The organism is Novipirellula rosea, from assembly GCF_039541335.1.
Lineage (GTDB): Bacteria > Planctomycetota > Planctomycetia > Pirellulales > Pirellulaceae > Novipirellula > Novipirellula rosea.
Genome location: NZ_BAABGA010000029.1, coordinates 230,687 through 288,357, shown reverse-complemented (window position 1 = coordinate 288,357; position 57,671 = coordinate 230,687). Strand labels below are relative to the sequence as shown.

Annotated in this window: 40 protein-coding genes (2 of these 40 running past the window's edge); 25 read left to right on the top strand and 15 right to left on the bottom strand. The window is 55.1% G+C overall.

The window, feature by feature from the left end; all coding sequences use genetic code 11:
- Nucleotides 1-828, top strand: the 3' portion of a protein-coding gene (locus tag ABD971_RS11030; RefSeq protein ID WP_345321973.1) for a hypothetical protein. The gene continues 441 nt to the left of window position 1, outside the view; only the last 828 of its 1,269 coding nucleotides appear in the window; its start codon lies beyond the left edge, outside the window; the stop codon is at nucleotides 826-828.
- 85 nt (nucleotides 829-913) lie between these two features.
- Here the strand turns inward: ABD971_RS11030 and ABD971_RS11025 are convergent, their stop codons facing one another.
- Nucleotides 914-1,480 (bottom strand): hypothetical protein, encoded by a 567-nt coding sequence (locus ABD971_RS11025; RefSeq protein WP_345321971.1) that lies wholly within the window; start codon nucleotides 1,478-1,480, stop codon nucleotides 914-916.
- A 598-nt stretch (nucleotides 1,481-2,078) separates the two neighbouring features.
- Here ABD971_RS11025 and ABD971_RS11020 point away from each other — a divergent pair.
- From ABD971_RS11020 to ABD971_RS10960, 13 genes are all read left to right on the top strand, one after another.
- A complete protein-coding gene (locus ABD971_RS11020; protein ID WP_339940056.1) occupies nucleotides 2,079-2,423 on the top strand; it encodes an ArsR/SmtB family transcription factor in 345 nt (114 codons plus the stop codon).
- A gap of 105 nt (nucleotides 2,424-2,528) precedes the next feature.
- On the top strand, nucleotides 2,529-3,596 hold the full coding sequence (folK, locus tag ABD971_RS11015) for a 2-amino-4-hydroxy-6-hydroxymethyldihydropteridine diphosphokinase (protein WP_345321969.1): 1,068 nt from the start codon (nucleotides 2,529-2,531) through the stop codon (nucleotides 3,594-3,596).
- A 358-nt stretch (nucleotides 3,597-3,954) separates the two neighbouring features.
- A complete protein-coding gene (locus ABD971_RS11010) occupies nucleotides 3,955-4,650 on the top strand; it encodes a cytochrome c3 family protein (RefSeq protein WP_339940052.1) in 696 nt (231 codons plus the stop codon).
- A 121-nt stretch (nucleotides 4,651-4,771) separates the two neighbouring features.
- Complete coding sequence (locus ABD971_RS11005) at nucleotides 4,772-8,227, top strand: TAT-variant-translocated molybdopterin oxidoreductase (RefSeq protein ID WP_345321966.1); 3,456 nt, start codon at nucleotides 4,772-4,774, stop codon at nucleotides 8,225-8,227.
- Nucleotides 8,228-8,336: 109 nt separating this feature from the next.
- Nucleotides 8,337-9,758, top strand: coding sequence for an NrfD/PsrC family molybdoenzyme membrane anchor subunit (gene nrfD, locus ABD971_RS11000; protein WP_008704917.1), 1,422 nt, complete (start codon nucleotides 8,337-8,339; stop codon nucleotides 9,756-9,758).
- 87 nt (nucleotides 9,759-9,845) lie between these two features.
- On the top strand, nucleotides 9,846-11,288 hold the full coding sequence (locus ABD971_RS10995; protein ID WP_339940046.1) for a quinol:electron acceptor oxidoreductase subunit ActD: 1,443 nt from the start codon (nucleotides 9,846-9,848) through the stop codon (nucleotides 11,286-11,288).
- 89 nt (nucleotides 11,289-11,377) lie between these two features.
- Nucleotides 11,378-12,649: a hypothetical protein gene (locus ABD971_RS10990; RefSeq protein ID WP_339940044.1), complete on the top strand. Its 1,272-nt coding sequence runs from the start codon at nucleotides 11,378-11,380 to the stop codon at nucleotides 12,647-12,649.
- Nucleotides 12,650-12,730: 81 nt separating this feature from the next.
- Entirely contained in the window at nucleotides 12,731-13,078 is a 348-nt protein-coding gene (locus tag ABD971_RS10985; RefSeq protein WP_339940042.1) for a hypothetical protein, read from the top strand.
- Nucleotides 13,050-14,054: an SCO family protein gene (locus ABD971_RS10980; RefSeq protein WP_345321962.1), complete on the top strand. Its 1,005-nt coding sequence runs from the start codon at nucleotides 13,050-13,052 to the stop codon at nucleotides 14,052-14,054. Before ABD971_RS10985 ends, ABD971_RS10980 begins: the two co-directional genes overlap by 29 nt.
- Before the next feature lie 93 nt (nucleotides 14,055-14,147).
- Nucleotides 14,148-15,287 (top strand): cytochrome c oxidase subunit II, encoded by a 1,140-nt coding sequence (locus ABD971_RS10975; protein WP_345321960.1) that lies wholly within the window; start codon nucleotides 14,148-14,150, stop codon nucleotides 15,285-15,287.
- A 187-nt stretch (nucleotides 15,288-15,474) separates the two neighbouring features.
- The gene (locus ABD971_RS10970) at nucleotides 15,475-17,205 is read left to right on the top strand and encodes a cytochrome c oxidase subunit I (RefSeq protein ID WP_339940037.1); all 1,731 of its coding nucleotides are present in this window, start codon (nucleotides 15,475-15,477) and stop codon (nucleotides 17,203-17,205) included.
- A 93-nt stretch (nucleotides 17,206-17,298) separates the two neighbouring features.
- Nucleotides 17,299-18,513 (top strand): cytochrome c oxidase subunit 3, encoded by a 1,215-nt coding sequence (locus tag ABD971_RS10965; protein WP_339940035.1) that lies wholly within the window; start codon nucleotides 17,299-17,301, stop codon nucleotides 18,511-18,513.
- 100 nt (nucleotides 18,514-18,613) lie between these two features.
- On the top strand, nucleotides 18,614-19,006 hold the full coding sequence (locus ABD971_RS10960; protein ID WP_339940032.1) for a cytochrome C oxidase subunit IV family protein: 393 nt from the start codon (nucleotides 18,614-18,616) through the stop codon (nucleotides 19,004-19,006).
- A gap of 143 nt (nucleotides 19,007-19,149) precedes the next feature.
- Here the strand turns inward: ABD971_RS10960 and ABD971_RS10955 are convergent, their stop codons facing one another.
- Together ABD971_RS10955 and ABD971_RS10950 are read right to left on the bottom strand one after the other, a co-directional pair.
- Nucleotides 19,150-20,172, bottom strand: a complete 1,023-nt coding sequence (locus ABD971_RS10955) for a type II secretion system F family protein (protein WP_425571290.1) — start codon at nucleotides 20,170-20,172, stop codon at nucleotides 19,150-19,152.
- 168 nt (nucleotides 20,173-20,340) lie between these two features.
- The gene (locus ABD971_RS10950; protein WP_339940030.1) at nucleotides 20,341-20,616 is read right to left on the bottom strand and encodes a hypothetical protein; all 276 of its coding nucleotides are present in this window, start codon (nucleotides 20,614-20,616) and stop codon (nucleotides 20,341-20,343) included.
- 292 nt (nucleotides 20,617-20,908) lie between these two features.
- Between ABD971_RS10950 and ABD971_RS10945 the strand changes: the two genes are divergently transcribed.
- Both ABD971_RS10945 and ABD971_RS10940 read left to right on the top strand, forming a co-directional pair.
- On the top strand, nucleotides 20,909-21,688 hold the full coding sequence (locus ABD971_RS10945; RefSeq protein ID WP_339940028.1) for a sensor histidine kinase: 780 nt from the start codon (nucleotides 20,909-20,911) through the stop codon (nucleotides 21,686-21,688).
- 154 nt (nucleotides 21,689-21,842) lie between these two features.
- Nucleotides 21,843-22,328 (top strand): hypothetical protein, encoded by a 486-nt coding sequence (locus tag ABD971_RS10940; protein ID WP_339940026.1) that lies wholly within the window; start codon nucleotides 21,843-21,845, stop codon nucleotides 22,326-22,328.
- A gap of 87 nt (nucleotides 22,329-22,415) precedes the next feature.
- Here ABD971_RS10940 and acs read toward each other — a convergent pair whose 3' ends face one another.
- From acs to ABD971_RS10920, 4 genes are all read right to left on the bottom strand, one after another.
- On the bottom strand, nucleotides 22,416-24,374 hold the full coding sequence (gene acs / locus ABD971_RS10935) for an acetate--CoA ligase (RefSeq protein ID WP_345321954.1): 1,959 nt from the start codon (nucleotides 24,372-24,374) through the stop codon (nucleotides 22,416-22,418).
- A gap of 272 nt (nucleotides 24,375-24,646) precedes the next feature.
- Entirely contained in the window at nucleotides 24,647-26,860 is a 2,214-nt protein-coding gene (locus ABD971_RS10930; RefSeq protein WP_345321952.1) for an APC family permease, read from the bottom strand.
- Between the two features lie 304 nt (nucleotides 26,861-27,164).
- Nucleotides 27,165-27,983: a TatD family hydrolase gene (locus tag ABD971_RS10925; RefSeq protein WP_339940020.1), complete on the bottom strand. Its 819-nt coding sequence runs from the start codon at nucleotides 27,981-27,983 to the stop codon at nucleotides 27,165-27,167.
- A 99-nt stretch (nucleotides 27,984-28,082) separates the two neighbouring features.
- A complete protein-coding gene (locus ABD971_RS10920; RefSeq protein WP_339940018.1) occupies nucleotides 28,083-28,352 on the bottom strand; it encodes a hypothetical protein in 270 nt (89 codons plus the stop codon).
- Nucleotides 28,353-28,727: 375 nt separating this feature from the next.
- On the opposite strand from ABD971_RS10920, the gene ABD971_RS10915 reads away from it, so the two are divergent.
- Both ABD971_RS10915 and ABD971_RS10910 read left to right on the top strand, forming a co-directional pair.
- Nucleotides 28,728-30,269 carry a hypothetical protein gene (locus ABD971_RS10915; protein WP_345321949.1) on the top strand — a complete coding sequence of 514 codons (1,542 nt, stop codon included), beginning with the start codon at nucleotides 28,728-28,730 and terminating at the stop codon, nucleotides 30,267-30,269.
- Nucleotides 30,270-30,348: 79 nt separating this feature from the next.
- Entirely contained in the window at nucleotides 30,349-30,762 is a 414-nt protein-coding gene (locus ABD971_RS10910) for a hypothetical protein (RefSeq protein WP_345321947.1), read from the top strand.
- A gap of 17 nt (nucleotides 30,763-30,779) precedes the next feature.
- Here the strand turns inward: ABD971_RS10910 and ABD971_RS10905 are convergent, their stop codons facing one another.
- The 7 genes from ABD971_RS10905 to ABD971_RS10875 all read right to left on the bottom strand — a co-directional run bounded on the left by ABD971_RS10905 (nucleotide 30,780) and on the right by ABD971_RS10875 (nucleotide 42,975).
- Nucleotides 30,780-32,465 (bottom strand): cation:proton antiporter domain-containing protein, encoded by a 1,686-nt coding sequence (locus ABD971_RS10905; protein ID WP_345321945.1) that lies wholly within the window; start codon nucleotides 32,463-32,465, stop codon nucleotides 30,780-30,782.
- A 201-nt stretch (nucleotides 32,466-32,666) separates the two neighbouring features.
- Complete coding sequence (locus ABD971_RS10900) at nucleotides 32,667-33,836, bottom strand: TlpA family protein disulfide reductase (RefSeq protein WP_339940010.1); 1,170 nt, start codon at nucleotides 33,834-33,836, stop codon at nucleotides 32,667-32,669.
- Nucleotides 33,837-34,130: 294 nt separating this feature from the next.
- The gene (locus tag ABD971_RS10895) at nucleotides 34,131-35,630 is read right to left on the bottom strand and encodes an MlaD family protein (RefSeq protein ID WP_345321943.1); all 1,500 of its coding nucleotides are present in this window, start codon (nucleotides 35,628-35,630) and stop codon (nucleotides 34,131-34,133) included.
- On the bottom strand, nucleotides 35,627-36,217 hold the full coding sequence (locus tag ABD971_RS10890) for a paraquat-inducible protein A (protein ID WP_345321941.1): 591 nt from the start codon (nucleotides 36,215-36,217) through the stop codon (nucleotides 35,627-35,629). The genes ABD971_RS10895 and ABD971_RS10890 overlap by 4 nt, the downstream gene beginning before the upstream one ends.
- Nucleotides 36,218-36,409: 192 nt before the next feature.
- Nucleotides 36,410-38,749, bottom strand: a complete 2,340-nt coding sequence (locus tag ABD971_RS10885; protein ID WP_345321939.1) for a redoxin domain-containing protein — start codon at nucleotides 38,747-38,749, stop codon at nucleotides 36,410-36,412.
- A gap of 154 nt (nucleotides 38,750-38,903) precedes the next feature.
- Nucleotides 38,904-39,812 carry an alkaline phosphatase family protein gene (locus ABD971_RS10880; protein WP_345321937.1) on the bottom strand — a complete coding sequence of 303 codons (909 nt, stop codon included), beginning with the start codon at nucleotides 39,810-39,812 and terminating at the stop codon, nucleotides 38,904-38,906.
- The gene (locus tag ABD971_RS10875; protein ID WP_345321935.1) at nucleotides 39,802-42,975 is read right to left on the bottom strand and encodes a DUF6797 domain-containing protein; all 3,174 of its coding nucleotides are present in this window, start codon (nucleotides 42,973-42,975) and stop codon (nucleotides 39,802-39,804) included. The genes ABD971_RS10880 and ABD971_RS10875 overlap by 11 nt, the downstream gene beginning before the upstream one ends.
- A 412-nt stretch (nucleotides 42,976-43,387) precedes the next feature.
- Between ABD971_RS10875 and ABD971_RS10870 the strand changes: the two genes are divergently transcribed.
- From ABD971_RS10870 to ABD971_RS10840, 7 genes are all read left to right on the top strand, one after another.
- Complete coding sequence (locus tag ABD971_RS10870) at nucleotides 43,388-44,077, top strand: DUF1449 domain-containing protein (protein ID WP_339939998.1); 690 nt, start codon at nucleotides 43,388-43,390, stop codon at nucleotides 44,075-44,077.
- A gap of 50 nt (nucleotides 44,078-44,127) precedes the next feature.
- Nucleotides 44,128-46,212 carry a flotillin family protein gene (locus tag ABD971_RS10865; protein WP_345322143.1) on the top strand — a complete coding sequence of 695 codons (2,085 nt, stop codon included), beginning with the start codon at nucleotides 44,128-44,130 and terminating at the stop codon, nucleotides 46,210-46,212.
- A 292-nt stretch (nucleotides 46,213-46,504) separates the two neighbouring features.
- Nucleotides 46,505-46,963 carry a transposase gene (locus ABD971_RS10860; RefSeq protein ID WP_339939996.1) on the top strand — a complete coding sequence of 153 codons (459 nt, stop codon included), beginning with the start codon at nucleotides 46,505-46,507 and terminating at the stop codon, nucleotides 46,961-46,963.
- A 194-nt stretch (nucleotides 46,964-47,157) separates the two neighbouring features.
- Complete coding sequence (locus ABD971_RS10855; RefSeq protein ID WP_345321931.1) at nucleotides 47,158-52,416, top strand: DNA repair ATPase; 5,259 nt, start codon at nucleotides 47,158-47,160, stop codon at nucleotides 52,414-52,416.
- A gap of 210 nt (nucleotides 52,417-52,626) precedes the next feature.
- Nucleotides 52,627-54,852 carry an arylsulfatase gene (locus ABD971_RS10850; RefSeq protein WP_345321929.1) on the top strand — a complete coding sequence of 742 codons (2,226 nt, stop codon included), beginning with the start codon at nucleotides 52,627-52,629 and terminating at the stop codon, nucleotides 54,850-54,852.
- 114 nt (nucleotides 54,853-54,966) lie between these two features.
- Complete coding sequence (locus tag ABD971_RS10845) at nucleotides 54,967-56,334, top strand: Gfo/Idh/MocA family protein (RefSeq protein WP_345321927.1); 1,368 nt, start codon at nucleotides 54,967-54,969, stop codon at nucleotides 56,332-56,334.
- 230 nt (nucleotides 56,335-56,564) lie between these two features.
- Entirely contained in the window at nucleotides 56,565-57,554 is a 990-nt protein-coding gene (locus ABD971_RS10840; RefSeq protein WP_345321925.1) for a hypothetical protein, read from the top strand.
- Between the two features lie 83 nt (nucleotides 57,555-57,637).
- On the opposite strand, the gene ABD971_RS10835 is transcribed toward ABD971_RS10840, so the two are convergent.
- A protein-coding gene (locus ABD971_RS10835; protein WP_345321923.1) for a hypothetical protein crosses the window boundary here: on the bottom strand, nucleotides 57,638-57,671 show its 3' portion. It continues 479 nt past the right edge of the window; 34 of the gene's 513 nt are visible here — the last part of the coding sequence; its start codon lies off the right edge, out of view — the gene reads right to left on this strand; the stop codon is at nucleotides 57,638-57,640.

The window sequence follows — 57,671 nt, the reverse complement described above, 5'->3', positions numbered from 1 at the left end:
ACCTCGGCTGCAAAAAAACCGCCGGAGCTGCCCCCTTCGACCACGGCCCCTTCGACCACGGCTTCTCCGATCCGCGTCAGTTGCCCGGTGTGCAAAGCGACGCTGCAGATCCCTGCCGACCAAATGGGAAAAACCGTTCGCTGTGCGTCGTGCAAAAAGCAGATTCGAGTGGTGGGTAAATCAAGCGATGCAAACACTCCGGCCCGTCCGGCACCGGCTGAACACACGGATCCGGCGAACGACGTCGTGACGCTAGGGGAAGACGATTTCGCGGCGTCGGCGTCGGTCGTATCGACGTCGGTATTTGCGCCACTGGACAACGTTGCACCGATCAGCCCCACGGCGATCCCGCGGCCGTACACCCGACCGCAACCTCAGCCAAGCCCCAACCCCTATGCATCGCCCGGGCCGCCGACGACACCCTACTACGCCGGAGCCCAGTATCGCGATACGCTTCCTCACCCAGCGCTGTATATCATTCCGGGCGTCTTGATCGCCACCTTCTCAATCGTGATGGTGGCACTCACGTGCTTTGGCGTCGCGGTAAACATCGCGTCAGTGATGCGATTAGACGCAAACAATCCAAGGTTCTTGATGACAGTCATCAACCTCGTGTTAGGACTAACATGGATAATTGCGTACGGAGCCACGCTGGCTGGCGCGATCCACATGATCCTCCGGCGCAACCTAACGCTAGCGAGAACCTCCGCCATCGTGGCATCGATTCCTTGCATCGGCTTCCCATTCGGTTGCTTGCTGTTTCCGGTGGGGATAATGAGCTGCGTCGTCTTATTTATGAATGACGCTAAACGGGTATTTCAAAAGTAGGACGGACCGAAGGACGCCGGATCATCTCGAAAGCGGCGACAACGGCAACCTTTTCGCATTGGAGTTGCCGCGTGCGAAGCCGCGTTTAGTTCAAGATCGATTTCACGTCAGCCATGATCGCGTCGATGTCGATCTTGTCCGCTGCATACGTTCGCGCCGAGACCACTTGGCTATCGCTGGCGACAACAATGGTAACCGGAGCATCGACCGACAATCGATAGTTCAGCGGCCCCGTTTCGGACTCTTTCGCCACCACAAACGGAATATGTTTGGCGGACGTTTTCTCAGCGAGCTCGGTCGCGGATGTTTTGAGCTTCCCAGCATCTTCGCCGAGCAAGGTAACGAAGCCGCTGAGGTGCGACGCTTCGTTTTGCGCCACAGCGGCATCAAGCTGCTTGACCAAATCGGACAACTTGCCATCGGTTTGACGCGCAAACACCATCACCATCGGCCGCGAACCATAGCGGCATCGGTAACAGATCTCTTGCCCGACATCGACGCCATCGTCCTCGGCGCCTGCAATTTTGGTGACGTAGAAAACGCCGATCGGATCCCCTTGCTTGAGCCCTCCATCGCGAGCGGCATCAGCAGCAAATGCGTTTGACAGCGAAGCCGCAAACAACAGAACCGAACAGATAAGCAAACGCGACATTGACGTTTCTCCGAGATAGAGAATTTGAATTTTAGATTTCAGATAGAAGAAGCAATCGAGATGAAAAGCAAATCGAAGCGGATGAGCCGCTTGCAAAAACAGCGATCACGCACCCAGCAGACACAAGACCTTGAGTTACAATTTGCGAGATACAATCAGCGGGCCGAGGGACGAACCCGAACCCGATATTCTAGCTTCCTGCTAGCGTGAATCCCGCCAGCACGATTCCACGTCGCAATGACATTCCATGTAGCAATGACCGGCCGAACAGGTCTCCCGCCATAGCGCGTCGACGTTCGACTGCCGCCCCCATTATTGCCACGTCCGATGCCAGGCACACCCCTAAGTGGTGCCGAATCTTGGTTTCTGTCCGCACTCGACTACCGGCCTCGAGAAACGGCCATTTGCTAGTTCGACGGCCCTATTTCTCTGTTTTTCCTGCATTTGCGAGCCGACGATGCATCCCGCTGGCCTAGATTTGCTAACGTTTTACCGACCATCGCCCCGACGCAAACGATTTCGGATCACGCAATCCCACGACCGAACTCGCAGGATTGCGCTCTAGTGAAACGGACAGGGGACTTATAAATTAGAAGCTATGGACCAAACTGTTACCCAATTGAGCGACGAGCAAGTTCATCGCATCTCCAAAGCGATCGCTGACCCGCAGCGGTTTGCGATTTTGACCTGCATTGCCAGCGAACTTGAAATCGCCTGCAAGTCGCTTGTGGACGAGTTTCCGATCACGCAAGCCACAATCTCGCACCACCTGAAAGAACTAGTCGCGGCAGAGTTAATCCATTCACGCCGTCAGGGGCAGTTGGCGATTCTGTCTTGTCGCCGAGACATCTGTGAAAGCTACACCCGGTATTTGGCCGAGCGATTAGTAAAACCGCACTTGGATTCGCTCGCCCCTGCAACCACCCCAACTCTTCCTAAATAGCCGACACACCGCTGGGCAATCCTCTTTGCTGAGGATGAAGCTCGTTGCTAAGCGTGAAGTCTCGCAAAAAGTCTCGCAAAATTCCCGAACGTAGAATTCGCCGCCATGAGCCCGAAGCCCCCGCGTGCCCAATGCCTGGTTAGCTTTGGCAGCAACCTTGGCGACCGCGACACGGTGATTGCCGAAGCCGCTCGCCGAGTGACTGCATCGCCGATGGTGGAAGATTTTGCCGCCAGCCGGCTGTTTGAAACGCCACCGATTGGCGGCCCATCGGGCCAGGAACCCTTTCTCAATGCGGTGGCTGCGTTTGAGACAACTCATTCGGCGCGGGACATCCTGGAACTGCTGCAAACAGTCGAAAACGATCTTGGACGCCAGCGGCGGCGGCGTTGGGACGCCCGTTCGATCGATTTGGACGTGGTGCTACATGGCAATCTGGTCGGGGGCAGTGCGGCACTGATCGTCCCTCATCCCCGCTACACCGCGCGGCAATTTGTGCTGCAACCAGCGTGTGATGTCGCAGCCCATTATCGCGACCCCCGCTTCGGATGGAGTCTTGGGGAATTAAGCGAGCATCTTTCGTCGGGCAACGCATCTCTGGCGTTAGTCGGCGGCGACGACTCGACCCGACAACAACTTTGCGACCGGCTGAGCGCCGAGCATGGGATTCGCACTTTTGCCGCCACCCAGCCAACTCAATCGGGCGTGGCACTGGACGAAGCGATGTCGGGACGTTGGGCAAAAAAACATCGAGCCTCGACGTCCCACGACGAGACATCCCATGACCAACCGCACCATGCGGCGCCGCCTAGGCAGCCGGACGGGGCAACGCCGACCGGCCAGCCATCATCCGCCGAACTTGGTGAACCGATTATCGTTCGATCCGACGAGCCGTGGGTTTCCGCCTACGTTCCCCCGCTGCCGCTCGGCCCCCACGTCGAAAAGACGAATCGTGACGCGAGCATCCCTCGGTTGGTCGCGCGGATGCAATGGGCGACGGCGGACACTCGCTGGCCTGCGCCGCATCAAATGTGGCCTTCCGGAGGCCGTTGGCCGGAATACCGACTAGAGGTCGACAATCTTGATTGGGCGGTGACTGAAATCGCTTCGGCCTTGGTTTCGATGCGGTGCCCGGTCCGCCCGGTGACTGAGAACCAAGCTTGGTGGCAATAAGTAAGCGTGGTGATCAAACCTCGAGCGCGCCCCCCCGTGGCGCCCAGAATCTGCCACAGCGGTGCCGATCTCTGGGCTTACTCGCCGCTGATGGGGCCATCATTCACCTTCGTCCTTTCGGCTCGCGCGTTAGTCGCGTAGGACTATCCGGCTCTGTTGGATGATGACGGCGGCTCGCCGCTCTTTTCGTGCGACACAATGTCGCTTTATTGATGGCTGGTATTGCCTTGGTGCATGTTCGCACACAATACTGTCTCGCTCTCGCTGTATGATTACGGCGATTCTCTGAACCACTCGGTGTCCATTTTCTCTATCCCTGCGAATCTGGTCGCGTTTTCACGCGCGGCGACCATCAATTATGCAACGGTTTCTCTTTCCACGCTGGGTCAATCGATTTCTTATGGTTCTGGCTGCTGCCATCGTTGGAGGCGGCATTTATGCCGGTGCCATGGGTGGGCTGGTCACGGACCCCAAGACGCTGAATATTGGCTACCAACCTGAACAACCGGTCCCTTTCAGCCACGCGATTCACGCGGGCCAGCTGAAGATGGATTGTCGCTATTGCCACAATACCGTCTTTGACTCGGCTCACGCCGCCGTGCCGCCGACGGCCACTTGTATCAATTGTCACAGTCCTGCGAATGACCAAGGCGTTACCGCGCTGGCCGCAGTGCGAACAGAAAGCGACAAGCTAAAGCCGATCCACAAGAGTTGGGAAACGGGCCGCAGTATGGCTTGGAAACGTATCCATAACTTGCCCGAGTTCGTCTACTTCAACCACGCAGCCCATGTCAATTCAGGCGTTAGCTGCAAGACTTGCCATGGCCGGATCGACCAGATGGACGTCGTGGCCCAACACGAAGAACTTTCGATGGCGTGGTGTATCACCTGTCACCGAAACCCTGATCCCCATTTGCGTCCCAAAGAATTCGTAACCAAGCTCGACTGGGAACCACCAGCGGATTGGGACCAAGAAGCGTTCGCCAAACATCAGCGTGATCCTGAAGGCGAGAACATCAACCCACAGGTCCATTGTGCGGTTTGTCACCGTTAGTTCGGCAACAACCGGGCGGAGGAGTGGCAGAGTCGATGGCTCTGCAGCGACGCCCCCCTGAGAACTGCTGAAACTCGTTTTTTACAGATAATTTCGTATCGCCTAATCGCAAATCTTTGCAATGACCTCCATCCACTCACCACGTAAATCCAACAACGGTTCGCGAATGATTGTTGACCTGCCCCAGGCCGGCGTCGCACACGAATCCAGCCAAGCTGCGGTTGGCTCTGCGGCACGCGATTCCGCCAACAGTGACTCCGCAAATCAGGATGGGTTTGGCGGATCCTCGGCGTCGCCACGCACACGCTACTGGCGAAGTCTTTCGGAGATGCAAGACAGCCAAGACTTCCAACAGTTCATCGATCGCGAATTCCCGATCGCAGCTTCGGAGTACCCCGAAGGCGTTTCACGACGTCGTTGGATGCAATTGATGGGTGCGTCCTTGGCGGTTGCCGGTGTCGGTGGATGCCGTTATTCCGAAGAGTCGATCGCTCCGTTTGTGATCCGCCCCGAAGGCCGATTGCCAGGCGAATCGTACAGCCGCGCGACCAACTTTGAACTTGCTGGCCGCGTCTACAACCTGCTGATCAGCTGCGTTGATGGTCGTCCGCTGAAGATCGAACCCAATACCGAGCATCCCTCGGGCACCGGAACCGACGTCTTCTCGCAGGCTTCGATCCTCGGTCTGTACGACCCCGATCGTGCTCGTGGCGATGAAAGTTTCCTGGTCCGCAAAGGTCCAAAGCGACGCGAGAATGCCACTTGGGAAGATTTCCAACCGTATGGCCAAGGTGTGATTCGTGCCGCCGCCGCCAACAACAAGGGCGCGGGCTTGGCTGTTTTGATGCCGCCCACCGCATCGCCATCGTTGGTCCGCATGTTGTCGGCACTGAAGAAGAAGTGCCCATCGGCCACGCTCGTTCGCTATGACGGTGTTCAAGGCACCGCGATGCGAGACGCAACGAAGACCGTCTTTGGCAAACCCGCCAAACAGGTCCTCGATCTGTCGGACGCCAAGGTCATCGTGACATTGCAAGCGGACATCCTCGGAAACGATCCGAGCATGATTTCCAACGCTCGCAGCTTTGCCAAAAACCGTGACCCAATCCAAGGCGAGATGAGCCGGTTGTATGTCGTCGAAGGCGGATACACATCCACCGGCGTGATGGCCGATTCGCGATTGGCATTGCGGCCTAGCCAAATGCCCGCGTTCTTGAGCGAACTGGGCCGCCGCGTCGAAAAATTGGCCGCCGGCGAGTCCCACCAACACGCTGAAGAAATCAAAGCCTACGACGAGTTGACTCACCCCGAGCGACTCGAGCGATTCCTCGATGTGCTTTCGCATGACATTGCCGAAGCGGGCGAAGATGCCGTCGTGGTGGTTGGCGATCATCTTGGTGCCGAAGCCGTCGCGGCCGGTATCGCACTGAACAAGAAGCTTGGCTCGCTTGGCAAGATTCAAAAGTTTACTCCCGAAGTCGACGGTGACCTTGCCGATTCGAACTCGCTGGGTGATTTGGTCCAGAAGATCAACGATGGCGGTGTCGAGTCGCTGCTGATCCTAGGCGGAAACCCTGTGGTCACCGCTCCGGGTGACGTGGACCTGCTGACGGCAATCGGTAAAGTCGAAAACAGCATCTATCTGGGTGAATACGACGACGAAACCGGCTTGGCGTGCACATGGTCGCTGCCGTTGGCTCACCCGCTCGAATCCTGGGGCGACGTGGTCAACCTCGAAGGTTTCTACGGCGTCTGCCAACCTCAGATTTTGCCGCTGCTCGGCGGTCGTGCTGCGATCGAAGTCCTTGCATCGATGTTGGGCGAAAAAGAGGTCGAAGGATCGGAAATCGTTCGCCGCACGGCAGACGGAATCTCTGGTTCGGCACTCAGCACTCGCCAATGGCGAGGACTACTGCATGACGGTTTCGCCAAAGAGCTGACCGTTAGCGAAGAGCTTTCCGCCAACGTTCAAGACAAACCTTTGACCGACGCGGCACCGGTAGCGATTTCGGTTGAGGAACTGGACCAAGACGACTTCGAAGTCCTGTTTGTTCCTGCAGATGGAATTTACGACGGCCGTTTCGCCAACAACGGTTGGCTACAAGAACTGCCTCAAGCCCTGACCAAATTGACCTGGGACAACGCCGCGTTAATCAGCCCGCTAACCGCCAAGAAACTTGGCGTTCATCACGGATTGATGATCGCACTGACCCAAGGGGACGCCACGATCGAAATGCCTGTCTACGAATTGCCAGGCTGTGCCCCCGGCGTCGTGACCGTGGCAATCGGTTACGGCCGCAAACGAGCGGGCATGGTTGGCGGATTCACCGAAGAGGATGTCGACGCCGTCGGAACCGATGTGTCGCCACTGCGAACGAGCGATCAAATGCTCGTTTCCTACCAAGTCAACGCTCGCCCTCGCTTTAGCGAATATGAATTGGCGACGACCCAGGATCACTGGGCCATCGACGAACGAGGCCGCGAGGAAACCGAGCGACGTAGTTTCTCGTTGATTCGCGAAGGCACCGTTCAACTGCTTGATAAAGTACCCGAGTTTGCCGAAGTGCGTGGTCCCCACGTGCCGAAGGTGGGCAAAGAAGGCAGCGGATCGATGTGGCAAGAACCGATCCAAAAGATCGAAATGGAAAAGCCATTCCTGCCTCAATGGGGCATGGCAATCGACTTGTCCAAGTGCACCGGCTGTAACGCGTGTGTGGTCGCATGTCAGAGCGAAAACAACGTGCCCATCGTCGGCAAAGAACAAGTCAGCAACAGTCGCGAAATGCACTGGTTGCGAGTGGACCGCTACTTCCAAGGCGACGAAGAGAACGCCGATGTGGTTCAGCAACCTGTCGCATGTATGCACTGTGAAACGGCTCCGTGTGAGCAAGTTTGCCCGGTGGCGGCGACCGTGCACACCGACGAAGGCCTGAACGCGATGGCATACAACCGCTGTATCGGTACACGTTACTGTGCGAACAACTGCCCATTCAAAGTACGTCGCTTCAACTACTTTAACTACAACCAAGAAGTCGGCGTGGGCTACGGCATCGATGCTTACCCGAGCTCGATCGAATCGGCCAGCCGTCAATTGCAAGCCTTGGTGCTTAATCCCGAAGTGACCGTTCGCGGTCGTGGGGTGATGGAAAAGTGCACCTACTGTGTCCAACGCATCGAAGGGGCCAAAATCGACGCCCGCAAAGATGGCGGTCGTCCGATTGCCGATGGCGAAATCGTCACCGCTTGCCAATCAGCCTGTCCAACGCGTGCGATCGAGTTTGGCAATGTTGCCGACCCGGATTCGAAGGTTTCCAAGAAACATGCCGACGTTCGCAGCTATGGCATGCTTGGTCAACTGAACATCAAACCACGTACCGAATACTTGGCACGCGTTCGCAACCCCCACGTTCGCTTGATGACCCGCAATCAATTGGTTGACCTGGCCGAAATGCAGGCGCCGCACCATGGCCACGGCGACCACGAAGGCCACGGCGAAGGTGACCACCATGATTCGGATCATGCGGCTGCTGCGAAGCACGATGACCATCACGGCAAAGCGAACGATCACGAAAAGTAAGACTTGGATTGGCTAGAATCCGTCGCGGGGTGAACCACCCGGTGTCACGGAGTCAGCCGAACCGCCTGTTATCACTCTCTAATCCCTAACTCGATACCCCTTTCAAACCATGTCCCTTGCCATCCCAAACGGATTGGACAATACCGTCGAACGACCTGGCGAGCGTGCTCCGCTCGTGCTCGGCGATACGACCTATCACGATATTACCGAAACGGTATGCCGAGTTGCTGAGACCAAGCCAAGCAAAGGCTGGGTGATCGGTTTCTTGATCGCATTCGCGCTGCTTCAGTGGCTCGGAATCTGTATCGCGTACCTCTTCTACACCGGTGTCGGTGTGTGGGGTAACCGGTCTCCGATTTTCTGGGGTTGGCCGATTGTCAACTTCGTTTTCTGGGTCGGTATTGGTCACGCGGGAACGCTGATTAGTGCGATTTTGTTCCTGTTCCGCCAAGAATGGCGTACCAGTATCAACCGTGCTGCCGAGGCGATGACGATTTTCGCGGTTGCCTGTGCAGGAACGTTCCCCGGGATTCACGTGGGACGTGCATGGTTGGCGTTCTGGTTGGCCCCATACCCGAGTTTGAATCTGTGGATGTGGCCTCAATTCCGCAGCCCGTTGTTGTGGGACGTTTTCGCGGTCAGCACGTACGGAACGGTCTCGCTGTTGTTCTGGTACATGGGGATGGTTCCCGACTTGGCGACGTTCCGCGATCGCTCGAAAAACAAATATCGCCGTATGGCTTACGGTATTCTGTCGCTGGGATGGACCGGTTCGTCGCGTCACTGGATGCGATACGAGAAGGCTTACGCACTGCTTGCCGCGTTCGCAGCACCGCTGGTTCTTTCGGTCCATACGATCGTTTCGTTTGACTTCGCGGTTTCGCAAGTTCCCGGTTGGCACACAACGATTTTCCCGCCGTACTTTGTGGCTGGAGCGATCTTTAGCGGTTTCGCGATGGTGTTGACGCTGATGGTGCCCGCCCGCAGCATGCTGGGGCTCGAGAAACTGATCACGATTCGCCACTTGGACAACATGTGCAAGATCATCTTGGCGACCGGTTCGATCGTGGGTCTCGCCTACGGCACTGAATTTTTCATCGCTTGGTATGGCCAAGTTCCGGACGAGCAGTATGCGTTTATCAACCGTGCCTTTGGGCCGTATTGGTGGGCGTACTGGACGATGGTGACGTGTAACGTGATCAGCCCCCAGTTGTTCTGGGTCAAAAAGTTCCGCACCACGCCGTGGATCATCGTTTTGATCACAATCTTTGTGAACATTGGAATGTGGTTCGAACGTTTTGTGATCGTCGTGACCAGTCTGTCGCGTGACTATCTGCCAAGTGCTTGGGCGTACTTCTCGCCAACCTGGGTCGACTGGTCGATGCTGATTGGTTCGTTCGGTTTGTTCTTCACGCTGTTCTTGCTGTTCTGCAAGTTGATGCCTGTGATCAACATGGCGGAAACCAAGTCGACGTTGGCGAAGCAGTACCACATGGCTCACAACGAGCCGACGACGCCGACCGAGCACTAGAAAACATTTCATCGCAGGCGATCACGCCTCGCGGATCCATCGAAACAGACTTCATTCATCATCGATAGCGAATGTCAGACGGTAAGTATGTCAGACGATAAAAACGAAAAGAAGATTCATGGGATTGTCGCCGAATTCACATCGGTCGATACGCTACTAGCCGCATGTCGGCGAGTACGTGATGCCGGCTACACCAAAACCGACGCTTACACCCCCTTTGCGGTTCACGGAATCGACAAGGCATTGGGAATCAAGCCGACCGTTTTGCCGTGGTTGGCACTGGCCGGTGGATTGACCGGGACCTGCACCGCATTGGCAATGCAGATCTGGATGAATGGGATTAACTATCCCTACATCATCTCGGGCAAACCGTACATATTGTCGTTGCCAGCGTTCATTCCGGTGGCGTTCGAGCTGACGATTCTGTTTGCATCGTTCTGTACGTTCTTCGGGATGTGGGCACTTAACGGGCTGCCTCGATTCAGCAATCCGATCTTCACCGATCCTCGTTTTGACCGCGTCACCGACGACCGTTTCTTCCTGTACATCGATTCCAAAGACAAGAGTTTTGACGCCAAGGGTGTCGAGAAACTGTTGGGCGAAACAGGTACCGAATACATCAATACCGTCGTCGATGACGATTCGCCGACCACGATTCCGAAATTCCTGATTGTCGGTTTGTGCGTGCTGATCGGATTGTCGATCATCCCAGCGTTGATCGTGGCCAAAATGCGAGTCACCACCAGCAGCGAGCCACGATTCCATATCTTCCCGGACATGGATTTTTCGCCCGCTCGTGATGCTCAACAAACCACAACGTTGTTTGCGGACAACCGCGCGATGCGACCCGACGTCCCCGGCACCGTTGCACGCGGTCAAATGGACGCCGACTTGAACTTCTTGACCGGCATCGACATGGACAAATTTGCCCAGGTCGACTCGGACCGTGCCGAGCACTTGGTGCGAACCTACTTGACGCCACTGGCGGCCGAAGGCGACGCCCCTGCTGCATCAGCCACACCGCCAGCTGAAAAAAGCGTGATGGAAACGACGCCGTGGCTCGAGCAGAACCCGGTCGAAATTTCCGATGCGGTCGTTCGTCAAGGACAAGAGCAATTCAACATCTACTGCTCGGTGTGCCATGGAATGGACGGACGCGGCAACGGTTTGGTGAATCAGCGAGCTCAAAAGATCATGGCTTCGACCTGGGTTCCCCCATCATCGCTGCACCAAGACGTGCTTTACGCCGACCAATATCCTGACGGCAAATTGTTCAACACGATTAGCAACGGCATCCGCAAGATGCCAGGTTACGCCGGACAGATCAAAGCCAAAGATCGCTGGGCCATCGTGACCTACGTTCGTGCTCTGCAGAAGAGCCAAAACGCTTCGATGGACCTGGTGCCCGCTAGCGAGAAGGCGAAAGTCGAAAAGCAAAAGAACAAAGTCGACAAGCAGCTCGCCGAAGCCGCTGAAGCGGAACGCAAAAAAGAAGAAGAGCGTGCCGCTAAGGCCGCCGCAAGCAAGTAGTTCGATCACCCAGGCGTTCGAACCCCGAAGTCCCCACGACTTCACATTCAACATTTTCACATCATTTCAATCCTACTGCTGAACTACAGATGTCCAAGCACGCACCGGCCATCAAACCGGCTGACGACCCAGCCTTCAAATTGCCAGCCTCCCTGTCGGCACTCAGCCTTCCGCTTTGTATTGGCGGTGTGTTGGTCCTGATCGTAGGCTGGTTGATTGCGACCTATGGCGTTGACCAACCCAAGTTCGGCATGTCGGCCTACCTTGCTGCGTTCATGTACTGCTTGACGCTCGTACTGGGGTCACTGTTTTTCGTGATGATCCAGCACTTGGTACGAGCCGGATGGAGCACCGTGGTTCGCCGGATCGCCGAATTGGTGATGGTCATGATCGTACCAATGGCGGTTTTGTTCCTGCCGATTCTGGTCACGCTGTGGACCAGTGACGCCGCACTCTACCGCTGGGATAGCCCGACGTTTGCTCAAGACAACCATCTTGACGAAGCGATGTGGGCCAACAAAACCATGTGGCTTTCACAGGACTGGTTCACCATCCGTGCCTGCATTTACTTTGCGATCTGGATCGGCTTGGCCGTTTATTACTTCCGCGGCAGCGTGGAACAGGACGAAACAGGCGAACGTGCTGCGACCGATCGCATGCAGTTTTGGAGCGGCCCCGCCGTCATGCTGTATTGCGGTAGCATGACCTTTGCGATGTTCGACTGGGTGATGAGCCTGGCGCCGATGTGGTTCTCGACAATGTTCGGCGTCTACCTGTTTGCCGGTGCGATCCTGTCGGCTCACTGTATCCTTGCCGTTGCCGCCTACTTGCTTCAACAAGCTGGCGCGATGCGAGACGAGGTGACGGTCGAGCACTACCATGACTTGGGCAAGCTGATCTTCGGCTTTATCACGTTCTGGACCTACATTTCATTCAGCCAGTATCTGTTGATCTGGTACGCGAACATCCCCGAAGAAACGGAGTGGCTGTACCACCGTCAATTGGGAACCTGGGGCACCTTGTCGCTAGTCTTGGTTTTTTTGCACTGGATGTTGCCATTTCTCGGTACGATGAGCATGTATGTTCGCCGTCGCCCGCGATGGATCTTCTTCTGGGCGTTTTACGTCCTGGTCATGCACTATATTGATATTTACTGGATGGTGATGCCCGAGGCGCATGCTGGCGTCCCTGGTGCTCACGGATCGGCCGGCGGAGCTCTCGGCGTGGTGGCGAGCGTATTGTGCGTCCTTGGAATGGTCGCGTTGATGGTTGGACTTGTCCTTCGCGTCGCCAGCCAGACCCGGATTGTTGCGGTCCGCGACCCCCGGCTGGCCGAATCGATTGCCTTCGAAAATATTTAGTCGACAGATCTCCCCCCTCAGCGATCCCGACTTCCCCTTACTTCACACGCATTAAACGCTTGAAACAGATTTAGAATAGTTATGGCCCAATACGATGACTTAAATGTGAGCCGCATTTTCACTGTCGGAGTGATCTCGGTGGTCGTTACTGCGGTTACCGCTTTGGCGGTCCAAGTGTTTTACTTTTCCATTTCGCAGTGGCACTTAGAAGCTAAGAGCGCGATGGGCAGCTATCAACGCCAAAACGAAGTCCTCAACCAACAAACAGAGCGGATTTCGGTTTACGGCGTCGACGAAGAAACAGGCAAAATCACCATCCCGATCGACAAGGCAATTGAGCTGGTCGTGGCGGAAAGCAAAGACGAAGAAAAGCAGAAAGACGCAGACAAAAAAGCATCGAATGACCAAGTTGATCCAAGCAAGGCGTAGGTTTGCCGGCAGCCAATCGGCCGTCAACAAACCGCAAACCCCCAACGTCATCGCCGCGATGATGCTGTTGTTGGTCGGTTTGTGCGCTACCGCTCCTGCGGCGATGGCCCAGGACGGTGGGGTGCGTGAAGGTGCCCCGGTCACAAACAATTTGCTGCCATTGGAAGCCCGCGGGATCACGGTCGAACAAAAACTGGGCGACCTTGTTCCGTTGGATCTACCTCTGCTCGATTCGCTTGGACGAAAAACGAAAACCGGATATTACATTGATAGCAAACGGCCGACGATCATCACGCTGAACTACAGCAACTGTCCCATGCTGTGCAACGTGCAACTGAATCGATTGGCCGATTCGCTCAACAAGCTTGAACTGAAAATTGGCGAAGACTTTCAGATTTTGACGGTCAGCATTGACCCCAAAGAATCAACCGAACGTGTTCGCGAGACAAAACAAAAGTACATCGATCAACTAACGAACCATCCCAAGGCTGCCGACGGCTGGGCGTTTTGCACGGCAAAACAACCTGTGATCACCAAATTGGCCGATGTGCTTGGGTTTCGTTACCGATACGACGCACGAAGCAAAGAATACAACCATCCCGCGATGCTCGCGTTCATCTCGCCTGAGGGTGTGATCTCGCGGTACTCGCTGGCAATCGACTTTCCCACCGACCAACTGAAACTCGCACTTGTCGAAGCGGGCGAAGGAACCGTGGGAACCCCGGTCGACCAATTTATCCAGTGGTGTTACAGCTACGATCCCGATTCCAATAGTTACACCTGGCACGCCTGGCGACTAATGCGACTCGGCGGAGCTGCGATGATCGGATTGATGCTTGCCTGCTTGGCGCCGTATTGGCTGGGCCGCAAAGGCGGAGTATCGGTCGTCCCCAGGGATGACACTGAAATGCTGAACGGCGGCGAAACGATGACCGATGCAGTCGACAACGACTTGAATGTAAAAAACGAAACGTAACCTCGATTGCCAACAATCGAGACTTGCTGGAGCGAATGCGAAGCATCCGGCTTGAACCCAAATTTTATTTTGCAACTGACTAACAGATAAACGATGGCTATGTTACCTGCCGCATTTTCCCTGCTGAGCGATTACACCGAAGACTACGCTTGGTTTCCGGATTCCGCGTCGACATTCGCTGCAGATTCGGATTGGCTTTATTATGCCATCACCGCCGTCTGCGTTTTCTTCTTTATCCCGATCTCGATTTGCTTGTTCTACTTTGCTGCAAAGTACCACAAGCCCAAGGGACAGAAGGCAGAGAGCCAAGTCTCGCACAACACCCCGATCGAATTGTTGTGGTCGATCGGCCCTTCGATCTTCATGGTCGGCATGTTTGTGATGGGCGCCCGTGCCTACCTCGACATGCGAACGATTCCTGAAGGTGCCAACGAAATCGGCGTGCAATCGTCCAAGTGGAGTTGGTCGATGGATTACGGCCGCGGCACCTACCATCCTGAATTGCACCTATTGGTCAACGAACCTGTCAAATTGACGATGCAGAGCAGTGACGTCATTCACAGCTTGTACATCCCCGCATTTCGCGCCAAGAAAGACGTGGTTCCCGGTCGTTACAACTACATGTGGTTCCACCCCACCAAGGTGACCGAGAAAGTCAGCGACGAAGAACTTGCCAAGGCGACTCAGTGGACCAAGGAAAGCGCCACCGCGTGGGATTACGACAAATGGCAATTCACCCCCGATGGCTATCGGTTCTATGACCTGTACTGTGCCGAGTACTGTGGGCAAGACCATTCGCAAATGCAAACTGTTGTCGTCGTTCACGAAACGCGTGAAGATCTCGACGCTTGGATCAAAAAATATAGCAGTCGTGGTACCGACACGCTGGAAGCTTACGGCGAGAAACTGTATGCCCGTCGCGGATGTGTCGGCTGTCACACAAACAATGGAACAAGCGGAACAGGTCCGACCTACAAAGACGCCTTTGGCACGACTCGCCAATTGGCCAATGGCGAGAAGGTGATGATGGACGAAAACTACGTCCGCGAATCGATCCTTGTGCCGAAAGCCAAGGTCGTCGCCGGTTTCCAACCTGTGATGCCTAGTTACAAGGGACAACTCAGCGACGACGATTTGGATTCGCTGGTCGCCTACATCAAGTCGCTTTCGGCCAACGCCGAACCGGCATCGGAAGCTGCGGCCGAGGAAAAAGCCGAAGAGAAAACAGAGTAAACCGGGTGCCGTGAACGATCGTTTTTCACTCGCGTCTGAGGCAGATCGAGAAAAAACGTCCTTGAGCCCCACCACCGCAGTCTTCAGAATGAAGCTGTGAACCGAAACCATTTGAAATAACGACCGACGTTTGTCGGCTCAACGATAGAAGACTGACGCATTTCCTGCGTTTGACGAGGTATTTGAGATGTCTGCTGGAACCATTCGCGACCCTGGGTTTCCCACCGAGCGAGAAAACTATCTGACGAATTCCAAGGGAATTCTGAGTTGGATGTTCACGCTGGACCACAAACGAATCGGCGTGATGTACCTGATCGGGGTCACGGTATCGTTCGCGTTGGGCGGTCTGCTCGCGCTGGCGATTCGTTTGCACTTGATGGATCCCGAAGGCTGGATGTTCCACGGTGCGAACGCCAACAACATTTACAACCAAGTGTTCACGCTGCACGGCGCGATCATGGTGTTCTTGTTCATCATCCCAAGTATCCCCGCGGCACTCGGAAACTTCTTAGTTCCGGTGATGCTGGGGGCAAAGGATGTGGCCTTTCCCAGGTTGAATCTGAGTAGTTTCTATCTGTGGGTTTTCGGGGCAATCTTCTTTGTCATGGCACTGTTTTCGAGTGGACTCGATACAGGTTGGACGTTCTACACGCCTTACAGCACAACGACCGACACGTCGGTCATCATGGCCACGATGGGGGCGTTCATTCTTGGGTTTAGCTCGATCTTTACCGGTTTGAACTTCATCGTCACGATCAACACAATGCGTCCGCCGGGGATGACATGGTTCCGCATGCCGTTGTTCTTGTGGGCAACCTACGCGACCAGCATCATCCAAGTTTTGGCGACGCCCGTACTTGGGATCACCCTGCTATTGCTGATCGCCGAGCGAACGATGCAGATCGGGATTTTCAATCCTGAATTCAACGGTGACCCGGTGACCTACCAGCACTTTTTCTGGTTCTACAGTCACCCTGCGGTTTACATCATGATTTTGCCTGCCTTCGGTATCATCAGCGAAATCATCAGCGTTCACAGCCACAAGCACATCTTTGGCTATCGCTTTATCGCCTACTCGTCCATCGCGATTGCATTGCTGGGATTCCTGGTTTGGGGACACCACATGTTCACCGCAGGAATGAGCTCGCTGACGACGATCGTATTCAGTGCGTTGACCTTTACGGTTTCGATTCCATCGGCGATCAAGGTATTTAACTGGTTGGCCACGATGTACAAAGGGTCGATCAGCTTGACCGCCCCCATGTGCTACGGCATCTCGTTCATCTTTTTGTTCACGATTGGTGGTTTGACCGGGTTGCACTTGGGAACCTTGGCGACGGACCAACACTTGCACGATACCTACTTCGTTGTCGCTCACTTTCACTATGTGATGGTGGGTGGGACGTTGGTTGCGTTCCTCGGCGGCGTGTTCCACTGGTGGCCGAAGTTGTTTGGCAAGATGTTCAACGAAACAGGTGGCCGGATTTCCGCACTGCTCGTGTTCCTCGGTTTCAACTTGACGTTCTTGCCACAGTTCGTGCTCGGTAGCCGTGGAATGCCACGACGTTACGCGACGTACGATCCCGAGTTTGCTTTCTTGCATCAAATGAGCACCTATGGTGCGTTGCTGCTGGGCTTTGGCATCTTGGTCGCGTTCATCACGCTGATGCATTCATTGTTCCGAGGCAAACGAGCTCCTGCGAATCCATGGGGCGGAGCGACTTTGGAATGGAACTGCACCAGCCCACCACCGTTCTACAACTTTGAACGTGCTCCGGTTGTGGGTGACCCCTACGACTTCCACGACATCGAATGGGAAGAATCGGACGAACGCTACGTGACGGTTCAACCTGAACGCAAATTGGCTCCGGAGTCGGATCCGGCGAAATCGCCAGCTCACGCAAGCCACAAGCACTAGTCGTTCATCATCAACGATTGATTTACCGCGGTATTCCCCTGTCGAGTGCCGCGGCTCCTGACACTTTCAACCTTTTTCCTGCTTCCAATCTTCATGTCCACTCTCGAAGCTGATTCCGCGACTGACGCTCACGGCGCTCATGATCATGACCACGATCACCCGTCGTATTTGGCGCATCATTTTGACACTCCTGAACAACAGTTCGACAGTGGCAAGCTTGGCATTTGGATCTTCCTTGTTACCGAAGTCCTGTTCTTCGGTGGCATGTTTTGCGCCTACGCGATCTTTCGCTCGTTGCGTCCGGAAGTCTTTGAAGGTTGCAGCCAGTTCCTCAATACTAAACTGGGCGCGATCAACACCGGCGTGCTGCTATTCAGTTCGCTGACGATGGCTTGGGCCGTTCGCTGTTCACAAACCGAGAACCACAAAGGCTTGACCGCACTGCTGGCAACCACGCTGTCATGTGCGATGGTCTTCTTGGGCGTCAAAGCGATCGAGTACTCGCACAAGTTCCACATGGGATTGTTGCCCGCGGGACTCTTTAGCTACGACCCCGCCCATCCGCATCACGAGGGTGGTCCCAACTACTTGTTGTGGATCTGTTTCCCCTTCATCATCGCCCTGATCGGTGTGGTGGTTTGGTACGCAATCGCGGTACTTCAAGGTAAAAAATTCCAAGCCGCCGTCGCACTGCCTTTGATCGTCGTTTGTGCAAGCTTCTTTGGCGGCGTCGGACTGGGTACGATTCTCGAAAGTGGCGATTCGACCGAAGCACACGCCTCCGAGTCGGGCGAGCACGCCGGAGAAGAGCATGCTGGCGAAGAGCATGCGGTTGTCGCGAGTCACGATCATGCCGAAAACGCAGATCACGCGAAACCAGAATCACTTGCAACGCTTGAAAACCAAGTTGCGGGTACCGAGTACGGCGTGCAAGAGCGATTGGCAACCGACGCGACCAACACCGGTGTTCAAAACGAATTGAGCGCGATGGAACGTCAATCGGCGATGGCCAGCGGATCGGCTATTGTGGGTCAATACGAAATTGATGCGACAATCGATTCGGTACCGAGTGAATTTTTGACACCGAGCCGAGCGGGCGTCTTCTTTAGCATCTACTACTGTATGACCGGAGTCCACGCGATCCACATCCTGGCGGGCATCGGAGTGTTGGTCTGGTTGTTGGTGCGATCAGTTCGCCAAGAATTCAATCACAACTACTTTGGCCCGGTCGACTACGTCGGTTTGTATTGGCACTTGGTCGACTTGATTTGGATCTACCTGTTCCCATTGTTGTATCTGATTCGCTAACGCATTCATTGGTTTTTGCGGCCCCACGTCATCGCATTGGCGAACGTATCGAACGGGGCCTCGGCTTGACGACACACACAACTCATTCGATTTACCGATTATGTCCGCTCACGATTCCGCTTCTTCTGACCATGCCGCTGGTGAACATCGCGAAGGCTATGACTTTGCTCACCCGTTGCCGTTGCCGATTTTGTTTGGCGTCTTCGCCGCGCTCGTTTTCTTGACGATCGTCACTGTTGCGCAAGCAAGTTTTAGCTTTTTCGGCGATTACGACGTGGTCGTGGTAATGGCAATCGCGACGGTCAAAGCGTCGCTTGTCGTCATGTTTTTCATGCACGTCTTGTACGACAAACCGTTTAACGCTGTCGTATTTGTCTCGTCCTTCGTGTTTCTGGGGATCTTTATCATCTTCACGCTCAGCGACAGCTTGCTGACGTCTCCCGACCAGATCCCTGTGGACGACGGCATCGTCATCACGACCACCGATTCCTAGGATCGGCCTTCGGTAACTCGCAGCGGAGCGAAGTTCCGGCATGGCGGCTCAGTGATGAGCTCGCCATCACTTACGAATCCTGCCGGATCTGCATCCCGGATCCGCATCGCTTGGGGCAAATTGATCCGGCCGGGCCCTCTCCCTTAGATTGGCTGCAACGCGTCGCTATAGGCGCCCCCGATGCTCAATGCGATCCGCAAGATCAAAAAGACCAGCACGCCCATGGTGCCGAGCCAGACGATGCCGGTCGCAAGTCCTGCCAGCGTACCGACCGCACGCTTCGCTTTCTCGTCATACTCTTGAGCGAGCATGTCGATCGATTCGGCGTCGGTTCCCGACAACTCAGATATCTCCACTCGAGTGATGAACTCATCGGGAAATAACCGCGTCGCCTTCAATGCCCCTGAGAGTGAATCGCCACCGAGGATCGCCTCTTCGGCATCCTTGCCGACACTTTTGTAGTAGTCGCTATCGGTGCTTTCGAGTGCCAAGTAGATCGAGCGAATCGGATCGAGTCCCGCATCCAGACTAAGCGACAAGGTCCAGCAAAATCGCGACAATGTGATTGTCTGCAAAGCTGGGCCTAGCACCGGAATCATGTAGAGCAGCGGAATCAGATTCTGGACCCCGCCGACATTTCGCATGAACGCCCAGATGGCCGCGCCGACGAACAGCGAAAAGACAAACAAGTAAGCCCAAAGTTTCAAAACGCCCTGGGTGCCGGTCAGCCCGAATCCGAGCATATCGGCCATATTAAATTGGCCCATCAACCAAATGAATAGCGACACCACCAACACGGCCAAAATCAATTGAATCGCAGGCCATGCGAGCGAACTGATAAATTTCTGACGCAGCGCCAATCGGTGTTTGTAATGCTCGGCCAGCGACAGCAGGGCACGCTCTAGTCGCCCGGTGGCTTCGCCCACGCGAACCATCGAGATCAACAGCGGTGGGAAAAACGGATCCTCTCGCTTCATCGATTCACTCAGCAGTTCACCCTGTTTGGCCGCCTCGCGAATCGCCACCATCGCCGCGCGTTGACGAGGTGGGCCATAGCCCGCTTCGCTCTGCAGCATCGCTAGCAAATCGGCCCCCGCTTTGATGCCGGTTCCAAATCGATAGCAAAAGCCAGAGGCAGCGGACAGCTTCATTCGGCGAGAAAACACAGGACAACGGCCTCAAAAAAATCACAGCGAGTCAACAGAACCAGATGATGATCTGCCTATTGTGCCGTGTCACGAGGCTGAAAAGTAGCCAGCGACGCTATTTCGGCCGCTGACAGCGAAAAAAGAGTCGTTTTTTTGGGGTGACGCCGAATCAGAAACCGCCGCCACTCAGGCTGCTGGATTCATCGATTCGCGTGATTTCCGCAAACGCTGCTGGTACTCGGACATCGATTCTTCGAGTTGGCGAAGCTGCTCGGCCGCGGTTTGGGCGAGATCGATAAAGATCGTTTTTCGCTTGCCGATCATGCACCACGACGGTTCTTGCCCATCAAGCAATTCGGTGCGGACATGAAATCCCAAGTCGCGAGCTTGTTGAGTGCGACGACGCAGTCGCTGAACCACGTTTTCGTCAGCAATTTTTGAATCACTTGCTTGATTCCGCATCGGTCGATCCATCACACAGTAAAAAAATGGCGGGGCAAAACTAAAGTGGCGTGACAAAAATAGCGGGCTAATGAAAACAGTTTGCCTAGTCGGAATCCTTTCGCAGCCCAGGGGACACCGATCGACTCGGCTAGCGTGGCAAACTATGCAGGTACGATCATACGAGGTGTAGCGGATCGACGGGCTTCGACGATAGATCATTTACAGTCGCATTGGCATCAGTGCCACCTGATCCACCGCAGCGACTGTGTCGATAAACCGGCCGCATTCGCTCGCATGAAACCGTATCACTATGTCATCATCTCCTCTGCCATCTCGCAACGACGCGCAAGCGGAAATCCAATACCTTCGTGCGGAAATGCGGAAACTGCAAAGCCTCGCTTCGTTGGGGGAATTGATGAGTACCGCGACTCATGAATTCAACAACGTGTTGATGACCGTGATCAATTATTCGAAGCTGGGAATTCGCAATCGTGATGACGCCAGCCGCGACAAGGCGCTCAGCAAAATCCTTGAAGCGTCCGAACGAGCCGCCAAGATCACCAACACGATTTTGGCCCAAGCTCGCAATCGCAGTGAATCGATGGAGCCGACTGATTTGGCCAGCATCATCAACGATTCATTGGTGCTATTGGAGCGTGAGATGCGAAAGTACCGCATCAGCATCGAAACCGAAATCGATGCCTCGACTCCGAAAGCATTCGCCAGCGGCAATCAGATCCAACGCGTCTTGTTGAACCTGCTGATCAATGCACGACAATCGATGCCCGAAGGGGGCACCATCCTTGTCAAGCTCACGCGCTCGGCACAGGACGAGTGGGTGGAGCTGATGATTCGCGACAGTGGTTGCGGAATCCCCAAGTCCGAATTACCTCGCATTTTTGACTCCTTCTTTACCACGAAGGCGGGTCCCGACGAATCAGGAAAAGGGGGCACTGGCTTGGGATTGGCCGCCTGCAAAGAAATCATCGACACCCACAAAGGTCGCATCCGAGTGGAAAGCACCGTCGGTCGCGGCACCGCATTTGTGATTCGCTTGCCGATCGCAAACGGACAACAAGCCGCCGCCTAACCGTGGGATAGGCTGCTAGCCTGTCATCAGTGGTTATCAACTTCAAGGTAGCGAAACTCGCGCGTGAGTTTCGGTCAACGCCGTCACCCCCCAAAAGTCTTGGCGACTTTCGCTACACCCGAATCGCATCGGACCAACAAACGAGAACAGGATCATGTTTGGACCGAGTTTCATCACCGACATTCGCGATGGCCAAGCTCAACTGCGTTCGTGGCGGTGTGGCCGAATCGTGATGCAAGGTGGCCGGTTTGTCAAAGTCCAGCGGCGGCTCGTCGCGGGCAGCGTGTCGGTAGCCCAGGTGTGGTGGCAATCGAAATATGGGCGAATGAACGACGACGTCTGTTGGCTGGATTACCATCAACCGTTTGGCATGCCTGGCTTCTTGACGCTCGACTACATTCGCTCGGGCCATCAGGCAGGTTACAAAACCTTTATCGGTGCCATCCGTGTGCTCGAGGAAATTGCCCGTATTCGCAACGCTGCCGCAATCGTCGCGCATGTCACTAACGGTGCGATCAGCGACCGCTTGCTCGAGCGAAACGGATGGCAGCGGCATCTACAACAGTGGTCCGGCCGACACTGGATCCGCCGTTTCTACGACGGGTATCCCGAATCGGCCGTGACGCGTTATACCGCGTAGCGAATGTCGCGAAGACGTTCGTCAACACCATCCCAGCATGCGAAACTCTTGGCGAGTTTCGCTACTGGAAATGTCGCTCGGGGGTGCCTATTCGTCGTCGCGGATCTTGGCCAATACCGAGAAATCTTCGAGGGTCGACGTATCGCCGCCGATCTCGTTGCCCGACGCGATATCTCGCAGCAAGCGCCGCATGATCTTGCCGCTTCGTGTTTTCGGCAGCGATGCAGTGAACCGCAGATCATCGGGTTGCGCGAGTGCTCCGATCTGCTTCCGCACATGCTGCTTCAGCTCTGTCCGCAACGCCTCGTCGGGTTCGCGATCACGGATCGTGACAAATGCCGCGATGGCTTGCCCCTTGATTTCATCGGGCCGTCCCACGACCGCCGCCTCACAGACCGCATCGTGGCTGACCAGTGCACTTTCGACTTCGATCGTGCTGAGCCGGTGTCCTGAGACATTGATCACATCATCGATGCGGCCCATGATCCAGTAGTAGCCATCTTTGTCTCGACGCGCGTTATCGCCGGTGAGATATTTTCCGGGAACCATCGACCAATATTGTTCGGCATAACGATCTTCGTCACCCCAGATGCCTCGCAGCATGCCCGGCCACGGTTTGGCGATACACAACATACCGCCGTGGTGATCGTCGACTTCGTTTCCGGTTTCGTCCACGATCGCTGGCACAACGCCCGGCAGCGGAGTGGTGCAGGAGCCTGGTTTGGTTGCGGTGATCCCCGGCAGCGGACTCATCATGATGCCGCCTGTTTCGGTTTGCCACCACGTATCGACGATCGGGCAACGCTCGCCGCCAATCTTTTTGTGGTACCACATCCAAGCTTCGGGATTGATCCCTTCACCCACGCTTCCCAGCAATCGCAAACTCGATAGATCATGCTTGTCGACATGCTCGTCGCCCCATTTGATGAACGCACGGATTGCGGTCGGAGCGGTGTACAAAATCGTTACTTTGTACTTCTCGATCAGCTCCCAAAAACGATCTTCGGCGGGAAAGTTTGGCGCGCCTTCATACATCAAACAGGTTGCCCCTGCGGACAACGGACCATAGACGATATAGGTGTGCCCGGTGATCCAGCCACAATCGGCGGTGCACCAATAGACATCGTCCTCGCGATGATCAAACACCCACTGGAACGTTCGTTTGGCCCACAGATTGTAGCCCGCGGTGGTGTGCCGAATTCCCTTGGGTTTCCCGGTGCTGCCGGAGGTATACAGAATGAATAACGATGCTTCGCTGTCCATCGGCTGGGCAGCGATTTCACCGGGCTGTGTATCGACCACATCGTGCCACCACACATCGCGTCCGTCGGTCATCGCGACATCGTCTTGGCCGGTACGTTTTAGCACCAAACAGTGTTTGACGGTGGGCGATTTTTCGAGCGCTTCGTCTACCGTTTTCTTGAGCGGCAAAATCTTGCCTCGGCGGTACAGCCCGTCCGCGGTGATCATCAATTTCGCACCGGCGTCGTTGTTCCGATCAACAATCGACTCGGCACTAAAGCCCGCAAAGATAACCGAGTGGACTGCACCAATGCGGGCACAAGCCAACATCGAGATCGCAAGCTCGGGCGTCATTGGCATGTAGATACTGACCACGTCGCCTGCACCCACGCCGAGCTGTTTTAGCCCTTCGGCGCATTTGCAAACTTCGCGGCGAAGTTCACTGTAGCTTAGCGTCCGCGTATCGCCCGGTTCGCCTTCCCAAATGATGGCCGCGCGATCGCCTCGGCCGGCGTCGATGTGTCGATCTAAACAGTTGTAGCTGGCGTTGGTTTTTCCACCAACAAACCACTCGGCGTGAGGCGGATTCCACTTGCACACTTCGCCGAACGGCTCGAACCAATGCAGATGCTCGAGCGCTTCTTCACGCCAAAAGTCATCCGGATTTTCAGCCGCACGCTTGTACATCTCCTGATACTGGTCCGTCGTCGAAAAAACGGCCTTCTGAGTAAATTCGGCGGGGGGCGGGAACAAACGATCTTCGGTCAGAACGTGGTCAATTTGCCCTGAGGGAGATTTGGTCATGGAGGGAAAGCCAATCAGGAAAAAGGGGGGGAATCGATCGAACGCGAAGGCCCAATCTTGATGCTTACAAACGCGTTTGCAAACGCACAGTGTAATGGAATCGGCACCGCAATTTCACCACACAATGGATTTTATACCCGCATTGCGACCAGCTTACGACGGCCAACCCTCTCCATGTGCCTCCACAGCAAGCATCACCAGCCCACAAATAGGGGGCAAACGAAAAAATGGGCCAATCCAATGACGAGTAAGATTGTGATTGAGGACCCTGCTCAGGACTCGAGTCGCATCCCGCCTGCGCTTTGGACAAAGACGACTCGCGATAGACCGCCCGCCAACTTTTCAGTGCGATAGAAGAACGCCTCTTCGTCGCCGATGTTGGGTGGTTGCATGCCCAGGAATACCATCGCGGCGTTACGGCTTGTCGTCTGGATTGCTAATTCAGGATCTTTCGAGACGACAACTTTGGTAACGCCAGGAATTCTGGCTGCCTTTAATAGTCCATTCAGGTGATTTCGCACTTCGTCGATTCCGGCTTCGTTGTCCACGACCCGCAAGAGTCGCAACTCACGTCCTCGCCAATCTTCGTTCTGCAATAGCAGGTGTGCCAACAGCACCATCAATTCGCCATTGGCACGTCCGCGCCACCAAACGTCCACAGTGCCGCTTGGGGGTTTCCAATCGTCGGCGGGTTCATCCGTGCGGCGGAGCACGACGGCACTGCGTGATAGTCCTCGCAAGTTTCGAAGCAGGCCACCGAAAATCTTCATGCGGTCGACCGAAAGTGGGCAACCAAGCAGCACGGCGTTGGGACGCAGTCGGCCTAACCCTTGGCACTGCACCAGTGCTTCGACGCCGGTCACATAGTCGCTGGCGACCACCACGGCGGGAAACGCGTTCAGCCCGTGCTCGCCAATCATCGCGTGCAGCATTCTTTCTTGCGAGATTCGACGCCGATGGCGATCATCCAATTCGCCTTGGATGACTTGCCCAAGCGTCAAAATGCCCGTGCGTGACGTCAACCAATGTCCAAAGACCACCAGATGAGGACGCGAAAAACCGGTGCCGCTGAGCGCCAATACAAACGGTCGCCAATTTTTGGGATGATAAAGCTCGCCTTCGAGTTTTAACAAATTTTTGCGTGTTCGCTCGAACAGCAAACCGCTGGTGACGTTACCGAAATCGGCGGAGAGATCGATTTTTGACAAATACCAATGCAAAGCGGCGAACAGCGAAATCGCTACAAACGCCCATTGCCAATCGATCAACAGCATGACGATCCCGCATCCGATCGCACCCGCGAGCGACGTGGTCCAGTGGCAAAATTTGAATCGAGGACGGTAGCTAGGGTTTTTGGTGATCGATTCATAGAAGGTGGCGAGATTCAGCAGCCCATAGGTCACCAAAAATGCCATCGTGATCAGCGGTGCAATCGTGTTGAGGTCGGCAAGCAGGATGCCGGCTTGCGAGATCAAAAACGTCACAAAGATGGCGCGTCGTGGTTCCGAATTGGCACCCGACCCGATCCCCAGTGGTTGGAGCCAACGGAACAACCGGTCGCGGGCCAGGGACTGCAGAATCCGCGGTGCTCCCATCATGCTGCCCAGCGCCGAAGAGATCGTTGCGGCGAACACCCCCGCAGCGATCAACGCAGGCATCACCGCAATATCCGAGAGCACCAAGTTGTTGGTGATCAAGGTTTCGCGGTCACGACATCCTCCGATCAGAATCGCTTCGGAAATGTAGATCAGCCCGGTAACAAAGACCGCAGCGAGAGTCCCCAAGGGAATCGAGCGAGCAGGGTTACGGAGATCGCCCGACATGTTTGCTCCCGCCATGATCCCCGTCACGGCGGGAAAGAACAACGCGAACACAGTCCAAAACGACTCACCGCCACTGAACCCGCTGCCCGTATTTTGCAGGAAAATGCCTGCGTCAAACTGCGTCCAAGCTCCAGCGTAAAACGAAAACAGGGCAAACAGCACCGCCGCCAGAATCAGAAACTGCAGCTTCATCGTCCACGCGGCGCCGATGGCCACACAGCCAAATACCGCGATATTGGTAAGCGATGCGACTAACGTGGGCGACGTTCCGTCGGGCAGATAGCCGACCAATGCTTCGGTAAACCCGATCACATACATTGCCACCGATAGCGCTTGAGCGGCGAAGAAGACGAGTCCGATCGCGCCGCCAAATTCTGCGCCCAAACTGCGGCTGATTAAAAAGTACGCACCGCCCCCTTCGACTTTGGTGTTGGTGGCGATCGCGGACAACGAGAGCGTGGTTAACAATGTGATCGCGTTGCTGAACAACACGATCGCCATGGTGCCGATAATCCCGGCTTGGCCAACCACAAACCCAAACCGCAAAAACATGATGACGCCAAGAATCGTCAACATGCAGGGCGTAAAAACCCCTGCGATGGTTCCGAATCCATGTCCACTTCGCTGTTTTGACGCGGCGCTACTTAGGGATGCGGAACTCATCAAGGTTTGCCATCTTGGCGAAGAGTTGATCTAGTGAATGTTTTAAACGCAAAGGATCCGCCGTAAGGCGTATGCAAATGAGGTCGTGCGCAAAACCTCCGCCGCTACGCATCAAGGCTCGCTAATTCAACCGAACGTTTAACTCGCTGCAACCGAACGGGACCCGCACCGTGCCGCTACGAAGCAGGTCAGCAGGAATCAATGGGTGAAAACCTGTTAGCCGCTTGGGCACTAGCCCTGGTTCAGTGGCGACGAAACTGTGACTCACGCCAAAACGCCCAACTAAATCAGCAGTCTCCTACGTCTAGGAGACGTCGCGTGGTTTGAATTTGAAGTTAGAACTTTGCGAGAAGAACTCAATCGGGTTGTCATAAACCACTTTTTTGATCAGTGATTCACGATGACCGCGTCGACGTAATTCAAAGATCAAATCGGGAACCGCAGTCGGTTTACTCGGCCCCCAATCGCCCGCCGAATTCACGAGCAACCGTTCACCTCCGGTCATTTCAATCATGTCCGCCGCTCGTTCCGGCGTACATTTTGTGACCGGATACAGCGTCATGCCTGCCCAAAAACCTCGATCCAGTACTTCGGCAATCGTATGCTCTTCGACATGATCGACAAGGACGCGAGTGCGGTCGAGTCGCTGATCATCGGACAACATATCCAGAATCATCCGCGTGCCTTGGAATTTATCTTCCAAATGCGGCGTGTGAATCAAGATCGATTGGTTATGTTTGATCGCCAATTCGAGATGTTCGAGGAAGATGATCGATTCGTTGCGAGTGTTCTTGTTCAGCCCGATCTCGCCGATTCCGAGCACGTTGGCGGCTTCGAGGAATTCGGGGATCATCGCAATCACATCGCGCGACAGCGAAACATTTTCGGCTTCTTTGGCGTTGATGCACAGCCAAGTGAAATGTTGGATCCCATACGCGGCCGCGCGTTTGGGTTCGGTTTCGGTGAGTTGGCGAAAGTAATCGCGGAACCCATCGACACTGCCTCGGTCGTAGCCAGCCCAGAAAGCCGGCTCACTCATCGCCACGCATCCCATCCGCGCCAGCGTCGCGTAGTCGTCGGTGGTCCGAGACACCATGTGAATGTGGGGGTCGATGTAGTCCATGGCAAATTAGCTCGAGGTCAAATGGTGTGGGAGTGATAGAGGATGGTGATTCGCAAACGGTTCCCCGCGGCCAACGGGAACGTCTTCCTTAGGGCCAAATCAATCGACTTTTAATTCCGACCGCCAAGCGGGGGAATATTTTCGCGAGAATAGCAATTGCACCCGTTCGGCACGATCGGGTTCTTCGCTCAGCAGCAATCGAATCGCATCATGAATCTTATCGCGTCGCACGCTGATGTCTTCGTCCAGCGGCGTGCCGTCTTGCAGCGACCGATCGACGCGATCGAGTACCGCGGCGATTTCGAGCACCTTCGCTCGAACATCCAAAAAGGATTCCTCGAGAACAATGTTTGCGGGGCGTTGATTCATTGGATTAACAAAGGGTTGTAGGTTCGTTGTTGATACCCAAGAGGGTGGTTTCCATCGCGGGTGCGAGGCCGCCGCGATCCCCGGTGCCTCACCGTGATTATAGAGCATACGCCCGTGGAATCGAATCCGACAAAAAGCCGACGGCATGTCGCATGCGCGGGTGGTCTCACCCCACAAATAGGTGCCGATCGACTCGGTTATTCCGTTTGTGACGTTTGCGGTGTCGATTCACGTTGCCTGAGCAACACATTTTCTGCTGGCAATGCGATTTCATGCACTTCATCAAGCTACGGTTGCCTGACGACATGATGGTGAATGTCCTTCTTGGCACGTCGGATTGATATCGAGACCCCCAACATTGTCATTTGAAGAAGAATGCAAGGTCCTTCACTCACTTTCGCAACGCTCGCCGAGTCCCGCAATGCTGCTGCGGTGGATTTGCTTTTGATCGCGCTCGAAGACAGCAGCGAAATGGTACGGTCGCATTCCGTCGAGTCGTTGTTGCAGCGAAGCGAGCCGCATTGCGCTGAAGCGGTGCTGTCGCGATGGGATATCTTTCCACCCGATTTGTTTGGCCAACTTCGCAAGCGGAAAGCTTGGATCACGCCAGCCGTCCAGAAATCGCTGCAAAACCAAGACGACAACCTTTCGCACGCGATCAACGCGTCGGTGATGATCGGGTTGTACCCGTTGTTGGTCGATTTGATTCCAATTGCAGAATCGCATTCATCCGAAACCATCCGTGAAGCCGCGACCGATGCGATTCTACAGTTGGCTCATGAACTCGGGCACGAGGCACGCGCCAATCGAGACAAACCGTCGGTTCGCACTCCCGTGGTTGCCGCGCTTTCGGAATCGGTCCAGCGGATCCACAAACATAAAAACGAGCAATTGATTGATGCCTTTTTGGTCAATTCGACTTGGGCCGATGCTGAATTGCGACAATTCACATCATCCAGCTCCGAATATTGCAAAATGATCGGCAATCGATTGCTGACCACCCAGCGTGCTGGAATGGTCGAACTGTTGGCTGGGTTTATTTGTCGCCGCAACGTGCCCTCGTTCCTGCTCGAAATTTTGGCCAGCCGCACGGACGACGTGTTTCGTGATTCGCTGTTGCGTGCGATTGGCGAAGAACCCTCACCCACCGTGTTAAAGAATCTGCAAGAACTTGGGATGCCCAAGTGTTGTGCGGACGATGACTCACTAATGGACGCGATCAGTGCGAATCATCGTGCTGCTGCGATTCATGTTTACAGTCAATCGGGTGGCGACCCCCTGGTGTATCTCCGCACGATCGTAGCGGCCATTCATCGTGATGGTCATGGATGCATTCCTGCGGCAGTTGCCGGGATGATGAAATGCAGCATACCTAGTTTCGAAATTTGGCATCAAGCGGCGTTGTTGATCGCCAGCGGGAATCAAGACGCGATTGCTGCGGATTCAGTCGCGTTGCTGCTTGATCATTTGATTCAATTGCTTGATCATCAAGACGCTTCGCTGGTTCGTTCGGTTCGCCGCATCCTCAGCCCGCTACACGCCGACGCGATGTTGCACCGATTGTCGGACATGCCCGAGAAGCATCGACGCGCGTTGGGACGTGTGGTGATGACGATCGATACCGAAGCGATCGCACGGATACGCGACGGGCTCCGTCATCCAGTGCTAAACAAACGGATGGATGCAATTGCCGCAGCGGACGCCTTGGCCGCCGTCGATTTGCTGAGCGATTCGTTCGAGCGGATCTCTCGCGAAGACCACCAGGAAGCACGTGTGCTCGCATGCCAAGTCATGTCACGAGCCGAAAGCAACAGCACGCTATCGCTGTTAAAAGAAATGTCTGCATTGCCCCCCTGCCCGGTGAGTGACGCAGCGATCAAGGCGATCCGATATCGAGAAGCAATGAAAACGTTCTAACGCCAGGAGCGATTTGCCTCTCATTATTTAACGTCTGCTTCTACAAACATCCTTTCACATTGTTATTTTGATTTTCGACATGGCCAATTTAACGTCCTTCCTGTTGTTCGCTGAAACTCGGATGAGTGACGTCAACCTGCATTACAAAGAAACGGCGACCGCAACAAGCGATTCGTCGCTGTGGATGTTGATCACCGCTGCGATCGTGATTGTTTCGTCGCTGGTTGCCTGGCAAATTCAACGTCGCGTCGCACGCAATGCCCATTCCTCGGTTTCGCTGTTCAGCGATCTGTGTTACGCCCACCGGATCAATGGCAAAGGCTGCAAGTTGCTGCAGGCAATTGCGGATGAAGCATCGCTACAGCAGCCAGCGATGTTGTTTTTGGCTGATCATCATTTTGATTCGGCGTTGGCAACAGCAAAACAAACCATGACACTCAAACCCGATCAACTTGCCACGATCGCCATGGTTCGTCGTCGCATGTTCTCGTAACAAACCAAACGAATCGTCTATTTCGTTTTGCGATGCTGAGTGATCAGCGCGTGCATGATGTCGCTGCGACGCACGACGCCGGCTAGCTCATTCGGTTCCGCTCGACCGACGACCGGAATACAGTCGTCGGTTTCGGCTTCGAACAATTCAAAAGCACGCTGCGCGGGTTCGTCGGGGTAAAGAAATGATTCCGTCTCACTCGCCAAATCCTCGGCTCGAATCAACGTCGTAACGCTCTCGTCAAACATCACGTTACTGAGCAGCGGATAGCGAATGACTCCGACTACGCGTTTTCGCTCATCGACCACCGGATAGGTGTTATCGTGGCTGTGTTCGATATGCGCGATGACCTCATCAAAATTTGCCGATTGATGAATACCATTCGTCTTGCGTAACAAGTCGCTGACTTTGACTTTGCTGGCGACCGTGCGTTCGGGTGCATCATGACGAATCGCGGCACGAAATCGGTCGACCACCGCACGCACTTGTTCCAGCGGCGTTCGGCTGGAGTGATTGATCGCTTGAGCCAACGGGACTTCGCCGGTCCGCAACAACGATTGGCGGATAAACAGCGGTCCGATGATCTCGAACACCACCACCGATCCGAGGATGATGTCTTGTATCGGTTTGCCTAATTCGGGATCGCGGTTCGCGGCAATCGTGGATAACGCAATCGCGGCGCCGGCTTGCGCGAACAAGCATGTTCCTAGCCAATGACGCACTTCGAGCGGCTGCCGCGTCAGTCGTGCGGCAGCATAGACGCCTAACCATTTTCCGGCGATACGAAGAACAATATAGAGAGCTCCGATCCCTCCGGCAGCGATAAACGCATTGGCGTCCAAGTGGGTTCCGTGGACGGCAAAGAAAACGACCGCCAGTAGTCCAGACAAGTGGTCGAGTTCGCCGACGATCTTGTTTTTCATGTCCGACGTGTTGGCGACCGTCACGCCCATCACCAAAAACGTGACCATGTAGGGCAGGTGCAGCGAATCGCATGCGCCTAGCAGAAACGTGGTGGTCGCCATCAGCAACACCAACCAGCGGCTGAACTTCAACAGCCCGCATCCGTAGCTAATGATCAAGCCGCCCGCGACCCCCAAGGCAAACGCAGTCCCCAGATTCGAGATCAGCCACTGCAGTTCGCTGGTGATCGTGACCTCCAATTTTCCTTGGAACAGATGGATCACGAGAAAGGCAAACTCGAACAACACGATGCAGGCAAAATTGTTGACCGCGACCAGAAAACCGGTGCTCTCAGTGACCGGGCCTTCGGAGCGAAATTCTTTCAGCACCAAGATGGTCGTCGCCGGTGCCGTGGCGACGGCCAAGCATCCCAGCAAGATTGCGGTGCTGCTGCCATAGCCAAATAGTTTCAGCCCGAGGGTCACCAACCCGCAAGTCAACAGGATTTCGGCTGCTGATAACGCCAGACAGTGAGCGGCGATTCGCCGCACCTTCGAGAATGTAAACTCGCACCCCAGATTAAACAGCACGATGGCCATCGCAAACTCGAGCACCGGCTCGAGCCCGTCGACATGGACTTCGGGAATCCAGTCCAGAACGCTGGGGCCAACCAGCAGGCCGACCAAAAGATAGGCGGTGACTTTGGGCAGATGGAACACATCGGCGAACACGCCCGCAGCCAAACTGACGCCCAGCAACAGCCCTAACGTGCTCGTGATGTGTAAATGAAAATCGCCCATAACCTGACCTGTTCCGATGCCGCTGGTAAAAGCCCAGCGGAAATCAGAAGACGGTTCCGGCCTTAGGGCAATCGACAGACCGTTTGGCTACGGGGGGGGAATAGCGAAGGGATCTGTCCAACGAAGGAATCATGTTGTAGCGAATTCCGCCACCCCCCGCGACACGGCTTGGGGGCAACCATGTTGTGATCGATTGACGCGTTATTCTGCCGCGTCGTCCTTCGTATCACCTTCTTTGTCCGCCGCTTCGGCGTCATCTTCAGGTTCGCCCAGTGTCTCGGCTAGCAGTTTGTCGAGCGTTTTGCCGCGAGCACTCAGCGAGATGACTTTCCCTTCGCCGTTGACCAGAATCGCGGTGGGAATTCCCGAGACGCCATAGTGAACCGCCATCGGATGCTGCCATCCCTTGCTCTCGGGTTCAAAGTTGACCACGTTCACCCAAGGGATCTCTTCTTTTTCAACGTACGACTCGTACGCTTCGGAGGTGCTGTCCATGTTGATCCCCACGATGGCAAACCCAGCATCGCCATATTTCTCGAGGTTCTTTTTCATATTGGGAACTTCACCGCGACAAGGCCCACACCAGCTGGCCCAATAATCGACGAGCACCACTTTGCCACGATAGGCACTCCAATCGAACGTTTCTCCATCGGCGGTTGTTCCACTGAGCTCAAAGAAGTTGCCGGGCAAACGCAAACGACGTGCAGCACCCGCGGCTCGCGGTGCTGCGTCACGCAGCTTGGCGTCCTCGGCTTCTTCTAATCGCGACGCAAGGGCATCGTAGAACGAGGCCGCCAGTTCCGTGTTGTCACCGTAGCCAATCGCGTATGCGAGTTGCGATGCCATTCGGTAATTCGTTTGATCAATCCCGTTTTCGTCAATGATCGCCAGCACCTTGTCAACCAGTTCGCGTTTCTTCTCGTCGGACGCGGTACGAACGGATTGGATTTCTTGCTTGAGTTGTTCCGCAGCGGCGAGTCGCTGAATTTCGTCGCGAGGATCTTTCGCCAGCTCCTCGATGTAGGTGGCGAATCGATCTCGAGCCTCCGGCGAGAAACGTGCCAACATCGCCTGTGCCACTAACGCTTCGTTGATTGCTTTGAGTTCATCTTCGAGCGAGAGGTCTTCGATGCCGCGAATTTTTTCGGTCGTATCAAAGACGCCTTGCATTGATCGCATTACGGTTTCCAGTGTGCGACCACGCTCGCCTTTGACCTTGTCGATAAAGACAAACAATTCTTCTGGCGTCCCGTCGGGAACTTCGATCGGTTTGACTTCTTCCTTTTCTTCTTTCTCAGCTGCCTTCGCTGTTTTATCGGTCTCGCTTGCCGCGTCCGCTTTGTCATCGGCAAAGCTGGTTGACGCTGTCATGGGGATAGCGAGTGCGGAGGCGACGAGCACGACTCCGTATCTTGACCATCTACAAATCATTCGTTGACAAGTTGTCGGAGCCAATCCTTGACGTGCATTGTTTCGTGACCACAGTGTCATGGTAAAACTCTTCTGCGATGAGAGGTTTCGGGATCGAAGTCGCCATGATCGCTCGGCTGGCGAGCCCTGACAGGCGAATTACAGAGGTTATTTATACACCTAAGTCACACCGAAATGATGCACCAGAAGGTGGTTCAAACCAGTTTTGCAACAATTCCAAAGCTAGCGAGAGGGCTATCCTGTACCGCTCGGCAGGTTGGCAAGCGGCGCAATTTGCACCCCTTTCTCGTTGATCAACAGCACTCCGATCACTTTTTCGTCGCGACTGGAAATCACCGCAGCGCCATGCCAAACCTCACGGCTGAACCTCGCCTCGCTACAATTCCAACGGGCCCCGCTAACCGTTAATTGCTCGGCTCCGATCATTTCGATCACAACATCGGATTCACCATCGCCAGAACGCCGGCTGACGGCAAAACAGTCTTCGGGCCCCTGCGGAATCCGCATTCGATCGGCCGCAACGACCTGTTTCGATGACACCGCGTTCTCTGCAAGCTGGAACACCGAGATGCCATCGGGCGACTCGGGAGAGACAGGAGCATCGAGAACGGACTCGGCATTATTCCCGCGGTACGTCAATTGATACGAGCCTTCGACAGCGTTCGCTTTGTTCGCGATTAGATCCGAGGGAACGAGGATGCCTTGGCCATGATCGGAAAGCGGTACGGCCAAACACGCAGCGTGATCCGATCGCGTCCGCGTAATCCCAAAATAGGTCTGCTTCCACGTCGCAACCACCGCTGCCATCGGCGGCGGTGAATGAGACAACAGATTCAGCGGCATCGCGGATTCGAGCCACGCGTCGTCACGCCGGCGGTGCAGCGTAAAGACGTCGCCAGGCTGGACATCGTCGCCGGTAGCAGCGGTCTTAGTAACGGCGGTGCCGGGAGTCATCAAGGCGATGCCGCCTCGCGCAATCGTCGTCAACGACTCGGCCGAGAATTCGAACCCGGTCACGTCTAGCCCCATTTGCACGCCGCTGGTCACCCAGAATTTTGAATTGCGAGATAGCAATCGGGTGTGCCGCTGGTCCACTCGCACGCGGATATCGACATGCATCGCATCGGGCGCCAGACTACTCGAGAGCACTTGCCCAACCTCGATCCCTCGCCATGTCAGCGGCGATCCCGGGTAGACGCCCCAGCGATCGTCGCCTCGCAAAACGAGCTCAATTCCGCCGCGGCCTAAATCGTCGGGCGGTTTTGAATTGAGCCCGGTAAACTCAAATTGTTTCTGTGCGGGATTGCCCGGGATCACCGCGATGTACTTTGACCCCACCGCAGTCTCCAGTCCGCTGACGCCCGTGATGGCGACTTCAGGGCGAACAATCCAAAATCGAGATCCTTCACACGCGATCGCCGAGGACGCTTCATCCAAGGTCGCTGTGACATCAATCCCGTTGAGATCTTGGCGAAGGGAAACGCTTTCAACCATCCCAATTTGAATCCCGCGATGACGAATCGGGTCGCCGGGTTTCAAACCATGACCATCATCAAAATGCAAAACGATTTGCGTTCCGGGTGCGTCGGACGAATACCAAGTCAATCCAATTGCGATTCCCAAGCAGACCAGCGTCAACAACCACATTGGCGAGTGACGGCGGAACCACGTCGGACGGGGTTGGGCAATTTCCGCAATGGGAAAGTCCGAGTCGCTTTGATCGTGATCACTCATTCTGCTTCTTCCCAAATCGAATGGGGATCAAACGACAACGACGCGATCATGCTCATCGCGACACACAATGTGAACGCAACCACCGCGGGGCCAAATTGAAAATGCACGAGGTTGCCAAGCTTGACCATCATCACCAGAAATGCCAGCAGCATCACGTCCATCATGCTCCACTTACCCACATGTTCCATCAATCGCAGCGTAAACGCCTTGTGTTGTCGCTGTAACACTTCGAGCCAGCTGAGTTCAACCAGCAGCACGATTTTGGTCAGCGGAAAGAGGATCGAAAACAACAGCACCACGCCACCGACGAAATAGTTGCCGTGATGAAACAGATCAAGAATGCCGCTCAGGATGCTCTGTTCATTGCGTTGCCCCAAACGCTCGATCTCGAGGATCGGCAGCAGCACGGCAGGCCAAAACAGGATAAACGCGGCAACCGAGGCGGCCGCCGTTCGGCTAGCACTTTGGTGCGATGGCGTGGTGTCCGCCAGGATCGATTTGCATCGCGTGCACTGGGCGCGGTCACCCGCCTGCAGCGGAGGCAATCGATGAATCAATCCACAGCAATGACAAGCTCGATACTGCATCCGTCGCTTTGGCGTACTAAGGGGTGAAAATTGAAAGTCTCGCCCTCAACACTGTGAAGCATTTCGCAGCGGAACTCGTCAAGAGTTTCGGCAGGCACTTGCCGTGGATCGAAAGTCTTGACGACTTCCGCTACGCAAAAAATGCACAACCCCTAGAGGGGAAAATACTTCACAGCGTGGCCTCAAAGGCGACTATGGCAGCTTCAATAGCCGCTGAGATTCTTCGAGCAAGAAATCAACGTCCATGAACGGTTCATAGCCGATGTCTTGCCATCGCACCCGATCTCGTGAATCGATCAGGAAGGTACCGTGCAGCGGCTGGTTTTCAAAGTCGTCCCAGCAACGGTATGACTTGAAAATCACTTGTTTGGCGTCGGCGATCAACGGGATCTCGACAGGCTTATCAAAGTTGTCGATTCCTGTTTTTAGCGTCTCATGATCTTCGGTGCTGATTGCCACGATATCGATTCCCGCCTTACGAAAATCGTCAATCCGTGGTGACAACGCGTGCAGTTGTTCCATGCAGTGCAGGCAACCGAATCCGAGATAGAAAACGACGATCCGAGGTCGACCGCCAAACTCTTCGGCACTCGTCAGCGTTCCATCGGGTAGTTTGCCTTCCCACGTTGGCGCCTCGTAAGTTTGCCAGCGGAACGGGCCAAGTTTGTCCAGTGGCGGTCGCTCTCCCAGATCCGCCGCCGGTTCACGCGGGATTCTCCAATCCCCCTGGACGCCCGCCGCCTTGGCAATATGGCTTAGTCGTGCCAATAGCGGTGTGTCGATGTCGGCATCGGCGGCCAGCGTCCGCAGCGTTTCGAATTGCTTGATGGCTTCCTCTTTTTGTTCATTTCGCCATAGCAGGTCGACTAGAATCGCCAGCGGTCGCACCTCGCCTTCACGCTTCTTACGCTCGCGTTTGGCAATCTCAAGCGCTCCCTTCAAATCACGCGCGTCGGCCAACCAGCGAGCTTCGATCAGCGGTTCGAGCTTGGCTTGCTTGGCATGCACTTTGAATTTCGCCTCGTCGCGGCGATGCGATGCGGCCGCGGCAGACACGCGAGCAATGATCGTCCGCAGCGTTTTAAGGTGCGACTTGATCTCGTCCGGCGTCTCTTCCTTGTCAGCTTTTTCTGCTTCGACATCCTCTTCGGTCTCGTCATCCGCTTGGTCGTCCGCTGCTTCTTTCGCGGCTTCCTTTGCGGCAGCCGATTCATCAGCCAAATCGAGCAGTTTTGTTTCCAAGGCAAGACGACGACGACTCAGCGAGCGAAGTGTTTTGGCACCGCGAGCCCCGTTGCCGGTACGGAAATGGGCGACGGCTAACCACCCCAACCATTCTTCTTGTTGTCCCGCGTCCGAGGTGGGCGGCAAATAGTAACCGCCCGACTCTTTGATCAATTCGTCCCATAACGCGTACTGCGAAAGAATCTGCAGCAACCGTTCACGTCCGTACTTGTAGCTACCTCGTTTATCCAGCGTGTTGTATTTGGGATGTTGCGGCAACGAGACAAGGTTTTGGGCTTGATCGATGGCGTCGCGAACACGGCCAATATGGATCAAGTTACGCGTCAACCATTCGTTGTTGTGGGCAAAGTTATGGATTTGGTCGGGCATCAACCGTGCACGTGTCATGTGTGCGTGGTCAACTCGTGCCGACGCTTCCTGTTGCCAAGCGGCGTCAGCATAGCGATGAAGTTTAGAATAGATGTGTCCGGGCATGTGCCACATGTGAGCCACGCCGGGCATCGAGGGACCACAATTTGCCGCCGACTGGAGTGCCAGTTTAGGTTGCGCCGAATCCCATAAATGGATGCGGTAATGATGGACAGGATGCATCGGATCGACTGCAAAAATCTCACTTAGCAATGCGTTGACCGCGTAACGGCTGGTCAACTTGACCCCTTCGCGGTCCCCCAGCCAGATTTGCAGCACTAAAAATGCTTTGGCTTCGATGTCATCAGGATATTCGTGCAGGATCTTTTCGAGATCGGCGATAAAGTTTTCCGCTCGTTTCTTCTTGGCGTCGCTGTCATCTTTGGGCGCATCATCGCCAAATTTTGGCAGATAGCGATTGAGTGCATCGATATAAAGCTTCTCGCGTTTGTCAGCCCCCTTGTCCTTCTTTTCTAACGCTTCGTCGATCAGCCCTCGAGCCCGTTTGCGATTGTTGACGTTGGCCATGGCCATGCCCCAATAGGCGATAGCCATTTGGGGATCTTCTTTGGCTGCTTGCCGAAACGAGCGCTCGGCTTCGAGGTACCAGAACCCGTGCAGCTGCGCAACGCCTTGCTCAAAAAACTGCTGAGCCCGCTCGGACTTGGTCGACGTGGGGAAGTTGATTTTGGCGAGCCCTGGAATCAGAACCGCTTTTTGACGTGGTCCCTCATTAAAGGCTTCGCCGTGAAAGCTGTGCCCCGCCTCGGTAGACGAATCATCATGCTCGCCGCTGGCGGACGGCTCCATCGCCCGCAGTGGAGTCGGGCCGCACAGAAAACAAAGCAGGGGAATTGCAACAAAAGAGCGCAGATTCATGGTGAGGCAGGATTTTTTTGGAAGGGAAGGAAACCGCGAGTGCCCGCATTGTAATCAATGATTCCGAGGCAACGGACACCTGGGAGCAGCTATTTTCCAAATGCGCACGCCGCAGCCGTATCAGCCGCATGCGGCAAAACACCGTTAATTCGGGCTATTTCTTCAATCCCACTGGTTGGCCGTCGAGTTGCCAGTCCTCCGGCGCATCGATCCCCAAGTGTTTTAGTACCGTCGCCGATGCATCGACGATGTAGGTGTCGGTCTCGAATTTGCCACGCTCGGCGGAATCGCCGCTGACGATCAGGAAGCTGTTGAAAATTTCGGGAACCTCGTGGCCGTTGGAATGGCTAGTCCCCTTACCCCCATGGTCGGACGTCACGACGACCAACCAATCTTCGTCTTGGTAGGAAGCACGGGATTCGATCGCAGCTAAGACGCGGCCGATTCTTGCGTCAGCCGCTTGGATCGTTTCGACGTACTTCGGGTTTGCCGGATGGAATCCCGAGGCGTGGCCCGCTTCGTCAGTGGCTCCCAAATACAAGAACACCACGTCGATGGATGCATCAGAGAGCTGCTTGACTGCTTCGTCGGTCGCCGCGTCGTCACGCTCGCCGTAATCCTTTTCGGTGAACGAGTATCGCTTGTCTGCACTCGCGACGATGTATTGATCAATCGGGGCCCAGCAAACAAGTGAAGCTGTTTTCGTTTCAGGTAATTGTTCTTTGGCACGGACAAAGAGGTGGGGAAATTTGTCGTAGTGAGAAACCTTGAACTGATTGTCTAACACGCCATGCTTGTCGGCCCAAACCCCCGTCAAAATACTGCTCCAACCGGGGCCACTAATCGTGTCGGCGGTGGTATAGCGAGCATGAAAGATACGCGTATTGTCAGCGTAAATCCCTCGATCGATCAGCCGATCCAGGTTAGGGGTGTTCGCTTTTCGCAGTGCATCAAAACGACATCCATCAATCCCAAGAAACAATACCTTCGGTGTATCGGCAGCGACTGCCAACTTCGGTGAGATCAAGACAAATGCCAGGAAGGCAAACCATTTAATTCGCACGATTGTTTTCCACTTCGGGGACACGGTTGATAGTCCAGTAGATTTCTTCCTCAAAAGCATCTCCATTGCGATCGCGCACATGCAAAATCAGATGCAATTGATCGGCGGGCTGCATGCCATCGATCTGCAGCTTGACCACCGAACCACTGTTGTCGACCGTGGCGGACTCGATTGCAACTTCGTCGACACCAGCTTTGTCGGTTTTCACAGAAAATTGATCCGATCCATAATTACGACTCCAGTGATAATTCCACTGAGTCGCATTGTACGAACGCACATCCGTCGCCACGTCTGGGTCCAGCTGGAAATTGAAGGTCAGGGTCAAGCCGTCGGCTTGTACCGATGCGTCCGTGACCATGGGATAGGGACGTCCAGTGTAGCGAAGGCGTTGCAGTCCCTTTTCTTCCAAGCCAATCCGGCCGCCACCGTTCCAGCCTTGCAGGCCGGTCGCATAGACTTGGCCGTCGGCGGGATTCACACGCCCTCGCATGATCCCGGTCGAAAAATCAAACGGCAGATTCACGATCGCCGCTTGGCTGAGGTCGCCCACATCTTGGATCATCAAATACGACATCCATCCGCGACCGAAACTGGTGTGCAGCAGATGGCCTGCGAGCGGACCAAACCGTGAATCCTCTACCCAAATTTGCCCTCCTGATGAATTGTCGAACTCTTGCGTCATATAAACCAAGGGCCGGTCAAACGACGTCGGAGGCACCAGTTTGGTGATGTCAATTTTGCCACCATCGGGCTCCCATTTGCCAGGGATCGAATAGGTCGGTACCCAGCCATAGAAGCCGCCTGGTTTTAGCAAGTTGATTTTCGAGGCGGGCGTCCATTGGCCCTGGTTATCGCTCGCGGTGATCCGACCGCCTGGCATACTGCCCAGCCCATTGGGCGTGCGAAAGCCGGTCGACAAGACTTCACGATGTTTGCCATCAGGCGAGATTTTGAACACGGCGCCCGGCAGCGAGAAATCGGCGCCATGTCCACTTTTTGCGTAGTAGAAGTTGCCTTCGTCGTCGGTTTGCAAATCAAAATTGAATGCATGAAAGTTGGTCGACACATCGATGTCGGCACAAAAACTCTCGTAGAAATCCGCCTCACCATTGCCGTCTTGATCGTGCAGCCGAGTCAATCGATCCTTGCAGGTGACATAGATTTTTCCATCGACAATCTTGACTCCAAACGGTTCGTAAAGCCCCGCGGCGAATCGTTTCCAGCGAAGATTTAGCAAGTCATCGTCGATGCCCGACACGATCCAAATATCGCCGCCATGGGTTGCCAATGCCATCCGCCCATCGGGAAAGAAATCGAGCGCCGAGGTGCGGAACCAAGTGTTCCAAGGCGTGGATTCGGGGATCGCGAGTGTATCCAGTGCATAGCCCCCCTTTTCGAGCCCCAGGTAGCCAACCGTTTCCAGTTCATCCGCCCACAACATCGAGCCTCCTTGGGTCAGTGACGCTAAATCCATCGTCGGCGTGAATGAATCCGCAAGCTTCTGTAGCGAAGAGCGATCTTGCCCTTCGGTGCGATAGACTTGTATCGTCCGCGACCGCGTGTCCGCAGGAATTCGTAGTACCAAGCGATTCTTGTCATCAGAGTGGGGCGTCAAATCGCGGTGATCGCCTCGGACGATGGCGGTTGCGTTATCCGCGTTCTCGGCAATGGCGAGGATCAGTTCACCACCGGGGCCAATTTTCAACTCGTGAACAATCACCTCGCTTCCGGCACGGTTGCCCAGTTCCTGCGGCGACTCGAGTATTTCGCGACCATCGATTGCATAGCTGAGTGTCACCCGATCGTTGTGGAGGTAGTGGCCGTGGTAGTCCATCCACTCTGCGGGCATGGGCCCGCGTGGCAGCAGGCCTTTGCGTGAATAATCGAGGGTGCCACCGTGTCCCCAGTGCCATCCGGCGAGCCCCTGGATCGATTCCCCGTCAGGGTTTGCAGTGCCTTCGCCGCGAGGACGGACATGTTGTGTTTCGCTCAAGTCAAGAAATCCACCGCTCCACACATCCGCTTGGTCCATCGCGTGCAAGTTGTAGGCGATCGTCGCGTCACCAAGTCGGATGTTCAGCACGCTGGGGAAATCGCGGCGAAGTTGAGATGCCAACGCGGGGCCAAAGTCACGTTGAACGTTCTCGATCTCGGTGCCGTCCTTGGTGCCGGTGGGCAGCGATTTCAGCAGTTCGGGCGTGACTTTGACGTAATCGGGATTGTTCCCTTTCATGAACGCTTCGCGGATGTAGTGCACGACTTGGTAACGTTCTTTTGGCGTCAAGTGAGACATCGACGCCATCAATCCATTGCCCTTGGTCAACGTCATAAACATCTGGTACGGGTCGGCACCAAACTTTAGCTTCTGAGTTCCAAACGCTCGCGCTGTCGAAAGTGACGGGGTATTACCGTCGCTGCCATGGCAATCGAAACAGTAGCCGTGATAGATCGCCTCGCCGGCGGTGAAGTCGCGTCGGCCCAATCCTTTGATAATCCCCGCGTGGTCCAAGTCGATCGAGTCATCGACAACCCGCAGTTGTTCAGGCGAGGGTTGCAGCTGTGATGCTCGCGTTTTGCCCCCGCGAGCCACTTCGATCACATAGCAAGCAAGATCAAGGAACTCGCGTTGATCTTTTAGCGATCCGATCAAACCATCGGGCATCAACGACTTGGAATTTACATTGCGTTCTTCGACTTCTTCCTGAGTCACCACAAAGTCGTGAGTCAGATCGCTCGACAATCGCATGCGAATCTGTTTGTCATCCTCGCCAGCGATCAAGCCGACATACACTTGTCCGTCCACCGTCAGCAGCGAAACGGTTTCAAAACCTTTGCGGATATGACGCGACGGAAACAACAGCGACTCGATTAGGTATTCGTCGGTCAAATCGGATCCGAGTTCGGCAAGATTCGGTCCAAGCGGCGAAGCTTGGTCACCGCTGCTGTGACAGTTCACACATCCAGCGGCCGACTTAAAGAACACCAGCGCACCTCGATGGGCATCACCTCGCAATCGGACTTGCTCGGCCAGATAGTGCGGATCGGCCGCTTTGAGTTGATCGCCCAAGGGTGCCGCTCGCCGCAGCATTTCTGCCTGCAGCGACAGCGTGGAACTGGCAAAAGAGGCGACGATCAGGAAAGCGGCAAGGCGGGATATCATCATGATGTTTACGGATGCCCAGATTTTGGCATCGGTGGTCGGAGGGATGGCGTTCGGGTTAGACCGAAGGTCGGCAGGAGCGTCCATCATAATCAATTTTCAGTGTGGGATTGGTTTCCAGCCTGTCATCGGTCCCACGAGCCAATTTTTGTGTAGTGGACGAGGCAACGAGAGTCCCAGCACGCCCCCATTCCTGAATGGACTCGTTGCCTCGTCCACTACCGTCGACCTGCAAGAAGTCGCCAGGCTGTTGAGGGCCTGAGACAGGCTGGAAGCTGATCCCACACGCGTGCGGCTTATTTCTGAGCTAAAATTCTGCGGTTTATTGCTTGCCTTGCGCCCTGGTTCTGCGAGGTTCCAGCCCTGCAACTAAGCTGTACCGTCCTTATCCACCCCATTTCGGAGGCTCGACCCCGTGTCGGACTCGATTATCGATCTCGCCAACCGCATGTTTGTCGGCCCCTTGTGGCCGGCATCCATCCTGATTTGTTTGTTGGTTGTCTATACGATCCTGGCGATTATTGGGTTGGTTGATTTCGGTTTTGACGTTCCTGACGTCGATTTGGATGTTCCCGATGTCGGCGTCGATCTGCCGGACGGCGAGATGATCTCGGTCGATGCCGACTTGTTACAGGGACTGGGCGGGGCGGCAGTTCGCTGGACCAATTTTGGACGGATTCCCATCGTGCTATGGGGCGGGATCTTTTCGGTCGCGTTCTGGGGAATCTCGTACTGGCTTTGGCACAGCTTTGATTCGGCGCGTTATTCCCCGGATTGGCTGCCCAGCATCCTGTTGTCGATCCGCAATTTTGTGATTGCCACCGGAATTACCAAGGCGATCACGCAGCCGATGCTAGGTTACTTTGTCGATCCGCCCTCGTACGACGAAAGTCGCATGGTCGGCGGCACCTGTGAAATCACTACCAGCGAAGCGACACCGGAGTTTGGACAAGCCAAATTTCGCACCAACGCAGCCCCACTACTACTGAATGTCCGTACCGACGGAGCTCATATCCCCAAAGGGACCGAGGTTCGCATCGTCGGATTTGAAAAACAGAAACGCATCTACATCGTCACTAATCTGCCATCGGAGACCGCATCGTGACCTCGTTGTTATTGATCTCGGAAATCAATTGGACCTCGGGTCCAATGTTAATGTTGTACTTCGTGTTGATCGCGTTCATCGCATTGCTGGTGACGTTCAAACAGTACTACATCGTCGTTGGTCCCGACCGCGCAATCGTTAAATCCGGACTCGGTGGACTCGACGTGACCACCGCAGGCGGCAAATTCATTGTGCCGATGTTTCATCGCTACGAGTTCATGGACTTGACACTCAAAAGCTTCGAAATCCACCGTCAAGGCAGCGAAGGTTTGATCTGTAAAGACAACATTCGAGCCGACATCAAAGTGGCATTCTTTATTCGAGTCGATAAAACCGACGAAGAAATGCGTGAGGTGGCTCAGTCGATTGGTGCAAAGCGGTGTAGCGAACTGGAAACGCTTCGCGAATTGTTTGACGCAAAATTCAGTGAAGCTCTGAAAACGGTCGGTAAGCAGTTCGACTTTGTCGACCTGTACGATCAACGTGACAAGTTCAAAGAAGAAATTTTGAAGGTGATCGGTACCGATTTGAACGGTTACCGTCTGGACGACGCGGCGATCGATTATCTCGAACAAACGCCGCTGGAAATGCTCAGTCCCAACAATATCCTGGACGCCGAGGGAATCAAAAAGATCACCGAATTAACCTCGTCGGAAAAGGTCAAAGAGAACCAGTTTACTCGCGACAAAGAAAAAACGCTTAAGAAGCAGGACGTCGAAGCGGAAGAAACCATCTTGGAACTCGAACGTCAACGTGTCGAAGCTGTCGAAAAACAGAAACGCGAGATTGCTGAAATCACTTCGCGAGAACAAGCCTCGGCCGCCAAGGTGCGTGAAGAGCAACGGCTCGAAGCCGAGCGAGCTCGGATTGCGACCGAAGAGGAACTGGGCGTTGCCGAAGAAAACAAGTCGCGTCAAATTTTGGTCGCACAGCGGAACAAGGAAAAGACCGACGCGGTCGAGCTGGAGCGTGTCAATCGTGACCGCGACTTGGAAATGACCGAGCGATTGCGAGTGGTCGGGGTCGCCGAGGTTGAGAAAGAGAAGGCGATCGAGATCGAGAAACGCAACATCCAAGAGGTGATCCGCGAACGTGTTGCGGTCGAGCGAGCCGTGGTCGAAGAGAAAGAACGAATCAAAGACACCGAAGAGATCGCGGCTGCCGACCGACTGAAGAAAGTCCAAGTGACTGCGGCCGAGATGAGAGGCGAAGAAGAATTGATTCGCGTCACGAAACAGGCGCAAGCGGAAAAGGATTCGAGCATGCTGCTCGCAGAAAAGATCCGCATCGAAGCCGAAGCACGTCGCGATGCTGCCGAGAAAGACACGGCGGCAAAGAAAATGCTGGCCGAAGCGGACGCGGCGACCGCGGCTGCATCGGGATTGGCCGAAGCGACCGTGCAAGAAGCGAAAGCAACCAGCTTGGAAAAAGAAGGCAGTGCCGAAGCGATCGTGCTCGAAAAGAAAGCCATCGCCGAAGCCAAGGGAATCGAAGCCAAGGCCCAAGCGATCGAAAAACAAGGTCTGGCCGAAGCCAACGTGTCACGCGAGAAGTACCACAGCGAGGCAACCGGGATCACCGAGAAAGCCGAAGCAATGAAACAGCTCGACAGCGTCGGGAAGGAACACGAAGAGTTCAAGTTAAAGCTCGAGAAAGAAAAGGATGTCGAGATCGCAGCGATCGATGCGCAGCGCGGGATTGCCGAAAGCCAAGCAGGCGTCATGGGCGAAGCCCTGCGAGCCGCACGAATCGACATTGTCGGTGGCGATGGCGAGTTCTTCGAGCAGATTACCAATGCGGTCAAGGGCGGCAAAGCGATCGACCGATTTGTCTACAACAGCCGCGTGGCGACCGACATCAAGGACACGTTCTTCGATGGCAACGCCGACTATTTTCGGGATCAGCTAGACGAACTGATGAAGCAGTTCAATCTGGACGCCGACTCAGTGAAAGATTTGTCGATCGCGGCACTGATCGCGAAGATGATGGGGTTGGCGAAGACCGATGATGTTCGTTCGCAATTGACCAGTTTGTTAGGCGTCGTCGGCACCGCCAACATCGCCGATCAAAAAGCAAGTCGAGTCTTAACCCCCGCGATCCCTGCGGACAGCAAAACAAGGAAAGGCAAGGCGTAGTCCCAACGGCTTTGAAAGTCCCAACGGGACGATTCGTAGTCCCAACGGGACGGGCCCATGTCAGCCCAGGGCAACGCCCTGGATGGTCCAGCCGCATCGCGGCGAAACAAAGTAGCCTGGCGGCGTAAGCCCCAGGTTTTGAAGTGTTCAGGAAAATTGAAAGTCCCAACGGGACGATTCGTAGTCCCAACGGGACGGACCCATGTCAGCCCAGGGCAACGCCCTGGGTTCGCCGGGAATAAAATGCACGATAGCCCCAACGGGGCGGCGCTAACCCATTGGAGATGAAACAATGCCTCAATCGTTATCCAAAGTTGCGATCCATCTCGTGTTCTCTACCAAGCACCGACACCCCGTCCTAAAACCACGTAGCCTTTGCGACGAGCTATACGCCTACATGGCGACGATTCTTCGTGACAACGTTGACTCGCCAGCCATCATTATTGGGGGTGTCGAGGATCATATCCACGCATTGTTTCTGTTAAGTCGAAACTTTGCCATGAAAGATGTCGTTCAACAGGCGAAAACAGAGACGAGCAAATGGGTGAAACGCCAAGCGACAGCGTTGTCGCAATTTTCGTGGCAGGGAGGATACGGAGCGTTTTCGGTTAGCGAGTCGAACATTGCAGAGGTAAAGGCTTACATCGCCAATCAGGAAATGCATCATCGGAACATGACTTTTAAAGAGGAGTTTCGAGAACTTTGTCGCCGACATGGCATTACGATCGACGAGCGTTATGTCTGGGATTAGGACCGTCCCCTTGGGACTAGTACGGATGGATCATGACCAAACCCAGGGCGTTGCCCTGGGCTGACATAGCACCGGCCCTTTGGGCCTACAACAAGCCGGCCCCTTGGGCCTAAACCCACATCCGGCCGGACGAACTGGAACCACAGACCGAACACAATACCCCGAACTCATCCATGACTTCTTGATCTTCAGCTATGACCGACACCCAACTTGCTGCCGGAACGTATGAGGTGCTTCGCAATCGGCTTCGCGATGCGTCGTCGGACTTGCGTGCGCGTCTTGCCAAGCTGAACGAAGAACGGGCGGCGGTCTTTGGCAATATCGAAACGCGTTTGATTACCACCGAACGTGTAACGACCGATCACAACTGTGTGCCTCGTGACCTGATCTCGGTCGGCGACAAGTTTCTGTTTGGCTATAACGTTCAATTCGGATTGAAAACCGAAATCGAACTCGCCGATGTCTTCTCGGTTTATCGTTTCGCCGACAATCAATTCCACCAAGAATCACTCGAGCTGATCGGTGACAAGCGTTTCACCAACGACTTTCACGAACTGTACCGGTTCTACAAAGGGACCGCATTCGCCCGTTTTTTTCGTGTCGGGCCGATGCTGCATATGGTGTTTCGAGTCGGCAAGAGCCATCGCGATATCAAGAGTTTTAAATGGCGAGTGACTCCGAATTCGATCGAATATCTCGATAACCGCAGCGAGCATGAGGTTCGTGATCCGCAGCAACATGAATTCACTTGGAAACGCACCACTCGCGACCAGCATCACTATGGTGCTCACCCTCACATCTCGATTGAAGACCGCGTTTTTATCGAAACCGTCGGCGGCGATTTGACCGTCAAGATCGAAAACAACACCGATTCGGGCGAAGGCATTTATGCCGAACCGGTTGACCATCACGACCAGAAACTTGATGACGCCGAGATTCATTACGCCATCGTTGGCAATCTTGTGCTGATGAAAGTGCGTCCGTACCAGGAAGACAAGACTCGCTATATCGTCTTTAATGGTAAAATCCAGCAAGCGATTCGGCTCGATGAAATCGAACATGCTTGTGTAATGTTGCCTGGCGACCAAGGATTGATTTTTCCAGGCGGCTACTACTTGCAAACGGGTCAATGCAAACGGTTTGACCATGGGCTGGGCGACATGCGTTATCAACGCACGGTCGCAGCGGCTAACGGCGAAGACTTTCTGTACTTGTTCTACAACAATGAATCGGGCACCTACGTCCAGCTTCGCTATAACCTGATTCGGCAATCGGTTGACACCCCATTGGTTTGCAACGGACAAACTCTGTTCGATGCTGGCGAGATGGTTTGCTTCAAGACCCACGAGCAACCCCAAAAACACCATGCGATCCAGGTCTGGCAGACTCCGTTCACCAGTGCCGACCACGTTCCGGAAAATCAAACCGATTCGCTGCTGTTCAAAATCGGCAACAAAGAAATTGTCCGCGGGATGGCCGAATGCAGCGAACTGCTGCAATTGATCGATAAGGACGACAGCTACGACGGGCTCTACGTCGACCTGGTTAAAAAAGCATCGGACGTTTTAGACAGCTATTTCTGGATCGACAAACCCGAGACCGAAAAGCTTTCCGAGCCACTGCAAAAAATCCGCGAAGCCGCCTCGGCCGCAGTCGAAGAGTTTGAGAAGGTGGTTCGCGTTCGTCGCGACACGCTGGCGCAAACCAATCAAGTGCAGCAGAATGTCGAAGCCCTCGTCAAAGAGATCGAGCGTGGACGGTTCGAATCGATCGAAAACTTCGTTGATTTCCTGGCCAAATTGCGACAACAACGTGGGCATGCCCTCGCCCTGAAAGAACTGCGTTACGTTGATCTTGATTTGGTCGAAACACTCGAAAAGACCACCGCCGAACGTGCCGAACGGCTCAGTCGCCGCTGTGTCGATTTCCTGCTGACTCCCGGCGCTCTTGATCCGTACCAGGACCAAGTGACCGATGCGGGCGAGGCTGTGGGCCAAGTGCAAACGGTGGCCGAGGCAAAGAAGCTAGGCGAGACGATTGATGAATCAGCCAGTCAGTTGGAACTGCTAACCGAGACCGTTAGTAATCTGCGAATTGACGACTCGACTAAGCGAACGGAAATCATCGACGCTATCGGTAACGTTTTTGCTTCGCTGAACCGCGTCCGCAGTTCGCTAAAGGCACGCGTTAGCGAATTGGTCAGCGTCGAAGGGCAAGCCGAATTTGCATCCCAATTGAAACTGCTTCAGCAAACCACCGCTGGCTATTTGGACGTCAGCGACTCGGTTGCCAAGTGTGATGAATACTTGACCAAGGTGATGGTCCAATTGGAGGAGCTAGAGGGACGGTTCGCTGAATTCGACGAGTTTATCGTCCAATTGGCTCAGCGACGCGAAGATGTTTATGCAGCGTTCGAATCGCGAAAAGTCCAGCTGACTGAAAAACGCAACCGACGGGCCGAGTCGTTGTCATCGGCCGCGGATCGGATCCTCAAAGGCATCGATTCTCGTGTCCGATCGATGGAATCAAGCGACGAGATCGCAGCCTATTTCGCTGGCGACTTGATGGTCGAAAAGGTACGCGACATCATCGAGCAACTCGGTGACCTCGACGACGCTGTCCGGGTGGAAGACCTGCAGAGCCGGTTGAAAACGATTCGCGAAGATGCATCACGTCAGCTCAAAGACCGCCAGGATCTTTACGAAGACGGCGGCGACGTAATTTGGCTGGGCCAACACCGATTTGCCGTCAATACGCAGCCATTGGATCTGACCACCGTGCTTCGCGGCGGCGAGATTTGTTTGCATTTGACGGGCACTCAGTTTTTTGAGCCGCTTCGCGACGAGGCGCTCACGGCGGCCAAAGATCTTTGGAACCAAGAACTGATCAGCGAAAACGCGGACGTTTACCGCAGTGAGTATCTGGCCGTCGATTTGTTTGAAACGCTCACTGCGTCGTCGGCGAACCCGATGGATCCCAAATCGATCGACTTGAAATGGATGCAAACTCAGCTGGCGGGTCGGTTTAGCGAAGGCTATTCCAAAGGCGTGCACGATGGGGACGCAGTGCGGATTCTGTCAACGCTGTTGGAAATGAATCAAACGATTGGTTTACTGCGTCACTCGCCATCGGTTCGAGCCGCGTCGTTGTTGTGGTTCACCAAGATTCTCGACGCCAAACAGAACAAGTCGATGACCGAGTGGATCGGTGGATTTGCAAAACTTGCCAAAGCCTATCCGCACGCCAAACCTGCGATTCAGTTTCGTCAACGGCTTGCCGAACTTGCGTCTATCGACCGATCGCACTGGGCACCGATTTTTCCGCCCGCTGTGAATGAGCAGCGGATCGCGGACTATTTGTTTGATCAATTGGTCGCCAAAGGACGGCAAAACACCGCCAGCAAACGGGCTGCCGATCTGCATCACGCGTTCGCGGAAACGTTGCCAGAATCGGATCGTCAAAAGTTGCTTGAAAGTTCGCTCAAAAACAATCAATCCGATCCCGTCGCGAGCTTTATCTTGGCTCGTAATTGGGCCGAGGCCTATTTGCAATCGCATGCAAATCCGGACGATCTGGATCCGGCTTCGTTTTATCTGGATGAACTTGCCTGGCTAATCCAATGTGGCGGAACCGAGTCGATGTCGGTTGCCGACGCAGCGGTCGCAAAACGACTCGACTCGATGGCGGGGGCTCATCCGCGGATCGAAAAAGGCGTCATGACGCTGCACTATCACGAACTGCTTGACCGCGTTCGCGGCTATCGCGGTGACGTCGTTCCTCGGTTCGAGCGATTGCACGAAACGAAAACGCGATTGGTTGATGCGGCCCGTGACGATATGCGGTTAGAAGAGTTCAAGCCGCGAGTGCTGACCAGCTTTGTCCGTAACCGATTGTTGGACGAAGTCTACTTGCCGCTGATTGGCGATAATCTAGCGAAACAAATGGGCTCGGCGGGTGCCGACAAGCGAACCGATCGGATGGGATTGCTGCTGCTGATCTCGCCACCGGGGTACGGCAAGACGACGTTGATGGAATACATCGCCAACCGGCTTGGCATTGTCTTTATGAAGATCAATGGTCCAGCGATTGGCCACGGTGTGACGTCGCTTGATCCTGCGGAAGCTCCGAATGCGGCGGCGCGTGAAGAGATCGAACGGCTCAATTTGGCACTCGAAATGGGTGACAACGTGATGTTGTACCTGGATGATATCCAGCACACGCACCCCGAACTGCTACAAAAATTTATTTCGTTGTGTGACGCGACGCGTAAGATCGAAGGCGTTCGCAATGGCAAGACTCGCACGTACGATCTGCGCGGCCGACGTGTCGCCGTCGTGATGGCGGGCAACCCGTATACCGAGAGCGGTGATCGCTTCCAGATTCCGGACATGCTTTCCAACCGCGCCGATGTTTATAACCTGGGCGAGATCATTGGCGATTCGGCCGACGCGTTCGAAATGAGCTACTTGGAAAACTGCTTGACCAGCAACCGCACACTTGCGCCGCTGTCGACGGTTCCCGTAGAAGATTCGCGTGCGATCATCCGCGCGGCCGAGCGTGATTCGATCGAAGGCATTGAGCTGGAAAGCAATTTGTCGATGGATCAAGTCCGCGAGATGTACGAGGTCGTGCGTAAATTACTGCGAGTTCGCGATGTCGTGCTGAAGGTCAATCGTGCCTACATTCGCAGTGCCGCGCAAGCCGATTCCTATCGAACCGAACCACCGTTCAAGTTGCAAGGTAGCTACCGAAACATGAACCGCATCGCCGAGCGAGTCGCGGGGGTGATGAACGAGAAGGAATTGCAAACGCTGATCATCAGCAATTACGAACAGGACGCGCAAACGTTGACGACGGACAACGAAGCGAATGTGCTGAAGTTCAAAGAGTTGATGGGGATTTTGACGACGGAAGAGAAAGAGCGTTGGGATTCGATCAAATACGCGTTCGTCGAAAGCGTTCGCATGCAGGGCATGGATAGCGAAGACCAAGCGGGCCAGTTGATGCGTCAACTCGGGGCGATGCGAGACGGGCTCGAATCGATCCGCCAAGTCATCTCACGTGCGATCGCGGTGGGCAGTGATGGATCCGAGGAGCGAATGGACGCACGGATCGACCTGCTGCGTCAAAGTGTGACCGCGTCGGCATCACAGCTTTCCGAAACGCTGCACGCAACCAGCAAAAATCTGGAGCGAATCAGCGAACAGCAGGCGGCATCGCCGCCGGACCAAAAAGTCTTGGTCCAGCACAAGGTGCCACGCGTGTTAGCGGATCTTGTCAAAGGCCAATTTCATTTGATGCAAGAATGGCTGCGTCCAATTTTGAGCGAGTCGCTTGAAAATGGCCGTGACTTAGAGAAGCTGAGATCACAGCTCGAAGCGATGCTGAAAAACTACCAGCAAATGGAGTCGGCGATCGATCCAGGCAACCAGAATATCACTCCGCCGCAGTAGTCTCTCTCTAGCGGCGGCGGCAGCGAAACTTGCCAAGAGTTCCGGGCCGCATAACGCCCTCGCTCGCAAGTTTTGCCGAGTTTCGCTGGGCAGATTAGCTACGTCGCCCGGGCTCGCTGTTTTGACTTTGTGTATACTTGCACTACATTCAGCATCGCGACTGTGCCGAAAACCGTCCCCCCAAAACTCCCCCCCAACAGCAATCTCATTATGCTTCGGAACTCATTGCGTCATTGCGTTTTAGCTTTCCTCTCTCTGACCATCCTCGCGAACTTTAATTCACTGCTAGCGGATACGGGTGACCGACCCAACATCATCTACATCCTGTCGGATGACATGGGATTCTCGGATATTGGTTGTTACGGTGGCGAAATCAAAACCCCCAACCTTGACTCCTTGGCGGATCACGGGGTTCGTTTTACCCAGTTTTATAACACCGCACGTTGCTGTCCGACGCGTGCGAGTTTGATGAGCGGTCTGTATCCTCATCAAGCCGGTGTCGGCCATATGATGGATGACCATGGCTACGAGGGTTACCGCGGTGAACTGAGCCGACACTGTGTGACCATTCCCGAAGCCCTCAAAAACGCGGGCTATCGTTCTTACATGTCGGGAAAATGGCACGTCACCAAAGCCATTGATCCGAAGACGGACGCCGACAAAGCAAATTGGCCAATCCAGCGAGGCTTTGATCGTTTCTACGGCACCATTCATGGCGCGGGCAGCTTTTTTGACCCCAACACACTGACGCGTGACAACGAATTTATCTCGCCATTTAATGACCCTGAATATGGCAAAGAAGATTGGCCGGGCGAAACCTACTACTACACCGACGCGATCGCCGATCATGCAGCACGGTTCGTTCGTGATCACCATTTTCAATCCGGCGATCAGCCGTTCTTTATGTACGTTGCCTTTACGGCCGCGCATTGGCCGATGCACGCGTTGGACAAAGACATTGCCAAGTACAAAGGTGTGTACGATGCCGGCTACGATGCGATCCGCGACGCGCGTTACAAGCGGATGCTTGAACTCGGCTTGATCGACGCCGACAGTACTGTCAATTGGCCGATTCCTGATGCTTGGAAAGAATCCGAGTTTTGGGAATGGGACAAACGGAACATGGAAGTCTATGCAGCAATGATCGATTCGATGGACCAAGGCATTGGACGTATCGTTCAATCGCTGAAAGACACCGGGCAATTTGAAAACACGCTGATTTGTTTTCTGCAAGACAACGGGGGCTGCGCCGAAGGCTATGGCCGCGGCGGCGTCGGCAGCGAGCGAGCGGACAAGCCGACGCTTGCGACTTTGCCTGCGGACTATCTACAACCCGACATGACACCGAAACAATCGCGTGATGGCTTTGTAATGCGAACAGGCAAAGGATCGATGGCGGGGCCTGCGGACACTGCGATCGGTTACGGCCGCGGCTGGGCCACGGTTTCCAACACGCCGTTTCGTGAATACAAGCACTGGACTCATGAGGGTGGTATCTCGACGCCGTTGATCGCTCATTGGCCTGCCAAGATCCGGCGGCACGGCGAACTAGAAACCACTCCGGGGCATTTGATCGACTTGATGGCAACCGCTGTGGATGTGTCCGGAGCGACCTATCCCGCCACCTACCACGATGGCAAGGAAATCAAACCCATGGAAGGAAAAAGCTTGGTCCCACTGTTTGCCGAGGATGCGGACACCCGCGATGAATTTGACCGCGAAGCGATCTACTGGGAACACGAAGGAAACCGTGCCGTTCGAGTCGGCGACCATAAATTGGTGGCGAAGGGAGCGAAGGGCGAGTGGGAACTTTACAACATCGCCAACGACCGCAGCGAACAACGTGACTTGAGCAGCGAGATGCCCGAGACCGTGCAAAAACTGGCTGCGATGTGGCAAGCCTATGCCGAGCGTGCCAACGTGTTGCCGCTGAATCCGGGAAACCAAAAACATGCTGAACGAGCAACGATGAACGTGAAACAGACTCGCTTCAAACTGAACATGGGCGACAAACTCCATCGGACCGAGGCGCCTTACATCAAGAACAAAGCGTTTGCGGTCACCGCGGACATCGATGTCAAAGGGGACGGAGTGATCGTGGCTCAGGGAGGATCGTCACAGGGTTGGTCACTGTATCTGAAAAACGGAAAACTCTGCTTTGGATGGACCCAAAATGGCAAACGAGTGGTGACGACGTCCGACGCTCGTGTCAGCGGCAAACAGCAAGTGACCGCGATTGTCAGTAAACCAGGAACCGTGCAGCTAAAGATCGGCGAGAAACAGGTCGCTGAGTCCAAGATCGACGGATTGCTGGGCGAACAACCGCTCGACGGGTTGCAGGTAGGGCAGGACGAAAATGGGGCGGTCGGGCCTTACGCGGTTCCCTTCCCGCTCCAAGGGACCGTCAACCAAGTCGTCATTGAACTGATGAAATAGTCGGGATTTGTTGTTCTGGGTGTCATGTTTGCTGGAAACCTCACCGCTGGGTATTCTAGATGACACCGACGACGTACCTGCCGCTCCGTTTCTGCCTAGGGTTTGTTCACTGATATGCCAACTCGCCCCCCCAAAACGCAAACGCAATCCAGCCTGCCGACGCAGACTCCATCGCGACGTGGATTCTTGAAGGGAGGCGGAATCATTTTGGCGGGCGGGGCGATCGCGGGAGCCGAACTTGGCGTCGCTCGCGCAGCCCATGCTTTCGGTAGCGATGCGATCCGCATTGGCTTGGTCGGATGTGGCAAACGGGGAACCGAAGCCACACTCGATGCGCTCAGCACTCACGGCGGTGACGTGAAATTGGTCGCAATGGCCGATGTGTTCGAAAACAATCTGCAATCGGCCTTTCGAACGATCAAAGGCAAACACGCCTCGCAAGTTGATCTTCACGATCGTCGCTTCGTCGGACTCGACGGCTACAAGAATGTGATGACCAGTGACGCGGATGTCGTGATTTTGGCAACGCCACCTGGTTTTCGTCCACTGCATTTCGAGGCGGCGGTCCAGGCGGGCAAGCATGTGTTCATGGAAAAGCCGGTGGCGACCGATGCGGTCGGGGTTCGCCGTGTGTTGGCGACCAACCAAATGGCAATCGAAAAAGGTTTGGCAGTCGCGGTTGGACTGCAGCGACGTCACGAAGTTCGCTACCGCGAGTGCGTCAAGCGTATCCAAGAGGGTGCGATTGGCGAGATCGTCTTTGCACGAGCTTATTGGAATGGCGCAGGAGTGTGGGTGCGTCCGCGAACCGACGAGCAAACCGAACTCGAATACCAACTTCGCAATTGGTACTACTTCAACTGGCTCAGCGGTGACCATATCGTCGAGCAGCACGTTCACAATTTGGACGTGATCAATTGGTTGATGAAATCGCATCCGATCGAAGCTCAAGGTCAAGGTGGCCGCGAAGTGCGTGACGGGATCGACCACGGCCAGATCTTTGATCATCACATGGTCGAGTATACCTATGGCAGTGGCACGCGGATGCTGAGCCAATGTCGGCACATGCAAGGTTGCCGGACCAGCATTGGCGAATTCGTCCACGGCACGCAGGGGTCGGCCGATATCGCCAACGCGATCCTGCACGATTCGCGAGGTAACGTGATTTGGCAAAGCGATGTCGATCCGCGATCAGCCAACCGTGGTTACTCGCAGGAACACGCCGATTTGTTCACCGCACTTCGCCGCGGTGAAACGGTCAACGAAGGTGAATACGGTGCCCACAGCACGATGACGGCGATCATGGGCCGGATGGCGACTTACAGCGGCAAAGTCGTCCGCTGGGACGATGCCATCAATAGCGGCATCGAATTGGCAGACACCTCGGTCATGCATTCGCTCGCCGATGCCGCCCCCGTGATTCCCGACGCCCAAGGCCGCTATCCCGTGCCGGTGCCCGGCAGCAAGACAAAGATCGTCTAACTGGATAGCCCCACTTCTTGACCCGACACGTTCGCGTGACCCGACACGTTCGTTTGAGCCGACACGTTCGCTTGAGCCGACACGTTCATTTGACCCGACACGTTCGCTTGGGGTGACGCTTCGCCGGGACGTAGACGCCCCGCGGACGCTCCTTCCCCCCGCAGGTCGCCCTTGCCGTGGGCCACCTCTGTTTGCTAATCCTGGTGGTCACCGACCCCGACGGAGCCAGGATGTCGCTGAGATTACGCAAATGCCTCCTTTCGCCTGCCATCGCCCTGATTTGGACGTTGGCGACGTCTCCGTTGCATTCGCAAGAGCTGACACCGAGCTTTGCTGGCGTCCCTGCATTTGCAGACAAATTTCAGTACGCTCCGTCGCCGATGATCGAAGCCTACGACCCGGCATTTTTTGCACTGCGTGAAACTCCCGTGCCGCGATTTCGCAAAAGCTTTTATCAGGGAGCCGAGCTGCTTGGCGGCTACTTGTTGGACACCGGCGACGCGGAGGGCGGATTGGATATCACGTTCGAAGAAGCACGCGCAGGGTTCGCCGTGCCCCTTGGCAGCCTGGAAAACATCCTTGTCCTTCGCCCCTATTTTCGCGCCGACCATTTGAATGGGCCGAACACCGTCGATCTGCCTGGCACGCTCTACAACACCGGCGTGACCTTTTTCAACCGCAAGGAATGGTCCACGGTCATATCGACAACGTTGGTCATCACACCGTCCGTACGCAGCGACTTTACGACCGACGAAAATGCATTGCGATTATTTGGGTTGGGTTTGGTCAATTGGCAGTGCCGCCCCGATTTGAGTTTATCCTTCGGAGCGGTCTACTTGGGCCGAGCCGACCTGCCGCTGTTGCCCGCAGCCGGTGCCACATGGACTCCCACGCCGCAGTGGAAAATCGATGCCATGTTGCCGCGTCCGCGGATCGCCCGCCGGCTTTCCAAAGACGGCGGCAACTCGGAATCATGGGCTTATCTTGGCGGTACCCTGGGCGGGAACACCTGGGCCGTCACACGCGATAGCGGCATGTCGGACGAGTTGACACTCAGCGACTTGCGGTTGCTTGTCGGCTACGAATCGGTGCGAGCCGGAAACCGAGGCTACTTTGTCGAGCTGGGTTACGCGTTCAATCGCTCGATCGAATTCGAAAGCAGTGACAGCGAGATCGATCTCGATGATGCTCTGTTTATCGAAGCCAGCTTGAAATTCTGATTCTGCCCGGCCTGTTCTCGACGCCCCCGCATCACTTCGATGCAAGAGCGATGGCGGCTTGCTGGAATGACATCCACGATTCGTTACGATGGCTCGGACGCTTCTTTGGCATCGCTA

Coding starts and splice junctions, on each gene's coding strand:
- ABD971_RS10905 (WP_345321945.1), bottom strand. CDS start 32,465: ATGGGCGATTTTCATTTACACATCACGAGCACGTTAGGGCTGTTGCTG.
- ABD971_RS10990 (WP_339940044.1), top strand. CDS start 11,378: ATGTCCAAGCACGCACCGGCCATCAAACCGGCTGACGACCCAGCCTTC.
- ABD971_RS10875 (WP_345321935.1), bottom strand. CDS start 42,975: ATGATGATATCCCGCCTTGCCGCTTTCCTGATCGTCGCCTCTTTTGCC.
- ABD971_RS10850 (WP_345321929.1), top strand. CDS start 52,627: ATGCTTCGGAACTCATTGCGTCATTGCGTTTTAGCTTTCCTCTCTCTG.
- ABD971_RS11005 (WP_345321966.1), top strand. CDS start 4,772: ATGACCTCCATCCACTCACCACGTAAATCCAACAACGGTTCGCGAATG.
- ABD971_RS10845 (WP_345321927.1), top strand. CDS start 54,967: ATGCCAACTCGCCCCCCCAAAACGCAAACGCAATCCAGCCTGCCGACG.
- ABD971_RS10950 (WP_339940030.1), bottom strand. CDS start 20,616: ATGCGGAATCAAGCAAGTGATTCAAAAATTGCTGACGAAAACGTGGTT.
- ABD971_RS11010 (WP_339940052.1), top strand. CDS start 3,955: ATGCAACGGTTTCTCTTTCCACGCTGGGTCAATCGATTTCTTATGGTT.
- ABD971_RS10910 (WP_345321947.1), top strand. CDS start 30,349: ATGGCCAATTTAACGTCCTTCCTGTTGTTCGCTGAAACTCGGATGAGT.
- ABD971_RS10945 (WP_339940028.1), top strand. CDS start 20,909: ATGTCATCATCTCCTCTGCCATCTCGCAACGACGCGCAAGCGGAAATC.
- ABD971_RS10995 (WP_339940046.1), top strand. CDS start 9,846: ATGTCAGACGATAAAAACGAAAAGAAGATTCATGGGATTGTCGCCGAA.
- ABD971_RS10855 (WP_345321931.1), top strand. CDS start 47,158: ATGACCGACACCCAACTTGCTGCCGGAACGTATGAGGTGCTTCGCAAT.
- ABD971_RS10900 (WP_339940010.1), bottom strand. CDS start 33,836: ATGACAGCGTCAACCAGCTTTGCCGATGACAAAGCGGACGCGGCAAGC.
- ABD971_RS10965 (WP_339940035.1), top strand. CDS start 17,299: ATGTCCACTCTCGAAGCTGATTCCGCGACTGACGCTCACGGCGCTCAT.
- ABD971_RS10890 (WP_345321941.1), bottom strand. CDS start 36,217: ATGCAGTATCGAGCTTGTCATTGCTGTGGATTGATTCATCGATTGCCT.
- ABD971_RS10925 (WP_339940020.1), bottom strand. CDS start 27,983: ATGGACTACATCGACCCCCACATTCACATGGTGTCTCGGACCACCGAC.
- ABD971_RS10980 (WP_345321962.1), top strand. CDS start 13,050: ATGACCAAGTTGATCCAAGCAAGGCGTAGGTTTGCCGGCAGCCAATCG.
- ABD971_RS10975 (WP_345321960.1), top strand. CDS start 14,148: ATGGCTATGTTACCTGCCGCATTTTCCCTGCTGAGCGATTACACCGAA.
- ABD971_RS10930 (WP_345321952.1), bottom strand. CDS start 26,860: ATGAGTTCCGCATCCCTAAGTAGCGCCGCGTCAAAACAGCGAAGTGGA.
- ABD971_RS10985 (WP_339940042.1), top strand. CDS start 12,731: ATGGCCCAATACGATGACTTAAATGTGAGCCGCATTTTCACTGTCGGA.
- folK (WP_345321969.1), top strand. CDS start 2,529: ATGAGCCCGAAGCCCCCGCGTGCCCAATGCCTGGTTAGCTTTGGCAGC.
- ABD971_RS10960 (WP_339940032.1), top strand. CDS start 18,614: ATGTCCGCTCACGATTCCGCTTCTTCTGACCATGCCGCTGGTGAACAT.
- ABD971_RS10970 (WP_339940037.1), top strand. CDS start 15,475: ATGTCTGCTGGAACCATTCGCGACCCTGGGTTTCCCACCGAGCGAGAA.
- ABD971_RS10860 (WP_339939996.1), top strand. CDS start 46,505: ATGCCTCAATCGTTATCCAAAGTTGCGATCCATCTCGTGTTCTCTACC.
- ABD971_RS11020 (WP_339940056.1), top strand. CDS start 2,079: ATGGACCAAACTGTTACCCAATTGAGCGACGAGCAAGTTCATCGCATC.
- ABD971_RS11025 (WP_345321971.1), bottom strand. CDS start 1,480: ATGTCGCGTTTGCTTATCTGTTCGGTTCTGTTGTTTGCGGCTTCGCTG.
- nrfD (WP_008704917.1), top strand. CDS start 8,337: ATGTCCCTTGCCATCCCAAACGGATTGGACAATACCGTCGAACGACCT.
- ABD971_RS10840 (WP_345321925.1), top strand. CDS start 56,565: ATGTCGCTGAGATTACGCAAATGCCTCCTTTCGCCTGCCATCGCCCTG.
- ABD971_RS10885 (WP_345321939.1), bottom strand. CDS start 38,749: ATGAATCTGCGCTCTTTTGTTGCAATTCCCCTGCTTTGTTTTCTGTGC.
- ABD971_RS10865 (WP_345322143.1), top strand. CDS start 44,128: ATGTTGTACTTCGTGTTGATCGCGTTCATCGCATTGCTGGTGACGTTC.
- ABD971_RS10940 (WP_339940026.1), top strand. CDS start 21,843: ATGTTTGGACCGAGTTTCATCACCGACATTCGCGATGGCCAAGCTCAA.
- ABD971_RS10895 (WP_345321943.1), bottom strand. CDS start 35,630: ATGAGTGATCACGATCAAAGCGACTCGGACTTTCCCATTGCGGAAATT.
- acs (WP_345321954.1), bottom strand. CDS start 24,374: ATGACCAAATCTCCCTCAGGGCAAATTGACCACGTTCTGACCGAAGAT.
- ABD971_RS10915 (WP_345321949.1), top strand. CDS start 28,728: ATGCAAGGTCCTTCACTCACTTTCGCAACGCTCGCCGAGTCCCGCAAT.
- ABD971_RS10920 (WP_339940018.1), bottom strand. CDS start 28,352: ATGAATCAACGCCCCGCAAACATTGTTCTCGAGGAATCCTTTTTGGAT.